Origin of the sequence: Mucilaginibacter sp. (assembly GCF_028288205.1) — a bacterium.
Classification (GTDB): Bacteria; Bacteroidota; Bacteroidia; order Sphingobacteriales; family Sphingobacteriaceae; genus Mucilaginibacter.
Window position 1 is genome coordinate 1 of record NZ_JAQBOD010000009.1, and the last position, 55,633, is coordinate 55,633.

Consider the following 55,633-nt stretch of genomic DNA (forward strand, 5'->3'; position numbering starts at 1 on the left):
CTTTACCGCTGTTAACTTTATCCACAAAAATCGAGGTTATTAACAAAGAAAAAGAAGCAAAAAGAAAGCTTCAACAATAATAATAACCTGTTTATTTTGCTGAAGCTAATCTAAAGGAGATGACAATTTTTATTTAAATTTTCATGTAGTAATTTGTTATTTTGAGCGTCAGCGAGAAATCTATATATACATAAACCATGTGGAATTACAATTTCTACATATACATCACCACCAATCCTATCAAAACAATATTGTATATAGGCGTGACCAATGACCTCAACAGGCGCATACAAGAACACACCGAAAACAAAGGCAACAAAAACTCATTTGCCGGAAAATACTATTGCCATAATTGATCTATTACGAGCATTTTTCAGATATCAATTTTGTGATACAACGGGAGAAGGAAATAAAGAAGTGGAGCAGAAAAAAGAAAATGTCACTAATAGAATCTTTTAACCCTGAATGGACGTTTTTAAATGAGGCAATTAATGAAGAATAACAAATTTGTCATTTCGAGCATCAGCGAGAAATCTATACATTGATAGTTATCCGCTTAGCGCGTGTATAGATCTCTCCCGTTGGTCGAGATGACAAAAGGGACTTTATTTGAAAGCGTTTTTGACTTTCTCCAAAAAAGAAGTGATACCAATATAAATACCATCTTCCCGTATCTCTACAGGATAAGTATCCACATAATCATTTTGACCCGGGTCGCCTTTACCTGTGTGGATATCATAAGCATAACGATGAATAGGACATATTAATTTCCCATCCTTGCACCATCCGCCGCTTAACTCACCACCCGCATGCGGGCAAGTTGCTGCCAGGGCATATATTTCACCCTCATAGCCAACTAAACAAATACCTTTGCCATTAACTTTTACCTTTTTAATAAATGGATTTTTAGTATACTGAATATCAGGCACTTTATACCAAGTCATATCAATTAAAAATCGATCTTCAAATTCATCACCGTTGGGTCCTTAATGGCATCGTCCATAGTAGTTATCAGGGTAACTCTTTTCCTGTCTGCCGATACAATCGCTTTAGGATTATTCACCTTTTTTACCGGTTTGGCAAAATTTAAAATCACCTTGTAGGGCATATCTATCAGCATGGCTTTTGCCATAACTAAAGTGGTTTGGGTCTTTTTTAAGAACGCGTTAAACTTCACCTTATCAACTATGCGGTAAAATTTATGCGGCGTAACTTCGTACGAATAGTAGTCCTGCCCGGCAACCAGTTGCTGCGCGTTAAAACCACGTGCAGGGTCGCTGTTTTTGGTAACTGCATCCAGCTGGTTATTCATAGATATTTTTGAAAGATGTTTCAGGTAATATTCCAGGTCGGCAGCGTTTTTTGCCAGGTGACTAATACTCATCTTCATAACGTTCTTCTTCAGATCCATTTTGATAGATAAGCTGCTGCTCTTGGCCATATTGGCCTCATCTATATTCAGCTTGCGCTCAATGCTATCGGGTAAAGCTGTATAAAAGTTGAGCGTAGTATCCTTCACCACGTTAAACTGCGGGGTTGCTTTAACAGAATCAGACATTAAATTCATAAACACAGATACCGCTCGGCCCATATCAAACCCATACACTACATTACATGAGCCATCCAGCTTAAAATCATAATGCTCCTCAATATCCACGCATGACGTGAAGCAGAGCATTACCGAAAGAAGCATTAGGATGCAGCATTTTTTCATTAATCAAATATAACTGTTTGAGGTGAAAGGTAAAAGGTTAAAGGCAAAAGGTTTTAGGATTATTCTATCTTCATTTTATGAAATTCAAATTTAGATTACCTTTCGCCTTTTACCTCAAAACCATCACCCTAATCTCACTTTCCCCTTTAACCTTTTACCTTTCCCGTCAAAACCTTACCTTTGCACCCTATTATGGCACACCAGGTTCCGGAAGACGGCACATTACTTCCTTTAATGGAAGAATTTTATACGATACAGGGAGAGGGATATCATACCGGTAAAGCTGCCTATTTTATCCGCTTGGGCGGATGTGATGTTGGCTGCCATTGGTGCGACGTTAAAGAAAGCTGGGATGCCGAACTGCACCCGCTTACCGCTGCCGACCGTATTGTTGAAAACGCGGGCATGCACCCTTCTAAAGCAGTAGTGGTTACAGGTGGTGAGCCATTGATCTATAATTTAGATTATCTGACCGCGCAATTACAGCAAAACGGTATCAAAACCTTTATTGAAACATCCGGCGCCTACCCCCTTTCGGGCAATTGGGACTGGATTTGCCTGTCGCCTAAAAAGTTTAAAGCGCCAATGGCGAGCGTTGCAGAACACGCCAATGAGTTGAAGGTAATAATATTTAATAAATCTGATTTTTTATTTGCCGAGCAGCATGCCGAATTGGTACCTGAAGGTTGCAAGCTTTATTTACAGCCAGAGTGGTCAAAGTCAAAAGAAATGATCCCGCTTATTGTTGACTATGTAATGAATAACCCAAAATGGGAAATATCATTACAAACCCATAAGTATTTAAATATTCCTTAAATATTGTAACTTAGAATATTAAATATATTATCAGCAGAAATGAAAAGTACTATTTTGTTTTTTTTATTGCTTTTATTATCTGTTTCCACCTTCGCCCAGGCCCAGTACAGTACTACCAATAAAGAAGCTATAAAGAATTTCGCGTTGGCTAATCAAAGTATTGATGAGCATATGTATGACCAGGCTATTGCACAATTACAAAAAGCTATAGCAGCGGACGCCAATTTTATAGAGGCCCATGCCCAGTTAGGCGATATGATGCACCTGCAACGTAATAATGCCGGCGCCATACAAGAGTTTAAGAAAATTATTGCCCTAAACCCTGATTTTAGCCGCGCTGTTTATCTTAAAGTTGGTGATATTGAAATATCTGAAGCCATGTACCCCGATGCCCTAAAACACGTGCAAAAGTATTTAACCTATGCCGGTATAACAGACGAAAAGAAACTGTATGCACAAAAACTGGCAAAAGATTGTTTGTTTGCTATAGAAGCATTACAGCATCCGGTTACGTTTAAACCCATCAACATGGGCCCCGATATCAACACAGCTAATGATGAATATTCGCCGGTAGCAACAGCTGATGATAATACTATCATATTTACGCGCCAGATTAAGCGTAATGAAGACTTCTTTCAAAGCAGTAAGATAAACTCCGAATGGCAAAAGGCTGTTTATTTAAGTGATAAGATCAATACACCCGATTATAATGAAGGTTCTGAATCCATATCGCAGGATGGCAAATTTCTTTTTTTTACCGGCTGCAACCGCCCTGACGGTCGGGGACGTTGTGATATTTATGTTGCTCAAAAAAAGGGCGACGATTGGGGCAGGCCTTTTGACCTGAGTCCGCCGGTAAATACTTCCGGCTGGGAATCACAACCCTCTATAAGTGCCGATGGGCGCACGCTGTACTTCGTAAGTAATCGCAAGGGCGGTTATGGCGGTTATGATATCTGGAAATCAACCCTTACGGCAAAGGGTTGGGGAGAGCCTGAGAACCTGGGGCCTACTATTAATACTGCTTATAATGAGCAATCGCCGTTTATACATCCGGATGACAGCACGCTGTATTTTTGCTCGAACGGTTGGCCCGGCATGGGTAATCAGGATTTGTTTGTTAGTCGTTTAGGTAAAGATGGTAAATGGAAAGTGCCTCAAAACCTGGGTTATCCAATCAATACCAATGGAGACGAAAGCGGATTATGCTTAACAGCAAATGGCAGCTATGCCTTTTTCTCGTCGAATAAATTAAGTGGTTATGGCGGATTTGATATTTATACTTTTGAAGTACCGCCTAACCTGAGGCCACATATTGTAACCTATGTAAAAGGCTTTGTAAGCGATGCAAAAACCAAACAGCCGCTGGAAGCTGCGGTAGAGATACTTGACCTGGAAAACACTAAACCTGTTTACCAGGATTACAGTTCGTTTGAAAAGGGTGATTTTTTAGCCACCATAGCATCGGGTAAAAACTATGGTTTAAATATTTCAAAGCCAGGATATTTATTTTATTCCGAGAACTTCTCGCTGGTAAAACATACCTCCGGTAATCCGTTTAATATCACGGTTTTTTTAGAACCTATTGAAGTGGGTAATAAAGTGATATTAAAGAATATATTTTTTGATACCAATAAATACGAACTGGAACCTGAATCAAGATCAGAACTGCAAAAGCTGATGGAGTTTTTAGCTTTAAATCCTACAGTACATATTGAAGTATCGGGCCATACAGATAATGTGGGCAATGATGAGCTTAACCAAAAACTATCAGAAAACAGGGCCAAATCTGTTTATGATTATTTAATAAGCCGTAAAGTTGACCCGGCAAGGCTGGTCTATAAAGGCTATGGTAAAACACAACCCATTGCACCTAATCTTACGGACGAGGACAGAGCTAAAAATCGAAGAACTGAGTTTAAGATTACTGCTAAATAGTGTAACCAAACTAACTTTGTAAGCAAAAAACGGGGGCTATTAAACAAAAAAGGAGAAACTTTTAATTTCTCCTTTTTTGTTTAGTTCCCTAATTCCGACATAAACTTTATCCGCATCAGCTGTACTTCTTCGCGGGTATAATCATCGCTGCCTAATTCAACCAGCGCGTCGTCTATCGAGTCTATTTCGGCTGTGCGGAAGTAGTCAAATACTTCTTCCTGCTTATCCTCGTCTATAACCTCATCAATATAATAGTTAAGGTTTAGTTTGGTGCCCGAGTTTACGATGGTTTCAACCTCTTTTAAAACCTCTTCATAGGTTAATCCTTTCGAAGCGGCAATATCATCAAGGTTCAAGTGCCTGTCAATATTCTGAATAATGAAAACCTTAAGTGCCGATTTATTGGCGGCACTTTTTATCACCATATCAATAGGGCGGTCAATATCATTATCCTCAACATATTTTTTTATCAGATCTATAAATGGAGCACCGAATTTTAAAGCCTTCCCTGCTCCTACGCCTGATATTTGTTTCAACTCTTCCTGTGTAATAGGATAATGCGTGCACATTTCCTCTAACGAAGGATCCTGGAACAGCACAAACGGAGGCAGGCCTTTTTGTTTGGCAATTTTCTTGCGCAGATCCTTCAGCATTTGCAGCAATTGGGTATCTAATGCGCCACCGCCTTGTTTTGGGCCGTCTTCTGAATCATCGTCATCGGCAGTCTCAATAACCCGGTTCAATACAAAACGCATACTATGCGGATTATCTAAAAACGAATGACCCAACTTGGTTAAACGCAATAAACCATATTGATCAATATCTTTCGAAAGGTAATTATTAAGCAATGCCTGGCGCAGCAAAGAGTTCCACAATATTTCACCATCATTTTTTCCTGAACCATACAGTTCAAGCAAATGATGCTCATAGTTATGTATTTGCTGATTTTCGCCCCCCATTAAAACACTTATGATATGATGGTCGTCAAACTTCTCACCTATCTGCTTAATTAAGTTTAACGCTTTATGCAACTGCTCTTCGGCATCAAAATGTGTTTTAGACGAGCAGCAGTTATCGCACATGTTATTACAACCGGCCTCGTTAAAGTTTTCGCCAAAATAATGCAGCAATTGTTTACGCCGGCATACAGATGACTCGGCATAATCAATAACTTCTTTTAATATCTGGGTACCAATTTCGCGTTCGGCAACCGGTTTATCCTTCATGAATTTTTGAAGCTTATCAATATCCTTTTGCGAATAGAAAGCAACACAAACACCTTCGCCGCCATCACGCCCTGCACGGCCGGTTTCCTGGTAGTAGCCTTCCATGCTTTTAGGCACATCATGATGAATTACGTAACGCACATCTGGTTTATCTATACCCATGCCAAAGGCTATGGTAGCCACAATTACATCCACATCTTCCATCAGGAATTTGTCTTGCGTATCGGCACGTACCTTAGGGTCCAGACCCGCGTGATAAGGCAATGCCTTAATACCGTTCAATGAAAGCGCTTCGGCTACCTCTTCTACCTTTTTACGGCTTAAGCAGTATATGATGCCCGATTTACCCTGGTTCTGTTTAACATATTTAACTATCTCCTTTATCACATTACGTTTGGCACGTACCTCGTAAAAAAGGTTAGAACGGTTAAATGATGATTTGTAGATAGTAGCATTATTCATCTGCAGGTTTTTTTGTATATCCTGCTGAACTTTTGGCGTAGCTGTAGCCGTTAAAGCTATAATTGGTATATTATCGCCAATATTGCTTATAACCTGGCGTATTTTACGGTATTCGGGCCTAAAATCATGCCCCCACTCTGATATACAATGCGCCTCATCAACCGCTACGAATGAAACTTGATTCAAGCGTAAAAAATCAATATTTTCTTGTTTGGTTAATGATTCCGGGGCTACATAGAGCAGCTTGGTTTTTCCGCTCAATACATCCTCTTTAACCCTTACTATATCTGCTTTTGTTAAAGACGAATTTAAAAAATGTGCTATGCTATCCGATCCTCCGAATGCTCTTAACTGGTCCACCTGATTTTTCATCAGGGCAATAAGGGGAGAAATTACAATGGCAGTACCCTCGCTCATTAATGCGGGTAACTGGTAACACATGGATTTACCACCACCTGTAGGCATGATAACAAAGGTATCGTTACCTGCTAAAATGTTGGTTATTATCGCTTCCTGCTCACCCTTAAAGTTATCAAACCCGAAAAAATTTTGTAGGTTATCAAAAAGCGACTTCTTTGTCTCTATCATTATTATACTTGATCTTGATTATTTAAAAGTTTAAAGTAACAAAAACTTATGAATAAACGATAGATTTACTTTTAAATTTTATACTGAAATGATTATTCTTTAAAACCATCATGCACTAACTCTAAAAATTCAATTAGTACATGATAGCTTTATCACCATTAAAAAACAATTAGACAGATGAAAAACAATTTGTTTATTTTTCCATTTAAATGCTGTAGCTATTTTATCGTTTAATTATTTAGCGTTGTTTAATGATTATTTAACAGATAAATACTCACATTTGCCACACATAATACCAAACTAAATTTCTTTAACAAAAATGAATAAAAACTATTATGCGATAATAATGGCTGGCGGTATCGGAAGCCGTTTCTGGCCTATCAGCAGAACATCACATCCAAAGCAATTTATAGATATACTTGGAACCGGGAAAACACTGATACAAAACACATATGATCGCTTTTTAAAAGTATGCCCTAAAGAAAATATTTTTGTAGTTACTAATGAGAATTATACAGACCTTGTAAAAATTCAGTTGCCGGATATGGCCGACAACCAGATACTGACTGAGCCTGTAATGCGCAACACGGCCCCCTGTATAGCTTATGGCTGCTTTAAAATAGAAAGTATTAATCCTGATGCTGCAATTGTGGTAGCGCCTTCAGATCACCTTATATTAAATGAGGCTGCTTTTGTGGCTACCATTGAAAAATCATTAAAAACTGCAACAGACAATAACTGCCTGATAACCCTGGGTATTAAACCATCAAGGCCCGATACCGGCTATGGTTATATTCAATATACTGAAAAAGCAATTAACAAAGATTTTTACAAGGTGAAAACCTTTACCGAAAAGCCTACGCTTGAAATTGCTAAAACCTTTATCCAAAGCGGCGATTTTTTATGGAACGCGGGCATATTTGTATGGTCGGCAAAAGCAATTATTAGGGCCTTTGAACAATACCTGCCCGAAATGAATGATATTTTTGCCGAGGCGCGTCCGCATTATAATACCGATAGCGAGAAAACACATGTTAACCAGGCCTATATGCAATGCACCAATATCTCTATAGATTATGGGATCATGGAAAAGGCTGATAATGTTTACGTACTGCCATCAGAATTTGGCTGGTCTGACTTAGGCACATGGGCATCAATCTATGAACTGGCTGATAAGGATTATGTTGGCAATGCAGTGATACCGGCCGAAAAGGTGATCATGTATGATTCATCCAATTGCATGGTAAATGTGCCGAGCGATAAGCTGGTTATTTTACAGGGCCTGCATGATTATATTGTTGTAGAATCTAACAATACGCTATTAATTTGCCCACGGGATCAGGAACAGAACGTTAAGAAGGTAGTTGCTGATGTTAAGCAGCAATTTGGAACGAAGTATATTTAGCCCCCAGCTCCCTGAAGGGGGAGTTTTTGAAAAGCTAAAAGCGTCTTAAAATTTTAAGACGCTTTTTTATTATATATCAATTAGTTATGATTGCAATTTTTATATATCTTTAATATCATAAACTCTTCTCTTGTTCCCCCTTCAGGGGGTTAGGGAGCTAAACTCTTAACATTATGAACCCTTCACTAATTAACTGGCCCGCAGTTATAGTTGCGGCATTATCGGCTTTTATGGTCGGTGGATTATGGTATTCTTCTTTTTTGTTTGGCAATGCCTGGTTAACAGAGAGCAACCTAACCAAAGAACATATTAAAGCCGCGGGCAACAACGCAAAAATATTTGGCTTTACCGCGTTGTTCGCGCTCATTAGCTCAGCCAATCTGGCTGCATTTCTGGCTACCCCCACAACAACAACTTCATGGGGTGCAACAGCAGGTTTTTTAGCCGGTATATGGACATTTGCCGCAATTGCAACACATAGTTTGTTTGAACTAAAAAGCTGGCGCTATATTTTTATCAATGGTGGCTACAGTATTGTTTCGCTTACGCTGATGGGGACGATATTGGGTTGCTGGCGATAAGCCTGCGATTAGATTTGACAACTTTTTAAAAGTTGTCAAATCTTTCAAACCTTTATGATAATAATGATTACAAACAACTAATCACTAATCACTAATCTCCAATTAACTAATCACTAACCGCTGCCTTATCGCTTCATACAAAATAACTCCGGTAGCTACCGATACATTCAGTGATTCTATCTCTCCATACATCGGTATTTTAGCTAAATGGTCGGCAATGCGGATGATATCGTTACGCACGCCATCCTCTTCCGATCCCATGATAATGGCGGTTGGTGCGGTGTAATCAGGTTTATAGATATATTCTTTTGTCTTTTCGGTACAGCAAACCAGTTGTAGTCCCGATTCCTGTAAAAACTTAATGGTCTGCATAAAATTATCATGCCTGCAAACAGGTATAGTGTACAAAGCACCGGCTGATGTTTTTATAGCGTCAGGGTTAATTTGTGCCGAGCCTTTAGCCGGTACAACTATGGCGTGTACGCCGCTGCATTCTGCCGTACGGGCAATGGCGCCCATGTTGCGTACATCGGTAATAGAATCTAATACCAATATCAATGGCACCTCTCCTTTTTCAAATATTTGCGGAATAATATCTTCTATTTTTTGATACGTAATTGGCGAAATGAACGCGATAACCCCCTGGTGGTTCTTCATGGTGATGCGGTTCAGCTTTTCAACCGGTACCTGTTGTGCCGTTACCTGATATTCATTAAGCAACCCTTTAAGCTCGTTAAGTAATTCGCCGCCAATGCCACGTTGAATGTATAATGATTCTATTTCTTTACCGGCCTTTATAGCTTCAATAACCGCGCGGATACCAAAAACTACCTGGTTACTTTCACGGCTTTCCCTGTTATTATTATACATTTTATAATTAAATTAAGGGTGTAAAAATAGCCATATTAATTAACTTTATATCGCCTCCCGATAATGCTGTTTGTAGTTATAAATTTTAGCATAGATTACCAAAATCAATTTATTAACAATGCAATAAAAATGGCATTTTACAGCTAAATTTTATATTTTTCAACAAAACGATGTTAACAACAGGTGCCAAAATTTTGATGGTTTGGGCATTTCTGCCATTGAAAAAAAAAGATGTCAACTATGGCTACATCCGGCATTTTTTAGTATATTTTTGACGTATGATTTTTGAGAACGATACACCAAATTACAAGCCTAACACTAACGATAAACGCAGCAGGTTAACCAACCCAACCGCAAACGGTTTGGCAGGTAAACTTCCACCTCAGGCTATTGATCTGGAAGAAGCGGTACTTGGTGCGTTAATGCTCGAGAAAGATGCTTTATCATCAGTTATTGATATTTTACATCCCGGGGTTTTTTATGAAACCCGTCACCAAAAAATATTTAATGCGATACGGGTGTTATTTGAAAAAACATCGCCGGTAGATATCCTGACCGTAACTTCACAACTGCGTAATAATGGCGAGCTGGAAATGATAGGCGGCGCTTATTATATTACCGAGCTAACCAACCGTGTTGCATCAGCGGCTAATATTGAGTTTCACTCGCGTATCATCATTCAAAAATTTATACAGCGCGAGCTGATCAGGATATCGACCGAGGTTATTCACGACGCTTATGAGGATACCACCGATGTACTCGACCTGTTAGATAAAGCAGAAAAGAATCTGTTCGAGATCGCCCAAAACAACCTGCGCCGCGATTCGCGCAAAATGGATGATCTGTTGCACGAAACGCTAAAAGAAATTGAATCATTAAAAGATAAAAAAGACGGCTTGACGGGTGTAGCATCAGGATTTACTGACCTGGACCGTATGACCTCGGGTTGGCAAAAATCCGATTTGGTTATTATAGCTGCCCGCCCTGCGATGGGTAAAACAGCTTTTGTACTAACCTGCGCCCGTAATGCGGCGGTTGATTTTGCAAAACCGGTTGTGGTGTTCTCGCTCGAAATGTCATCTGTTCAATTAGTAAACCGTTTAATATCCGGCGAAACAGAAATCGAACAGGAAAAAATACGTAAAGGAACTTTGGAAGAATGGGAATGGCAACAGATCCACTCGAAAATTGGCCGCTTAGAACAGGCGCCGCTAATTATTGACGACACCCCTGCCTTGAATATATTTGAGTTCCGTGCCAAATGTCGCCGTTTAAAATCACAGCACGATATACAACTGATCATCATTGATTACCTGCAATTAATGCAAGGTAAAAGCGGCGATGGTAAAGGCGGCGGTAACCGCGAGCAGGAAATTGGCAGCATATCAAGAGCGCTAAAATCTGTAGCTAAAGAATTGAATGTACCGGTAATTGCACTATCACAATTAAGCCGTGCGGTGGAGAGCCGGCCCGGTGCCAATAAACGCCCTATGCTTTCAGATCTACGTGAGTCGGGTTCTATCGAGCAGGATGCGGATATGGTATTGTTCCTTTATCGTCCTGAATATTATGGTTTAGATGTAGATGAGGATAACAACCCAACACAAGGCGTAGGCGAAGTAATTATTGCCAAGCACCGTAACGGTGAAACCGGCAGGGTGCGGCTGAAATTTGTGGGCAAATACGTTAAGTTTACCGACCTTGACCAGGGAGAAAACTTCCCTGCATCGGGCAGCGCCTTTACGGGCCTTAATCCGTCAACAGATTTTGATAAACCAAGCAACTTTATTATACGCCCATCAAGAATGGATGATATGGAGGATGAGCCACCGTTTTAACCCCCCGGCCCCCTGAAGGGGGAGTTTTTGATTTGCAACCTGACCATATGAAACATATTTTTAAATTAGCTTTGTTTGCTTTTATTGTTGGTGCTTACTCATGTCATTCTTTGGCAAAAAAAACAGAAGTAGAAAATCCAATAATAGACACTACCACTCCACAAACCAAGGTCGGTGAAATAAAATCTACTCCTGCAAATATTGATTATGGTAAACAAGATGATTCATTAAATAAACCTGGAGATACAAAAATAATCTTCCCCTCTTTTGCTATCAAAATTCCAAATTTTAAGGTTTATAATAGATTTGATAACGATAAATTGGTGTACGAAGTAGATTCTTCCGAAACTACGGTGAGTAACAATAACAAAGGTCTTGTTGTACTAACAGCACAAAAAGACACGGTACATTTAACCATAGGAGTTTATTCTACTAGTTATGACGCTATAGAGGCAATTTCATCCAATAAAGATGACAGATTTAAAATTGAATTCTCCTATCATTTAATTGTTTATCAAAATGATGAGGCTTCCTTTTTATCCAATTCTCCTGTAGATAAAAAAAAGCTTGTTCGATGGAATGGTATGACCGATTATGTTTCCCTGACTGATTCCGCGAATTATTTCTTCAAGTTACCAAGAGCTGCGTATAGTAGTATTTTTATTAAGAATGATATCAAGAAAAAAATAGCTGTAAGGGACACGTTGATTGATTGCCAAAGAGAAGATGATCAAAGATCAACACTTATCTACAAAGGTAAACCTTGTGGTGTTAATCAGGATGTCATTTATTTTAGGATAAGAAAATTTAATAAAAATTCTTTAATTGACACTAAATATATCGGTATAGACCTTCCTTATATAGATTAATAAATCAAAACAATAGTCCCAACACCACCCCGATCACAATAACGAACGGTGTCTTTATCTTAGTAAATTGCAGTAGCAGGAAAGTTGCTATCATGATGAGATAAGCCATCCAGTTTAAACCAAACGGGCGCGTAAGCAATATCAATGCTGTCGCCATAAAACCTACCGCCACGGCATTGATACCGCTTAGTGAGTTTTTAATACGGGCTATCTTTTTAAGGTCGTTCCAAAACGGCACTATGAACAGGATTAAGATAAAGCCCGGTAAATTTATACCCACAACAGCTATAATGCTGCCTATAATTTGCCCGCCAACGCCATAACCTTTATTGCCTAATGTAATTCCGCCTAAAAATGAGGTAAAAGAAAAAGTTGGCCCGGGTAATGCCTGTTGTAGCGCATATCCCGAAAGAAACTCAGAGCTGCTTAGGTAATGCTTTACTTCAACAAATTCGGTATACATCAGCGGTACTAATACCTGCCCGCCGCCAAATATCAGTATGCCGTTACGGTAAAAATTTTCGAACAAACGTATGGGTAAACTAAATGGCGATGTGCGGTTTATTAAAGCGCCCAATGCCGCGAATGTGAGTAGTATTCCTATAAAATAAGTAACCTTTTTGGGGTTTACATTGGCAAATAATTTTACCCTTAGTTCACTTTCCTGGGGCTGGGTTTCGAGGGCCGATGAAAATATCCCACCCAATAAAATAAGAATAGGGAAAGCATAAGGGTTTTGCAAAATAAGCGTAACTATAAGCGAGCTTATAGCCAGCATAGTACTTACCCTTGTTTTTAAAAATTTGTTTGCAAAAGTATAAGTTGCATAAGCCACTATACCCACGGCCATGGGTTGTATAAACCGCAATATATCTGCAACCTTACCCCGGTTGGCAAACATTTTATAACTAATAGCCGCCATACACATTATAGTGGCCGATGGCAGCACCCATATAAAAAAAGTAACAATTGCCAGCCATAAACCGCCAACCTTCCAGGCAATGCCAATTAACGTTTGTGTTGATGACGGGCCGGGTAAAACTTGCGATAACGCATTCAGCTCCATTAATTCCTCTTCGGTAATGTAGCGGCGTTTTTGCACAAATTCGCGTAGCATGATAGCCAAATGTGCCTGTGGTCCGCCAAATGCACTTAGGGTGTACAGCACGGCATCGCGTAGAAAGAGAAGTTGGCGTTTTTTCATACGATCGATGGCTTTTGCGGTGACAATTCACCCGGTCTTTGCTTCGCTCGACCACCCTCTCTTCCCCAAGCGGGAAAGAGGGTTAATTCTTTTTTTAGTTTTTCAACCCTCTTTCCGCCAAAGGCGAAGAGAGGGTCGGCCAGCGCAGCGTAGCCGGGGTGAGTCCACGGCGCGCGTTTGTAATAACCATCCACGTATACCCTGGTTGGGTGGGGCTGCCTAATAATCATCATCTTCATCATAACCGATAAGTTCCCGGTAAACGGCCTGCAATTCAGAGAAAGCATGGTTGTCTCGCTTTACTTTGGTTATTTCCATGCCCTTTTCGTAAGTATTTATGGCGTCCTGCTTTCTGTCAAGCGCCTCATATAATTTACCTAAATGATAATAAGTGCCAGAGTATTGCGGATGATTATTAACCAGATCCTCATAATATGCTAATGCCCTATCAGCCTGATTTAAACGGAGATACTCTGTTGCTAATGCGTATTTTAAAAATTCGTCGTTGGGTTCATTTTTTATAAATTCCAGTAGCTTTTCTAATCTGCTTATCTCCATTTTTAAACGCTATGTTTTTTAACTAAATTTGTAAAAACCTATTTTTATGAAATCATCAGGAACCACTGCTAAAAACAAACATACTGTTCCTGATAGCTTCATTACCATTAAAAGCAAATTACTACAATGAAAATACTTGTGTGTATAAGTAATGTACCTGATACCACCACAAAAATAACCTTTACTGACAACAACACCCAATTTAATACAAATGGGGTGCAGTTTATATTAAACCCTTATGACGAAATAGCCCTTGCGCGTGCTATTGAGTTAACCGAAGGCACCGGTACAGTAACCGTTATAAATGTTGGCGAGGCTAATACAGAGCCCACTATACGCAAAGCGCTGGCTATTGGCGCTACCGATGCGGTACGTATTAATGCCAAACCGCACGATGCCTGGTATGTGGCTTATCAAATAGCGCAGTATATAAAAGCAAACCCTTTCGACCTGGTTTTAACCGGGCGCGAATCTATAGACTATAACGGATCAAAGGTTGCCGGGATGTTGGGCGAATTGTTGGACCTGCCGTCGGTGTCTATTATCAAAAAACTGGAGGTGGATGGCGATAAAGCAACCGTTGAGCGCGAAATTGAAGGCGGTAAAGAAGTATTAACTATCCCCTTCCCTTTTATAGCCGGTACCGCCGAGAGTGTTGCCGAACCTAAAATACCTAATATGCGGGGCATTATGTCTGCCCGTACCAAGCCATTAACTATTGTTGAGCCTGTTGAGGTAAAAACAAATTCAGAGATAATTAGTTATGAAACACCGGCACCCCGCGGACAAGTAAAGCTTGTACCGGCAGATGATGCCGCAAAACTGGTGGAATTGCTACATACAGAAGCAAGGGTTATATAATTATTAATAAGATAAGTAAACTATGTCAGTTTTAATATATGCGGAAAATGCCGGCGGTAAATTCAAAAAATCAACTTTTGAAGCAGTAAGCTACGCCCGTGCAATTGCCGATCAAAATAACACCGGTCTTATTGCCATTTCTATTGGCGATGTTAGTGCCGACGAATTAAATGCATTAGCTAAATATGGGGCCGAAAAAATATTAAATGTATCTAACGCTAAACTAAAAAACTTTGTTAACCAGGCTTATGCTTCCGTTATTGCCGAAGCCGCTAAAAAACAGGGTGCAGATATTGTAGTACTATCAAATTCATTTTCGGGCCGTGGCTTAGCGCCAAGATTAGGTGTTAAGTTAGATGCAGGTATAGTTGATGGCGCTGTATCATTGCCTGATCAAAGTGGTGGCAAGTTTCATGTTAAAAAAACAGCCTTTTCGGGTAAAGCGTTTGCAATGGTCGAATTAACATCGGCCAATAAAGTAATAGCGCTTACGCCTAATTCTTATAAAATAGTTGAAACCGCGAAACCCGCACAGGTTGAAGACTTTAGCGTAGAAACTAAAGAATCAGACTTTAAAGCAATGCTGAAAGAGATAGTACGCTCAACAGACAAAGTATCTTTGCCTGATGCCGAGATAGTAGTATCCGGGGGCCGTGGCTTAAAAGGACCTGAAAACTGGGGTATGATAGAGGAATTAGCCGATCTGTTAGGCGCGGCTACTGCCTGCTCAAAACCGGTATCAGATGCCGGATGGCGGCCCCATAGTGAACATGTTGGGCAAACCGGCATAGCTGTCAGTCCAAATTTGTATATTGCAATAGGAATTTCGGGCGCTATACAGCATTTGGCGGGTATCAGTTCATCGAAGGTGATCGTAGTTATAAATAAGGATGCCGAGGCTCCCTTTTTTAAAGTAGCCGATTATGGCATAGTTGGTGATGCCTTTGAAGTAGTACCAAAATTAATAGCAGCAATTAAAGAACATAAAACCTTAGCATAAAAGAGGATCTGTTGTGATGGGTAATAATATGAAAAAAATAAAGCTCGATATTGTGGGTTTGTCATACAGTCAAACCCAATCAGGTGCATATGCACTGGTTTTGGGCGAAGTTAGCGGCAGGCGCAGGCTCCCTATTATTATAGGAAGCTTTGAGGCACAGGCTATTGCTATCGAAATAGAAAAAATGACCCCAAGCAGGCCGCTCACGCATGACTTGTTTAAAAGCTTTGCCGAGGCCTACCATATAATGGTTCAGGAGGTTATTATATATAATTTGGTTGATGGGATATTCTATTCAAAATTGATCTGTTCTGACGGGAAAAAGTTAATGGAAATTGATGCCCGCACATCTGATGCCATTGCTATAGCGGTAAGATTTGACTGCCCTATTTATACTTATGAATTTATTCTTTCAAGCGCGGGTATTGTAATTGAGGGTAATGATTTTGTTTACCTGGAAAATATTACAGAAACACCAGAGGAGATAAACCCTGTTACATCAGCTTCAGGCTTTTCTGCTTTAAGTACCGACGAATTAAAAACCAAACTACAAGAGGCCCTCACCGAAGAATCATACGAAAAAGCCGCTAAAATACGCGATGAACTAAATCGCCGTAAAGCGTCGTAAATTCAATCCTTATCGTCATCTTTACAGATGCATAGATTGCTCACTACCGCTACCTATGACATATTTAAACTATGTGACTGGATGTCATCCTGAGCTCCGTCGAAGGGTGAGTGCAAAGGCCTCCCCGCGTATCCTTCGACGGGCTCAGGATGACAACGCTCTTACGTCATTTCACCTTAAAATTTCGCGAAATTTATACTCGGATAATGACATTGGTGGTTTATTTTTGTAGTCTAACTATCAAACTTCTCTAACAACTTCAACAACGTTTCAAAATCCTTTGGATAAGGGGCATGAATGGTGACAGCGGTGCCATCCATTATTTTAAAAGTAACCTCGTAAGCATGCAGAGCAAAACGCTTCATAATGGGCAGCTCTTCCTGGTCCTTACCTAAATGGTACTTACGCTTGATAGAAGATAGAAAAACCGGCTTGCCTTTATACATTTCATCGCCTGATATGGATGCACGCTGTGTAGCCAAATGTATACGTATTTGGTGCATACGGCCGGTTACAGGCCGGCATTCAACCAATGTATAATGTTTAAAGTATTTTATAGATTGGAACCAGGTTTCGGCACGCTTACCTTCCTGCCTGCTTATGGTTACATTACCTTTACCTACATTAAGTATTGGCAGATCGACCAGTAATTTTTCGAACACATGCGTGCCGTCAATTACAGCATGGTATACTTTGTTAACCTGGCGCTTCTCAAACTGCATTGACACGGTACGATATGCTTCCGGGTTTTTAGCTATAATTAAAGCCCCAGAGGTCTCTTTATCTAACCGGTGACATATCTGTGCATCTGCCGAATAATCTTTAGCTAAACGCAGTATATTGATCTCGCCGCCCTCACGTTCATCAAGCGAGCTTATAAAAGCGGGCTTGTTTATTACAATAAGGTCATCATCTTCAAAAAGTATCAGATCGGCAAATTTGGGAATCTTCATGTATTAAATTATAGGTGGCAAAAATACAGTTTTTAAATTTAACCTCTAACCACTCGTCATTGCGATTTCTATGGTTTAAGCAAGTGTTAGTTGATAATTTTTTTGATAAAGTCTATTTTGGTTTACACAAGCAAAAACACGGTGTATCAGTTTATTTCTTACAGCATTGATGACTGACATCTTGTTTTTGTTCTGTGCTACCTTTCATTGGTAAAAAGCGTCCATATCCTGATTATAGCATATAACCACCATTGCTGCAAGGTGCAGTAACGTCTTCATGGGCTTGTTAGCCTGATGCGATACTCTTGATCTGCCACGTATACTGCTGCCCGAAGAATGTTCAAAAGGAGCAACACCGGAATAGCAGGCGAACTTTGATGGTTCATTGATATCCTTAAATTCGTTTGTACACACAATCATAGCCGTTGCCGTTATTTTTCCAATACCTTGTACAGAAGTAACAATATTAAAAAGTCTTTTAAGAGGCTCATCGCTGGCAATTAATTGATCAATGGCCTGCTTCTACTTTTTTAAGATCATCAGTAAGGGCATCCGTCGTGGCTTTGCAAAGCTTTAATGTTTGTTTGGCTAATGTTTTATCAATAACAGCCTGTTTATTTGTTGTCACAAACCTAAAGGAGGAACGAAGTAATCTCTGCACATGCAAATCAAATGGGAGTAAATTTCTTTTTGGAACAATCATTAAAATGACTTTCTTATTTACTGTCCTATGTAGAGATTGCTTCGTTCCTCGCAATGACGCGCGCGAGATAGTGGCTCAGTGGGTTACTACTATACCCTCTATCAATTCACTATAAAAATCCGGCCCACCCCGCTATTGCAAGCGTCTATAATAAATTAGCTGGTCCTGAAATAGGTTACGCTAAATGCATATCTATCTTTAAGTGACACTATATTGTCAGTGATTTTGTTTCATGTTATCAAAATCCATCGATATTAGTCCAAAATCTTGTTTCACACTCACGTGAAACAAGCTAACAGTTTTAACTACATATTCCCTTCAATCAGTTCACTATAAAAATCGGGCACACTCATACCGGCGGCCCTTACCTGCTGTGGTATAAGGCTGTTTGATGATTGGCCGGGTGTGGTATTTATTTCAATGAAATAGAAATCCAGTGTTTCGTCCAATAAAATAAAATCTATACGTACCATTCCGCGACAATTCAGGCGCAGGTAAACCTCGGTCAATATTTCAGCTATTTGCGCGTCTTTTTCAGGACTTAGATCGGCCGGTGTAATTTCTTCGGATACGCCTGTTGTATATTTTGCTTCATAATCAAAAAAATCTTTTGATGTGATGATCTCTGTGGCGGGCAAAACCGTTATTTTTCCATGCAAACGTGCAATGCCGCGGGTAAATTCGCGGCCCTTTATAAATTCTTCCACCAGTATTTGCTCGTCCTCATTAAAAGCTTTGGTTATGGCATCGGGCAACGCGGCCGCGTTATAAACCTTACTCATACCAACACTGCTGCCGCCATTATTAGGCTTTATAAACAACGGAAACTTTAGGGTTGACGCAATGGTGCCAATATCATGACCATCTTTTTTAAACAACCGCATAGAACGTGCCGTATGCAAACCATGAATGCCATGCACAATGGTTTTAGTATAAGCCTTGTTCATACTGATGGCTGATGTGGTTACATCACAGGTATTGTACGGAATGTTTACCATATCAAGATAGCCTTGCATCTTACCATCTTCGCCCGGGGTACCGTGAATGGTAATAAAGGCAAAATCGAATTTTATCTTTTTGCCATCAACTGTAATGCTGAAATCATTTTTATCAACATCTATCCTATTGCTTCCCTGCTCATAAAACCAACGGTCGCGGTTTATAAATATAGTGTATACGTTATACTTATCCTTATCTAAATTGACAGCAATATTTTGCGCGCTGTTTAGTGAAACTTCATATTCGCCGGTAAAGCCTCCGGCCAAAAGTGCTATGTTTTTGATTATCATACGGCCAAATATAATTATTTTTTAAAGCAGGGTAACTAATTAGTACATTACTTTTTCAAACTACATAAATCCGAAATTATCCTTATGTTTGATGCTTAATTAAGTATAATTACACCTACTTGCAGATGAATAAATTTGGGGCTTATATAAAAACTAAATCTTTCCGCAACACTTTGTTGTTTGCTATAGGTTCTGTAATAACAGTGGTTTTAATTGCATTTTTCAGCCTGGGTTTTTATACCAATCACGGATCTGGCATACCTGTACCTAAATTAAAGGGGATGCCTATTGACAGGGCCATTAGTATATTAAAAGATCAGGGGTTTAACTACGAGATAGATTCTGTTTACAGGGGCGATGCCCCCCCGGGAACCGTGGTGGAGCAAGATCCTGATCCAGAGACAAACGTTAAAGAAAACCGGGTGATTTATTTAACCATGGTAACCCGTCAGGCACCTGCCATACCTTTGCCCGATATTGAACAAAAATCATTCATTGAAGCAGAAGCTGTTTTACTAAATAATGGTTTAAAGGTTGGCGATACTACCTACCGCGCTGATATTGCGCGTAATGTGGTATTAGAGGTAAGGTTAGGTGGGCAAATTATCAAAACCGGTACAAAGATCCCTAAAGGCTCTAAAATTGATTTGACATTGGGTGATGGCGCAGGTGCAAGTGAAGTAGAGGTACCTGATTTAATAAATCAGAATTTAAACGACATGAAGTTTGTGATAAATCAGTCGCGTTTAACCATAGGTACAATAACTTACCAGGGCAGTATTACAGACTCTACCAATTTAATAATAATTGGGCAATCACCAATGAAAACAGATTCGGCAACTAAAGTGAGCATAGGTACAAGAATAAACCTTACAGTTATACAAGGCAAAAAATAGCTAATGTATCAAATTGATGCACATACACTAATAAACAGGTTGCACAATGGCGAAATTCTAAATTTGCTGGATGTGCGTCAGGAAATAGAGTACCATACCTATAACATTGGCGGTTATAATGTTCCATTATCAAAATTAAATAAAAACCCGGGCCAAATAAACTATAACAAAACAGACGAAATTATTGTTGTATGCAAAGTTGGATTGCGCAGCAAAACAGCCCAATCAATTTTGATAAATAATGGTTATCAAAATGTAAAAAACTTAAAAGGCGGATTAATCGCGCTGCAAAAATTACAGCGCTAATAATATTTTAAAACATCATGACTAAACAAAAAACATCATCAGGCGGGACATTCAGGAAATTTATTATTGCCCTGATAGTGTTGGTTGTTATAGGATTGGGGGGCACCTTAATATTTTATTACCTAAGATACTTCGGACCTAATGTAACAGGTAAAGAGGAGTATTTATATATACACACCGGCGAAAACTTTGATGATGTATATAAAACCATCAGAGATAAAGGGATTGTAAAAGATACTACCACTTTTTCATGGACGGCTCATAATATGAAATATGTGGGCCGTGTAAAACCCGGCAAATATCGCTTGCATAAAGGGATGAGTAATCGCAAATTGATCAGGATGCTTCAATTAGGAGAGCAAGAGCAGGTGGAGTTATCTTTTCATGTTTTTAGAACTAAAGAACAGTTTGTAGCATTTGTAAGTAAAAAATTGGAGGCTGATTCATTAACCCTGCTTCATTATCTTGATTCTGCAAAATTTGTACAAGAATATGGCTTTAATACTGATAATGCATTTGTAATGATAATGCCCGATACTTACCAGCTATACTGGAACGTATCGCCCGAAAAGTTTTTTAAACGAATGTATTCACATTATGAAAACTTTTGGACACCAGAACGTAAGCAACAGGCTGCTGCTATAGGCTTTAGCCAGCCGCAGGTATCTATACTGGCATCTATTGTTGATGCCGAGGCTGTTTATGACGATGAGATGCCCACTATTGCCGGTTTATACCTTAACAGACTACATAAGGGCATGAAGCTGGAGTCTGACCCTACCGTAATTTTTGCCATGCAAGATTTTAGCATTCATCGTGTATTAAATAAACAACTTAGGGTTATTTCGCCCTATAATACGTATTTGCATACTGGCCTGCCGCCCGGGCCTATTATGATGCCTTCAGTAAATGCGGTAAAGGCCGTACTTAATTACCAAAAGAATAATTATTTATATATGGTAGCCAAAGAAGATTTTTCAAACAGACATAACTTTGCTACCAACGTGGCCGAGCATAATATAAATGCTAATAAATTCCGTAAGGCGCTGGACGAACATAACATTAAAAAATAATGTTTGAATATTCTACCAAAATACGGGTGCGCTATGGCGAAACTGACCAGATGGGATACATGTATTATGGCAACTATGCCGAGTTTTATGAGGTTGGCCGGGTTGAAATGCTGCGCAGCCTTGGACTAACTTACAGCGGTATGGAAGCATCGGGCATAATGATGCCTGTGCTGGAGATGAAGAGTAAGTATTTAAAGCCTGCTTTATACGATGAGGAGATTACGGTAAAAGTAATTATGGATAAAATGCCGGGTGTTAAAATTCATTTCAGGTATGAGCTTTATAATGAAAAAGAAGAACTGATACACCTGGCCGAAACCTTATTGGTATTTGTGAATATGACAAACAATAGGCCCTGCTTGCCAACATCAGAATTTCTTGAAAAATTAAAAACATATTTTGAGTAAATTAGCTTCCAATGAGATGGCTGCATCGTTTATTACTTCGGATTAAAACATACCGGACCTTTATTAAATGGACCAAATCTGTTGTACTGCCGGGGTTTGGCAATCTTTCCATTTATGCAGTTGCTATTTCTTTAATAAATGAGTTTTTAGAAGACTCACTGCTAAACAAGGCATCATCCCTGGCTTACAACTTTATGCTGGCGTTTTTTCCGGGTGCGCTATTTTTATTTACGCTGATAGCCTATATACCGGTTAATAATTTCCAGGAAAAACTATTAGAACTATTGCATACTATTATGCCAACGTATGCTTACCTGGCCTTTGAAAGTACTATTGAGGATATTATAAAACATCAAAATGCCGGCCTGCTATCGTTAGGTTTTATATCGGCATTGTATTTTGCCACCAATGGGGTAAGCAACTTAATGCAAGCATTTAATAATTCATCACTCATACTTGAAAAACGAAGCTGGTTTAAACGCCGTGGCATAGCTATGCTACTTACGGTTGTAATAAGCATAGCACTTATAATTGCTATTGCTATGATGATAGCTGGCGAAAGTGTGATAACCTATATGCAAAGCCATGTGGCCAGCAAAAGCCATTTTTGGATATACCTGCTTACCTTATCCAGGTGGTTAATTATTGTAATTATATTTTTTGTTACCATTTCCTTACTTTATCGTTACGGGCCATCACATAAATTAAAGTGGGGCTTTTTAAATCCCGGGGCTATATTGGCAACAGGGCTTGCCATTTTAACATCGCTGGGCTTTACTTATTATATCAATAACTTTGCATCATATAATAAATTATATGGCTCTATAGGTACCCTTATCGTGGTAATGTTATGGTTGTACTTAAACTCACTTATCTTGTTAATTGGCTTTGAACTAAACGCAAGTATTGACCTCTCCAAACGAAATTTAAAAATTGTAAAACCACGTTTTAATTCCTTCCGTGCCGAAAAACTAATAAAATAAACTCTCAAAAACTTAACTATCAGTCGATTACAAACTCTCAATCAATTGTTAAAAAAAGTGAGATTCAAGTTTGGCAATTCGGCCCGGTTTTGTACTTTTGACCCCGGAGAGCTGGCAGAGTGGTCGATTGCGGCAGTCTTGAAAACTGTTGACTGTAACAGGTCCTGGGGTTCGAATCCCTAGCTCTCCGCTGAGAATAAAATGTGAACCCAAAACTCACATTTTATATGATGAACTCAAAAAGTTAGTTCGATCATTGCAAAATATCTCTTAGATAGCATAAATCCTGCAAATTATAGATTTGCGGGATTTTTTGTTTTACCTAACAATCTTCAAAATTTATAAAAACGCTCAATGTTTTTGTGGCACATTGCACTTTGAAAAAAATGCGCCACAAAACTTGATATAAACCGTTGTATATCAACAGGTAAAGCACGTTAACGACTTGATTTTAAGACGCCATAATTCGACATTTATTAATTTAAAATCTTGAATTATGTTAGAAAGCAGTTGTGGGCTCACCTTCTTTTTGAAGACCCCAAGAAAAGAGACCAAGATCAGGACCATCTATCTGCGAATTTATGTGGATGGTATTCCTAAGGAAACATCTACAAAACGCAAATGGGACATGGGTCGGTGGGACCAGAAAGCGGAAAGAGCTACCGGCAATAAAGAAGATGCGAGAACGATCAACTTCTTTTTAGATTCACTGGTTACAAAATTTAATCAGTGTACAAATGAGCTGTTGTATAATCAGCAGACAGTTACCACACAAAAGATCATGGATGCAATGCTTGGGAAAACGATCCCAAGAAATAAAGTACTGGAGGAATTTCAACTGCACAATGATGAAGTACTGGCATTGGTTCCTACTGAATTCGCGATTGGTACGCACGAACGTTACGTCACGGCCAGGGCGCACGTCCAGGAATTTATGCGCTTTAAGTATAATATCGAGGATATTGAATTCAGGGAGCTATCTTACGAGTTTGTAAAAGACTATGAATTTTATCTGAAAGCTGTTCGGAAGTGTAGTAATAATACAACGCTGAAATATATTTCAAATTTTAAAAAGATCGTTCTGAGGGCTATTGATAAAGATATTATTGAAGCTGATCCGTTTAAGCGCTTTAAAGGTACTACACCGTGCAATTTAGAGGCAAACGTGTTTTAAGACCAAAATTGATCAACTTTTTAAATTAATTTATTGCGTATTTTTTTTATAAAATATTGACAGCTAGTAATTTATTTTTTACCTTGCCTATAAACTAAATCAATTATCATGAGTGAAAAAAGACTAAATTCTGCTCAATTTAAAAAATTATTAATTGAGTACAATAGCCAAAATCCAGAAGTTTTGAAAAAAAAAGAATTCGAGCAGTGGTTGGAAGATCATATACTTACTCGACATGATCTGGCAGATAAGCTGTTGACCGAAGTTCAAGAAGAATTGAAGGAACTTTCAAAGGTCTTGCCAAATAAAGGCAAAGATTTGGAGTTGGCTATTAAGAAAATTGAGGATGCTGCCATATACATGACGCATGGTGCCGCCGGGTATAATAAAGCGGCCACCGGCAAATTGGTTCTTCTAAAGAGGTAATATTTACTACGTGCGAAAATTTAAGAGAGCCAAGAGTATTTATATATACTTTGAGGCAGGAGATTGTATTGGATGTAATTTTTTGACAAGAAATTTTTTTACTTGTAATTCCATAGCAATTGATATTCTTTGCAGTTCGGACCAATATAATAGTCTTGAATATTATCAAGAATTATTACCGGATTTCTCAATGAGTTCCATAACAAATCAATTAAGTGCTCTAATTAACGTAGGCGCATTAGTTGCTGAAGGAACTACTGAGGCATCGCTTGACGAGGAATTTGAAGATACCTGGGAATGGCACATATCGTCTGCGGCATTTCATTTTGGAATGAAAGATGGACACTTCATTCCAACCGAAGACGCAATTGCGCTCCAAGAGGCTCGAACAAAATTTGATCCTTCCCCCCAACTATTTTCGACCAATGAAAATTACGCGCAGGTAATCGAATTGCCGCTGCCAAATTTCGACAACAGCATTTTTAAAGTAATGTCTGAAAGGCGTACACACAGAAGCTATAAAGATAAATCTATAACTATTAATGAATTGTCAACCTGCTTATTTTCAGGATTAGGGATAACGGGCTTCTATGAAAATCCCAATATTTGCGACTTGCCGATAAAGTGGACACCTTCAGGAGGAGCAAGAAATCCGTATGAAGCTTATGTTTATTCTTTAAATGTTGACGGCCTTAATGAAGGAATCTTTCATTACTCAGCTTATGAAAATTCACTTGGTACTATTCCTCAGCAGAAAGACTTACCGTCACCTGCCTTGATGTTGGGAAATCAAGATTGGGCGAATAACGCAGCCGCTATCATAATTTTGGTCGCAAATTTTGAAAGGACTATGTGGAAATATCCCGATTGCAATGCCTATAGGGTGGTATTGATTGAAGCGGGCCATATTGGCCAAAATATTTTATTGGCGGCGACCCAACAGGAATTGGTAGCTAATCCAACGAGCGCCCTAAATGATCAGCTGATAGAATCTTTGCTTAAAATCACGAAATTGACTCATTCGGCTGTATTCGCGATTGCGCTGGGACATCCAGATAAAAACAAACCGTCTTAATAATCCAATTGCAAATAAAATATATTGCGCATATCCATTATTTAACTAACGGATGGAAAAATTTCTAAAGAATTCACGTAAATTTGCGGAAGTAATCATTAGAATTATTGCGTTCATTAAAATCGAGAAGTTCATGCAGGAACTTTTCTAAGATATTAGGATTAGGGTCGAAATTTAACTTGTGGCATATTTGTGGCACAGGTTAAGAAAACGTCATAAAAACCGCCTTTAAATGGCTAAATGGAACTTTGTTCGAATCCCTAGCTCTCCGCTTCACAAAAGACTCGCAAGTTGCGAGTCTTTTAGTATGATAATTTTTTGTCGATAGAAAGCCCCGTCATAAATTTGGCGGGGCTTTCTTATTAATATTTTACGCTGTTATCTATATATGGTGCATAGTATCGCTTTAATTATGGCTTGGCTCGTTCTTTTATAGTCTTCGATAGTATAAAATATAGAAATATGGCGGCCTATAATCTCTTATTACTTATGTGGTTTTTCCTTTTCTACAACGCTTATCTCACCACTGGTTTCCAGGTAAACCTGCTTAACATTGGTTAAACTATTAATGTTGGCTTTACTTCGTACATCGCCCATCAGGTCGTTTTTACTGATGAGTCCTAATTTCATATTTTCATCATTTAGCTTTTCGTTTTCAAACAGAACCATGCTTTCTCCGCGCAGCAAACGCGCGAAAGATTCATTATGCAAACTTATCATTGCTAATAAACGATGAAGTAAAACAAGCACCAGACAACAAACTACTGTAGGTACAAAATCTGATGCGCCAACAACTGCACGGCTTAAAATTGCACCTAATATTATAGCGATAGTATTATCAAATGCCGATTTTTTTCCAAATGTCCTGCGGCCCGATATACGAATAAGCACTAACGCTATAATATAAATTACAAAAGCGCGTGCAGACATTTGATAGACATTTAACTCCTTTCCTTCGCCAAATATTTTAATGATCAGTTCTTCCATAATATTTTAGCTAATTGCTGTTTAATGTTTCCACAAAGCCGGGTTATCCCGATAATGTACTATTTGTTCTACCGCTTGTTCTATTTCTTCTTTGGATAATGATTGCCGGCCATCGGCTACATAATTATATAGCTTGCCTGGTATCTCAAAAGTTATAAACCCAAGATAATTAGGATCTAACTGCTTTTTTAAATGCTGCTCCTCTTTTAAAATATCAGATGGAGGATATTCTGCAGCTGTATTTTTATAAAGACTATAAGAATAAGTTAAAATAGGGTGACCATCCATATATACCCGCATTTCCGGGATGGCAATAATTGATAGTTTATTTCCTATTTTAAAATAAAAGGCTGCCATATCGTTTTGTTTATATTTCAAAAGTATCTTTTGCTTTTTTTATAGTTTTTTCCAGGTCAATGCCTTTACCTAAAACCCCTTTAAACAGGTCGCCGGTTTCCTTTAACCGGTCAATAGCGTTAAATATGGTAAAGTTTTTCATTGTTAAACCGGGTTTTACTTCATCCCATAACAAGGGCATAGAAACTGTTGCTCCAACCTTTGGCCTTAACGAATATGGGCCGGCAATGGTGGCTCCGGGCCTATTTTGCAAAAAATCAAGATACATTTTACCTTTACGGTTTGCAACCATTCGCTCTAAACTGGTATAATCAGGTATTTGTTCATGCACCAGTTTTACTATGATCTTAGCAAACATTTGCGACTGGTCATAACTGTACTTAGCTTCTAAAGGAATATAAATATGCATCCCGGTAGAGCCGGATGTTTTTGGATAACATGGTACATCAATAACATCAAGCACTTTTTTAACTTCCCACGAGGCTTCAATTACCTGGTCGAAAGTGTTTTTATCAGGATCAAGGTCTATCACACAATAATCAGGATTATCAGGAGATTGTATACGACTGAACCATGGGTTCATCTCTATACAGCCTAATGATGCCATCCATAACAAATAGGCTTCATCCGAGCCAACCAAATACTCTTTGTGTTCGCCATCGCTGGTAGTGTATGGAAAGGTTTTAGTTACCCAATCGGGCGCTTTGCCCTTAACATCTTTTTGATAAAAGCTTGGCCCGTGTATCCCATTAGGGAAACGATTTAGCGACATTGGCCTATCTTTCAAATAAGGCAGTATATATTCAGCTACGCGATAATAATAATTAAACATATCGCGCTTGGTTACACCATCTTCGGGCCAGTAAACTTTGCTTAGATGGGTAAATTTCAAGTCGTGCCCGCAAATTTCACGCACCTGGGTTTCATCTTTGGGATTAAGCAGCGTTTTACGCTCTTTATCTGTTGGCGGTTTAATTGCACTGTGGGTTTCTGTTGGTGCTTCGTCTGCTTCTTTTACAGTCTCTTCTGCGTCCTTTGGCGTCTCTAACACTACATCTATAGCTTTTTTATCTGTACGCATACCTTTAAATGATGCTTGCCTGAATATCCCATCACTGGTTACTTCAGCAAAGGCTACTTCGCCCACCAGTTCGGGCTTTAACCATGTAGGTTTAGCGCCTAACCTTTGCGGGCGAAACCGTGAAGGTTTATCTACATCAGGTTCAACCTCAAAAGGGCTTTTATCAGTTATCAGCGGCTTAAACTGTGCCATCATTTCTTTTTGCAGCTTATCCGAAAATCCGGTACCCACCTTGCCCACATATTTTAAAGTTCTACCATCATAAACAGCTAATACCAATGCGCTGAATACTTTTGCTGTACCGGCATTTTTGGTAAAGCCTGCTATAATAACTTCCTGACGGCGCTGTACTTTAATTTTTAGCCATTCTTTCGATCGGAGATCAGAAGTATAAACACTGTCGGTTTTTTTAGCGATGATGCCCTCTAACCCTATCTTTTCGGCGGCAGCAAAAAATTCTATACCATTGGCTGCAAATACTTTACTTTGCCGTATACGGTCATCATTGGCGGGAAGTATTTCTTTAAGGATGGCTTGTCTTTCATTTAAGGGCAGCCCCATCAGGTTTTTGCCTTCGTACCATAAAATATCAAAAACGTAATAAACCAAAGTGCCATCGGCTTCGCTGCGCCAATTTTGCAAAGCGCCAAAATCTGACAGCCCTTTATCGTTCAATACCAATATTTCACCATCAATTACAGCATTGATCTGCCAGTTTTTCAGCAGTTTATTTATGGGATAGTATTTATCGAATGGAATATTATTTCGTGATATTAGTTCGGCTCCTTTTTTATCAATAACCGCTATAGCGCGATAACCATCCCATTTTACCTCGTAAATCCAGTCCGGATGATCAAAAGGCGCATCTACCAGTGTGGCCTTCATGGGTTTTATGTTTTTAGGAATGGGTGATTTTGGCGCAGCTTTTATAATCGCCTCAACATCGGGCTCAGGCATATCCATTTGTCCCTCAGCCAGGTTCTCACCCACCACTTCCTCAACCGGTTGTGCCAGGTTTTTTTTTTTATTTTTTTTATCCGCCTGCCCTACATCTTCTTCATGCCCGTGTTGCCAAACCTTCTCGCTGGTTTTCTCCATGGTTTCGATGGTTTTGCCGGATAATACAGATTTATCTCTTTTCGTAATATCTTTCGGACTGGCAAAACCATCATTATGCTTTATCAGCAGCCAGCCGTTTTCGCCCATACCTTGAGTTTTTACCAATGCGTATTCACCTTCCAGTTTTTCGCCATGAAGTTTAATTTTAACCGAGCCGGATTTTAGTTGTTGCAGCAAATGCTTCTCTTGTGCTTGCTTGCCTTTTATATCTTCTATAGGCTCATAGGTACCTTCGTCCCAAACAATTACTGTACCACCCCCATATTCGCCTTGCGGGATAATGCCTTCAAAGTTTCGGTAATCAAACGGGTGATCTTCTACCATCATGGCCAGCCTTTTAACTTTAGGATCTGTAGACGGACCTTTTGGCACGGCCCAGCTTTTTAATACGCCATCCATTTCCAGCCTGAAATCATAATGCAGGCGCGATGCATCATGCTTTTGTATTACAAACATTAAATGATCTTTATCCCTGCTTCTTCCGGCTTTGGGCTCTGCCGTTTTGGTAAAATCCCGCTTCTCTGCATATTTTTCCAGGCTCATGGCAAAATGTATCTATTTTATAAACAATGGAAATACAGAAATAGTTTTATCACATTCCGGTAAGCTTTATATCCGCGGCTTTAATATCCTCCATCAAAACTTCCTGTAATTTTAAACGTGTATCATAAAAGCCATGAGCGTTTACCCAAACGTTTATACCTATTTTATATCCGTCAAATTCCATTGCTGATATGCCGATACGCCTTTCGGGTATTTTAAGGCATTCTTCATGCCCATCAATTGTGCTATTAACCACAGATTTGACCTGCTTAAAATCAACATTATTTGGTACTTTAATTTCAATGTCCAATCGCCTTATTCCTTCACGACTAATATTTATAATTACCTCGTTTGACAATTTACCATTGGGTACAATAACCATCCGGTTATCAAATGTTTTTACCAGGGTGTAAAATATTTGTATAGAGGTTACAGTGCCTTCCAGCCCCTGGGTAATAATGTTATCGCCAACATAAAAAGGCTTTAACAACAAAATTAAAATGCCGCTGGCAAAATTTTGTAATGTACCCGAAAGTGCTAAGCCTACTGCAACACCAAAGGAAGCAACTACTGCAGCAAATATTGTCATGGATATACCAACTACTTGCATTACTCCTAATAACAATAATACACGCAATGCCACACCAAGCAAGCTTAATAAAAATGTTCGTACAGATGAATTAACTTCCTTTTGATGCAATCCGTTATGAAGCCATTTTAATAACAGTTTTATTAACCATAAGCCAACAAACAATATTATTATCCCTGCAACTATCTTAGGCCCTTGTGATATGATCCAGTTATAAGCCTTATCTGATAACATTCCGATACTTGTTGATTTTGATTGGGCCTGCATATTAATTTATTTGAGTTTAGCTAATTTATAAGCGGCAGTTGCGCCTACCCTCTCCAATACCTCAAAATTTTTGCCGGCCTGTTCATTGTAGTTTCTAAAAAAATGTTCTAATTGATTTAATATAGCCTCGGGTACATCGCTAATATCCTTAACTGCTGAGAACAGCTGTGATGCTTCAGGAACCACCAGAAAACGGTCATTGCGTATTGTTTTTTTGTCCCGATCAGTTTGTTGGGCTTTTATGGCGCCAATTATCCTGCAATCTATAACACAACCCGGGAAGGTGGTTATTTCTGATATGACAATAACATCCAGCGGATCGCCATCTCCCCCTTTTGTATCCGGAATAAAACCAAAATCAAAAGGAAATACTAATCCTGCAGGTAATATCTTTTTTAGTTTAAACTGGCCCGTCCGGGGTTCAAAATCAAATTTGTGGCCGCTTCCTTTTGGACTTTCAACAATTATAGTTACCGGTTTCATAGCAACAATAACAGCTGTAATAAATTATGGTTTTTATTATTGGCTATAAACAAAAGGAGGCTGTATCAAAAGTTATTAATAGTAAATAACTTTTGATACAGCCTCTTACATGTAATAACTATTGTATTATTTACCGCCTAAGGAAAATACCCAATCTAATATCTGCTTAGCTTCTTCGGGTTTTAAGCTTGGGTGCGCAGGCATTACCACATCACCCCATACGCCCGAGCCGCCGGTTATTATTTTATTGGTTAGTTTATTAATGTTAGCATCGTTTTTATTATAATGTTTTGCCACGTCCATAAACGACGGCCCAATAGATTTTTCTTCAGCCTTATGGCAGCTTTTACAATCCATAGATAACATTAATGCTTTACCGGCTGCAAAAGGTGCAGATGGATCAGCAACTTCTTCGGTACTGCCCGCAGCAATAAAAACAGTTTTACTTTTATTTGCAGCCAGCTTGCTGTCTTTAACAATTACATAAAGATTATAATTTCCCTTTTTTGTGTAGGTGTAAGTTAAAACAGGTTTGGTTGTTACCTTTTTTATACCATTACCCAAGTTCCAGGTATAGGTCATTTTATCTTTTTCCGGGTCTGTTGCTTTAACCGATAAGGTAACAGTTAAAGGTAGGCTGCCAAATGCCTTATCAGAAGTTACAGCAGCAATTTCCGGAGGACGGTTACCAGTGTTAAAATCAATTCTTGATAAGCCTGCATCCGCGTTTTTTAGAAACCAGCCGTTGCCATACTCCAGTATATATAATTTGCCATCGGGGCCCAGCTCCATATCAATAGGGGCGCTAAACTTGGTTTTATCCATAAATGGTTCCATAGCATCATAATCACCTTCAGGTGTCATGGTAACTACTTTTATCCATCCCCTTATCCATTCATAAATAAATAGCTTATTGTTATAGTATGATGGTAATTTGCCTGTATTTTGATACTGTTCCCCATGATAAACCGGGCCTGCCATAGCTGTGCGGCCGCCGGTACCAACCTGCGGGAATTCTTTTGATGCCGCATATGGATACCATATAAATGCAGGCTGCGCCGGAGGCAATTCTTTTAAACCTGTATTATTTCTTGAATTATTGATAACATGCTGCGGATCAAAAGCGGCACCAACTTTGCCTGTAGCATAGTCATATTCGCGGTAGGGATAATTATTCCCTGAAAAATATGGATAGCCAAAGTTACCTGCTTTTCGTGCCTGGTTAACTTCGTCATAACCACGGGGGCCGTGTGTGGCCAAACTATCATTGTTGGCATCCGGGCCTACCTCGCCCCAGTACAAAAACCCGTTAGTTTTATCAACTGTTATACGGTAAGGGTTACGGTTACCCATTACATAAATTTCGGGACGTGTTTTATCCATTCCTTTAGGGAACAGGTTACCTTCGGGTATAGTGTAGGTACCGTCGGGGTGTATTTGTATGCGCATTATTTTTCCGCGCAGGTCATTGCTATTACCAGATCCTCTGCGGTCGTCGTATTGCTCATGTCCCGGCCTGTCATCCAAAGGCGAGTATGAATAAGTATTAGGCGCCCCCTTTGGTAAATTAGGTTCATCAAAAGGCGTTGTATTATCGCCTTGCGAAACAAATAATATATGGTCTTTACCAAACGCTATAGAACCACCGGTATGGCAGCATATTTCGCGCATGGTTTTTACCTGCAATATTATTTTTTCTGATTTATTATCAACCTTGCCATTAACAAACGTAAAGCGCGACAGGCGGTTAACCGCTGTATCGGCAGGGCTGTAGTAGATGTAAATGAAGTGATTAGTTTTAAAATCAGGATCGGCCTGTAAACCCAATACGCCTTCCTCCGCGTTTACGCTTTTATTATATAAGGTGTGAAAATATGCGTTAAGAAACCCAACTTGTTTAACCTTTTTGGTTAGATGATTATATAGCATAATTTCGCCACGGCGCTGTATAACCAATATATCCAGGTTAGGCAAAATGGTCATTTCGGTAGGCTCAAAGAAAGTATCGCTTACCAGACTGGTTTTTATAAAGCGGTTCTCTTCCGGAACCCGCGGCGTTTTTGCTTTGGCGTAATTTAATGGCGCATTTTTGCCGATAGCATATTTTATACCGCCCAATATATGTTGCAAAAATAATGGCTCGCTGTATGATTCATTTGTATGGCCAAGGCCTGTATAAAACACACGGCCGCCTTCAAAATCATGGTACCAGGCAATTGGGTGGTCGCCCATTTTATAAGGCTCATCCGTTGGTTTATAAGTAAGTGATGATTCATCTAACTTTATCAGCACATGCAGATCCTTTGCTACCGATTTATAATGATAATATTCATCATTTCTCACCCATTTTTCGGGAAGCATGTTAGTAGCTATATTATTCCGGTCAACCACGTTTAAGGTGGCCTGCGGAGTACCTGCATTATGGTGCGAAAAGTAGCCGCCTACCATTCTGCCATACCAATGCCAGTCGTACTCCGCATCAGCAGCGGCATGTATACCCACAAAACCACCGCCGGCTTGTATATATCTTTTCAGATCTATCTGTTGGTAGTTATTTAAGAAATAGCCGGTTGTGCTTACAAAAACAACAGCGGCATACTTCTTTAAATTACTTTCCTCGATTTTAGAAGCATCGGAAGTCGTATCAGCTATAAAACCATTTTCCTGGCCCAATTTTATAATTGCAGGTGCTGCAACTTTAATTGATGCATGCGGGTAACCTGCAGTTTTCTTAAAAACTAATATACGTGGCTGTACCTGTGCTTTAGCAATATTTATGCTTGCAAATAATGCTAATAGTGTAATGTTTAAAAAGCTAAAAAACTTTAATCTCATGTTTATAATGGTTGGTTTTGAATGGCTTACAGAATACAAAGCTAAAGTATTAAAAAGCTAAACAAAACCTCACATTATTAAAAAAAATATCTTACAACTTATTTCCAACCACCTCCAAGCGACCTGTAAAGATTGGCCACAGCGTTTAGCCTGGCTGTTTTTATAGAGGCCAGTTCAAGCTCGCTTTGCAATACATTGCTTTGCGCGGTTATTACTTCTAAATAGTTAGCCATACCATTTTTAAATAGCTGATTGGCGTTTGAAGTTGCTTTTTGCAAGGTGTTTACCCTGTTAGCCGCAATGTCTTGCTCTGATTTTAGTTTATCAATTTTCACTAACGCGTCTGACACCTCACCAACTGCATTCAACACGGTTTGCCTGAATTGTATGACTGTTTTTTCGCGGTCTATTTTAGCTATTTCATAACTGGTTTTTAATTCTTTATGATTTAATAACGGCTGTAAAACACTGCCCGAAACCACACCAAATAATGATGCCGGTATATTGAACCAGTTACTCGCCTTAAACGAATTTACACCACCGCTGGCAGTAATTCGCAGGGCCGGGTACATTTCTGCCTGGTTTATACCTACGTTGGCGTTGGCTATGGTTAATGCCAGCTCACTGCTTTTAACATCGGGCCTGCGGTTTACCAGATCTGCAGGAAGACCTGATGATAAATTATCAGCAAAAGCGACCTCATTTAGTGTTTTATCGCGAATTATTCTTGATGGCAGTTCGCCGGTTAATATGCGCAGGGCGTTTTCTTGTAATATGATGTTTTGCTCAAACTGTGGTATAAGCCCGGCAGCTACTAATTGCTGCGCCTGTGCCTGTTGTACAGCCAGCAAGGTTACCTGCCCGGCATCAAATTGCAGTTTTATAATACGCAGGGTGCTATCGTTCAACTTAACATTATTTTGTGCGGTAAGTAATTGCGCATCCAGCATCAGCAGGTTATAATATCCTTGCGATACACTGGCGACTATATTGGTTTGTATGGCCTTTTTAGCTTCATTAGTTTGCAAATAAGCCGCCAACGCGCTCCTGTTTTGGTTATGGATCTTACCCCATATATCAGCCTCCCATGAAAGGGATAAATTAGCCGAATAATCCTCAATATGCTTTGTGCCGATGCCAAACTGGCTAAGACTTAAACCGTTCAGGCTATTGTCTGACGGGCGGCTTGTGCTTGCGGTAACATTCAAGCCAACAGCGGGTACATAGTTCCATTTTACCTGTTTTACCAATAATTGTGAGGCTTCAATGTTTTTGATAGCTATCTGCATATCGTAATTTTTTACGATGGCGCTGTCTATCAGTTTTTGAAGTTCGGCATCTGTGAAGAAATTCTTCCAGGGGATATCAGCTATGCTGCCGGCATCTTTTGTGGAGTCATTTCTAAAATTAGCAGGTAATTCTGCTATGGGTGTTTTAATGTCTTTGGATACCTTACAGGCGCTTAGCACCAGTATTGTAAACAGTAAAACATATTTATATATCGTGTTCATGATGTTCTGTTTTTAAATTATACCAGTTGTTCTTGTGCAATGGCCGGTATAGCTATGCCATTATTTGTTTCGTTATGATGTTCTTCGTTCTCGTTATTTAGTACTGCTAATGGTACGCCTGTTATTCTTTCCTGCAGATGCTGGAATATTACAAACAGCACCGGGATAATGAACAACCCTAATAACACACCGGATACCATCCCGCCCGCGGCACCAATACTTATAGAGTGATTACCTTGTGCAGACGGGCCTGTAGCTATACTCATCGGGAACAAACCAAATACAAACGCCATGGATGTCATGATGATCGGGCGCAGCCTTAGCTTAGCCGCTTCTATTGCCGCTGCTACCAATGGTAAACCCGCGTTGCGTCGCTGTACGGCAAACTCAACTATCAGGATGGCGTTTTTGGCTAATAGGCCTATCAGCATTATTAAAGCTACCTGTACATAAATGTTATTTTCTATACCGGTAAAGCCCAATACTATAAATACACCCAAAATACCTGTAGGGATTGATAGTATTACCGCCAACGGCAGGATATAGCTTTCGTACTGTGCTGATAATAAGAAATACACAAATATCAAACACAACATAAATACAATGGCTGATTGCCCGCCTGATCCTATTTCCTCGCGAGTTTGACCAGAGAATTCATAGGCAAAGCCTGATGGCAATTGCTCTTGAGCTGTTTCCTGTATGGCCTTTATCGCATCGCCAGAGCTAAAACCGGGTTTTGGAATAGCGTTAACCTCTATAGAGTTAAACAGGTTATAACGTGATGCCGTTTCTGAGCCATAAACACGTGTTAGTTTTACCAGGGTATTAATAGGTACCATTTCGCCGGCTTTGTTTTTAACAAACACACGGTCTATTGATGCGGGATCAGTTCTGTCCGCAACATCTGCCTGAACCACTACCCTATAATATTTACCAAAGCGGTTAAAATCTGATGCCTGCGCGCTGCCGAAATAAGCTTGCATAGTTTGCAATACATCTTTAACACTAACACCTAACTGGTTAGCTTTTTCGTCATCCACCTCTAATTGCAGTTGCGGATAATCGGCTTTAAAAGTTGTGAAAGCGTATGCAATTGCCGGTTTAGCCATCAGCTTACCAATAAAATTATTGGCTACTCCGCTAAATTTATCCAGCTTTCCGCCGGTTTTGTCTTGCAGCACCACATCCAATGCTTCCACATTACTAAAGCCCGGTACAGTTGGGAAACTGAACACAAAGAAAGTACCGCCGGTTAGAGCGGCCAGCTTGCCCCGCATTATATCTTGTATGGCATTAATATCTTTTACCTGCCCCCTGTCTTTATTGGGTTTAAGCAGAACAAAGAATACCGCAGCCGACGGACTATTTGATGAGGTTAATAAATTAAATCCTGATATAGCTGTAACAAATCTTGCCGCCGGTAAGGCCCTAACAGCATCCTCTGCCTGTTTCAATATTTTTGTGGTACCATCCAAAGATGTTCCTGATGGTGTAGAAACCGATACAGCAATAAAGCCCTGATCTTCTGTCGGGATAAAGCCTGAAGGTGTTGTTTTCACCAGGTAAACAGTAGCCAATATTACAACGGCCAATGCACCCATACTTATCCATTTATGATTGATAAGGAACTTCAATCCGCCAACGTAGCGGTTAGTAACCATACTAAAGCTGCTGTTAAACCCGGCAAAGAATTTCTCTTTAAACCCTGTTGGTTTAGCGCCTTCAACCTTACCGGCATGGGTATCCTTTAAAAATAAGGCGGCCAATGCAGGGCTCAAGGTTAACGCGTTAACAGCCGATATTACAATAGCTATAGCCATGGTAAAGGCAAACTGTCTGTAAAACACCCCTGTTGACCCGGTCATGAAACCAACCGGTAAAAACACTGCCGCCATTACTAAGGTGATAGATATAATAGCACCTGTAATTTCGTGCATGGCCTCGGCGGTGGCTGCTTTGGGTGCCAGGTGCTTATGTTCCATCTTGGCGTGTACCGCTTCAACCACCACAATAGCATCATCCACAACAATACCTATGGCTAGCACCAGGGCAAACAGTGTAAGTAAGTTAATAGAGAACCCAAACAGGGTCATGAAGAAGAATGTACCTATAATAGCAACCGGAACCGCTATAGCCGGAATTAACGTCGACCTGAAATCTTGCAGGAATATATATACTACCAAAAACACCAATATAAATGCTTCTACCAGCGTATGCTCAACCTGGTTTATAGATTCGTCGAGAGCGGTTTTGGTTCTGTAAAAGTTATTGTATTTAATACCCGCGGGGAAATCTTTTGATGCTTTTTCCATCAATTTATCTACCGCTATCTGTATCTCGTTAGCGTTCGATCCTGCTAATTGTATTACACCAATTGCAATACCATCGTGCCCGTTTAAGTGGGTTACGCTGGTGTATGAGTAGGCACCCAATTCAACACGTGCCACATCTTTTAAATGCAGTACAGAACCATCTGTGTTTGCACGTATGGCAATGTTTTCATATTCTTCGGGTTTGGTAAGCTTGCCTTTGTATTTTATAACGTATTCAAATACTTCGGTACTGCGTTCGCCAAATTTACCGGGCGCGGCTTCTAAGTTCTTATCTTGTATAGCTGCCATAACTTCGGCAGGGGTAACTTTATAAGCTGCCATCTGGCCGGGGTTAAGCCATACCCGCATGGAATAATCTTTGACACCACCAAATATGGTTGCCGAGCCTACGCCGGGGATACGTTTCAATTCGGGAATAATATTGATCTGTGCATAGTTGGCAACAAATGCCTGGTCGTATTTTTTAGGATCCTCGGTATACATACCAATTGCACCAATCAAGCTGTTTTGTTGTTTGGTAGTGGTTATACCCTGTTGTACCACTTCGGCAGGTAACTGGCTGGTAGCTTGTGCCACCCTGTTCTGCACATTTACCGCGGCCTGATCCGGATTGGTACCCTGTTTAAAGTAAACCGTTATAGCCAATGTACCGTCATTACTGGCGGTCGAACTCATGTAGCTCATGTTTTCAACACCGTTGATGGATTCTTCTAATGATGGGGCAACCGAACGTAAAACAGTTTCGGCATTTGCTCCCGGGTAAACAGCTGCTACCAGTACCGCCGGCGGGGCAATATCAGGGAACTGTTGTAGGGGCAATTTGGTTAGCCCAAGTACACCCAGTATCACCAGCAATATGGAGATAACTGTGGCCAGTACAGGCTTTTTTATAAATATCTTAAACATGACTTTTAAATTTTATGTGGGCAATTAGTTTTTAGCAACCTTATCTGCTGCTTTTTGAGGGGCTATTTTAGTACCTTCCTGTAAGTGATCTACACCACTTAGTACTATCTGATCGCCAACTTTTACACCGTCTTTAACAATATAATCCGTACCATTTTTACCAACAATGGTAATAGGCAGTTTTTTAACTTTATTACTATCAGCAAGGGCGAAAACAAATACTTTATCCTGCATCTCGATAGTAGCCGATTCGGGTACTATTAAAGCGTCATTATGTACCAGGCTTAAACGTATTTTACCGGTATTGCCAGAGCGTAACAGGCCCTGTGCATTAGGGAAGCTGGCCCTAACCGTGATAGCGCCGGTGTTTTTATCAAACTGACCGTCTATCATATCTATCTTACCTTTAACAGCATATTCGCTGTTATCAGCTAATAATAGGGCTACTGATGGCAGGTGTTTTAGTTTATCCTTTAGCGTTTCACCGGCATATTGCTCTTTAAAGCTTACAAAGTCTTTTTCGCCTAATGAGAAATAAACGTGTACATCGTGTACGTCTGATAGTTGTGTAAGGGCCTCAACATCCTGCGGTGAAACCAGGCTGCCTTGTTTCTTTAACAGGCGGCCAATATAACCGCTAACAGGTGCTTTAATTAAGGTATAACCCAAATTGATTTGCGCGGTTGATACATTTGCCTTTGCCGATTCAATATTAGCTTTGGCTATTTGATAAGTGGCCTTCGCTGTTTTAAGCTGATAATCAGAAACAACCTTGTTTTCTACAAGGGGAGTTAATTTGTCAATTTCCAATTGCGCGTTGCCCTGGGCCGCTTCGGCCGCATGTAAACTGGCTAAAGCATTGTTTAAAGCTGCGCGATAAGGCTGATCGTTTATTTTAAATATTGGCTGACCCGCGCTAACTAAAGCGCCTTCGTCAACAAATACCTTATCTAATGATCCGCTTACCTGCGGGCGTATCTCTACATTAACCGTTCCTTCTATTGATGCAGGGTATTCCTGGAAAGTAGTTACCGATGCCGTATGTATTGCTGCTACCGGCAAGGTTGGCGGCGGCGGGGCCGTAACAGCAGCGGGGCTTGATGAACAGCTATATAAAAAGACTGAAAGTAATGCTAACGCGATTGATATAACACTATTAATTTTTTTAACAGTGTTAAATGAGTAAGGAAGTGATGGAGTTGTCATGATGTATTAATTTAATAGTAGATGTTTAAAATTTAGTTAATTTAACAGTGTTAGATATTTTAACAATGTTATTTTTGTTGTAAAAAAATTTATCCTTTTAAGGACTTCGTTATCCGGTTATTGAGCGGATGATACCGCTGATAGCGGTCTTTAAAACTTCGTGGTTTGTTTCGGCACTACTACCGCGATTAACCATATTGATAGAGATCAACCCATGTATAACCGACCAAAAAGTATAATACTTTATACAAACCTCATCTTCGGTTGGTACGTGTGGTGCCATTATCGGTGTCATCAGTTCAACCATTACGTCCCATATCAGGTCCATAGGTATTTCCGACTCGGGCATTTTCTTCGCCATCTCGCAACAAGTGGTTTCAACGCCGTACATTACCTGGTACAGTTCTTTTTCGGCAAAGGCAAAGTTCCAGTAAGCCAGCCACATGGCTTCCAGCTGTTTGGCCGGTAAGCGGTGTTTGCTTTTAGCAGTCTCAAGGTCTTTAGCTAATAACAAAAAGCCCTTGCGGGTTAATTCTAATAATATAGCTCCTTTGTTCGAGTAGTATTCGTAAATAATAGGCGCGGTATATTCTATCTCGTCTGCTATTTTACGCATGCTCAAGGCATCCCATCCCCCCTCTTTAACGATCTTCAAAGAAGCATCCAGTATGTTGCACCTGGTTTCTTCTTTTAAACGTAATATCCTGTCTTTACTTGCCATGTTGTTACGCCCATTAATTAATTTAACAGCGTTAAGCAAAGGTATATCGGCTTTTTAATTTTATTGCCACGCTTTTGTCATTAATTTAACAGTGTTAGATTTTTTAATTGGTGAATTATTGGGTGAGTTTTATACTTGAAATATGTCATTTCGAAACAAAGTGAGAAATCTTATACAAGCGAAAAGTAGCATGCTGTATAAGATTTCTCCTCGTACCTCGTTCGAAATGACAACGTGTTTTGGGCGTTCCCTGCGGGCCGGGCTGTTCATTCATACGCGCACAAGGCGTTAGGCTCTTGGCCGGTATCCATTTCCATCCCTAACGCGGCCCCATCCCACCACGTCATCGCGAACGAGGTACGAGTGTGGCGATCACTACACGATAGGTACACGTGCTACCTGGCGCGCAGAGATAGCTACGCTTCGCTCGCTATGACGTGTCGGGATTATTGCGCGCCGGCCTTTTTTGTGTATTGTCACCAACAAATGAGCGGTAGGGTCATTAACTATCCTCTCCACGTGGCATTGCGAGGAACGAAGCAATCTCTACGTAGGATATTCAATGTGCGTAATGTACCTATCATAAGCGGGGACGCTTGCGGTAGATGGGGATTGATCACAAATTCAAGATAAAATATATCAACTAGCATTAACTACTTAATTAACAAATACTTTTATATTTGATGACAAACCAATTGTTGTTACTTAATTGATGCAAATGACTTTATTTAATATTGAAGAAGAAGAGAAAGTTGGTCAAGAAACCGAAGAAGATTTACATTTAGGGGAAAAGCAGAAGTTTGGTGAAGCTGTTCTTTGGGCAACTGATTGGACAACAGAAACCATAATTTCACAACTAAAAAAAGGGAACATTGAACTTTCCCCCAGTTTTCAAAGACGAGATGCTTGGGGTCCAGACAGAAAAAGTAGATTTATTGAATCGCTTATTCTTGGATTACCGATTCCCCAAATTATTCTTGCAGAACGGAAAGACAAAAAGGGGTCTTATTTAGTAATTGATGGTAAACAACGATTATTGAGTATAAGGCAATTTTGTGCCGATAAAGATGGAGACACATTTGACCCTTTGATTTTAAGTTCAATAGAAATAGTTCCTGGAATAAACGGGAAGACCCATGCCCAAATAGTTAGCAACGCATCCTTAACTACGTTAATAACTGCCTTTGAAAACCAATCAATTAGAACAGTTATTATTAAAAACTGGCCTAATCAAGAATTTTTATATACTGTGTTTTTGCGATTAAACGGTGGAAGCCTGCCGCTTTCACCGCAAGAGTTAAGACAAGCCTTAAATCCAGGGAAGTTTATAGATTTTGCTGACGAACTGTCAATTAGTAGTATAGGTATTAAAAAAGTCTTAAGAATTGAAAAAGCAGATTATCGAATGCGTGATACGGAAATTATTGTACGCTATTTTGCCTTTATCAACTTTATGAATAAATACAATGGAAATTTAAAAGATTTTCTAGATAAGGCTTGCGAGAAATTGAATAAAGACTGGGATAAAAGCAGTAAAGAAATTATACACCAAGCCGAACAACTTGAGTTGGCAATTAGTTGCACTTTTGCGATTTTTGGAGACCGTGACGGATTTAGCAAATATTCTAAAGGTACTTTTACAGGATTGTTTAATAGGCCCATTTTTGATATCATGACTTATTACTTCTCTGACCCTATTATTAGAGAAAGCGCCCTAAACCATTCAGCTGTGGTAAAACAAGCTTTTATAGACATATCGAACAACAACCCTGACTTTTTAAGAAGCTTGGAAACATCTACAAAAAATACAGAGAATACCGCTAAACGATTTAGCACATGGGGTGAGCAACTCAAAGCGGTGTTAGGTTTGTCGTTTCCAATTCCACAAAGAGCAATAGTGGGCATTGAAATTAAATAATGGGTTATACAAGGCGATTTCAACAATTAAAAAACAGACTTGCGGAACTTGAAAGTCACTTTTTACCACCTATTAAAGTTAGTGGAAACTATACAAAAAAGGAACTAGATAATACCCGGGCTTTTTGCGTTCTTACACACGCCGAAATTGAAGCTTTTTTTGAAGATGTGGCTATATTTAAAACCGATACAGCTATAAAATCTTGGGTTAACAGTGGTAAGAAAAAAATTAACTTAATAGTTTTCCACCTAGCGACCTATTGCGACAAAGCACCAGCAACTAAGTCTGTGACGCCAATTAATCTAGTACATATTTCCCATAGCAACTATCAGCGCTCAATCAGAAGTAACAATGGAATTAAACAAAACAATCTAGACTTGTTGTTTGGTAAAATTGGCTACGAAGTAGATACAACTCTCGCATCTACATTGGACTCCTTTGGAGTCCAACGCGGAGAGATTGCGCATACCTCAATTAAGACGCATCAGCCACTAGATCCACAATCTGAAAAAAATAGAATTACGCTAATTATAACCGGTTTGCAGGCTTTTGTTACGGACTTTGCGCTCTATCATTAAAACGTAGAGATTGCTTCGTTCCTCGCAATGACATGGTGGAGAAAAATGATAGCCCTAATCTCTAACCCATTCGATTATTTCAAACTGTTTCATTCTTGTTGCGAGCGATACCCACCGCTCACTTTGTTGGTGACAACACAAAAAAAAGGCGGGCGCGCAAATCAAATCCAGATTTTGGCAGCAGGCTGTCAGACGAAAAGCTTCGGGCGAAAACAGGTAAAACAAGTTGGACTGTGCGGCGGCAAGGGCATTGGTAATTTTGCCTGAAGCGGTGGCCCGGCGCGACAACAGGCGGCAAAAGGACCGGGCCCTCGGTTTTACCTGTTTTGCAGCGCAAAGGCCCGTGCGGCAAGAAGCCTCTCGTTTGACTTGATTTTTTTGTTACTTTTTTCATCAAGGAAAAAAGTAATGGGCCTTAGCGGCCAAGAGCGCTACGACGCGTTCTAAAAAATATTATAGAACATAAAGCTATTTAATTAAAAACAGCATATTTGATGCATGACGGTAAGCATATTAGGCTGCGGATGGTACGGATTGGAACTGGCTAAAGCGCTGGTAAAAAAGGGAATTACCGTTAAGGGTTCTACAACGTCACCCGATAAATTAGCCTTACTTGCCGAAGCTAAGATCGAACCTTACCTTATTGATCTTCCTATTGACAACGAAACCATTGACCCCACTTTTTTTAATTGTGATGTACTCTGGATCAGCATCCCGCCAAAAGCAAGGGCCGGCAATGGCGAAGAATATCTGATTAAAATCAGGCGCTTAATAACACCTATAATAGCGCATAAAATTAAACAAGTGGTACTCATAAGCTCAACAAGTGTTTATGGCGACACAAATAGTGAAGTTAATGAGTTGAACGAACCCAAGCCCGATAATGAATCAGGCAAAATAATACTGCAGGCCGAAAATCTTTTAAAAGAGCAACCTGCTTTTACCACAACCATCATCCGCTTCGCGGGCTTAATTGGCCCGGGCCGTGATCCGGGCAGATTCTTCGCGGGAAAAACTAATATCCCTAATGGTGATGCGCCGGTTAACCTGATACATTTAACAGACTGTATTGGCATAAGCGAAGCTATATTAACTCAACAAGCTTTTGGTTATACTTATAATGCCTGCTCGCCAAACCACCCTATCCGGTCTGAATTTTATGCGAATGCAGCAAAGCGATCAAGACTGGAAGCACCGCATTTTATAACCGAAAGAAAAAGCTGGAAAATAATTTCCAGCCTGAATATTGGTGCGATATTAAAGTACGATTACCAGATTGCTATAACATAGTGATTGGAGAGCTAATGGACTAAAAACCAAGGGTAAACCCAATACAGGATTAACAACAAAAAGTGTAACAATACACTGTTTCAGGCAAAAAAAAGTGTTTCACATCATGTGTTTCACCCCAAATTTGCAAAAATAGCAAAAGTAGCATAAATTACTTATTATAAGATATTTACATACGTTTACTTAAAGCTTTTGTACTGTTTCAAAGTGTTTCACTCATTTTGTCAAAATACTATATATCAATAGGTTAACCCAAAAGAGTGTTTCATGTGTTTCATATTTTTGTGAAACACTTACTCTACCCCTCTTACCTTCATCTGAAAGGTATAAATAGCTGTCGACGCGGTTAGGAACAAAACATCTTTATTTTTCCCACCAAAGCATATATTGGCTGTCCACGGCTCATCAATAGGAATACGTGCAATTCGTTTTCCGTCCGGGTTATAAATAGTCACCCCTTTACCGGTTAAATAAACGTTGCCTTTTTCATCCAGCGTCATCCCGTCTGATCCTTGTGATACAAACAGTGTTTTATCAGATAATGAACCATCTTTATTAATGGTGTATTTATAGGTTTTGCCTGCTCCGGCATCAGCAACATAAATGTATTTGCCGTCAGGCGTACCAACAATACCATTGGGCCTTTTAAAATCGCTGATAACTATAACAGGTGTTGAACTATTTTTGGGTAGATAGTAAACTTTTTCTCCATCAAGATCACTTTTTTTTCGCGACCACCACGGGCGCTGGTAATACGGATCGGTAATATACAGTCCTCCATTAGGTGCCACCCACACATCATTGGGCCCGTTAAATAAATGCCCCTGGTAGTCTTTTAATAAAACAGTAATTTTCTTTTTAGGACTGATTGACCATAGCTGTTCATTTTCATCGGCACAGGTAATTAAATTACCCTTTTTATCAATATACATCCCGTTTGATCGGCCTGCGCTATCAAGAAACAGTGATAGCTTACCATCGGTGTCATACTCCCATATCTTATTATTATTCTGGTCGGTAAAAAACACATTGCCCTTTTTATCAACTGAAGCACCTTCGGTGAAAGAGAACTGCCTTGATATTAACTGTGGCTTGGTACCGGGGGCAAACAGGGCATCGGTTGAGTCTGCTTTTGATAATGTCAACTGTGTGTTTTTATGCACGCGCATTGATGTAAAAACACAAAAGCTTATCGTAAGCACAATGGCAACTTTAAATATTGTTTTCATATGCGGAATAAATTGGTACTCAATATTCGCTAATAAATTGTTATGATGCAATTTATTAATTTGCTAAATTTGTTAGCATGAAGCGTTCGGGAAGTGCTGATCTGCCTTTGCATTATGGTTACGTACCGCAATGGCTGGCAGAAAGAATGGCCAAATTAGGCCTGGCAGTGGTAGAGACCATAGTTTTAGATCATGGCAAAGACGAAGTATTACGCCGTTTAAGCGACCCTTTCTGGTTCCAGAGCCTTGGGGCAGTTATGGGTATGGACTGGCACTCATCGGGTATTACTACTTCTGTTATGGGAGCGTTGAAACGTGCTATCAATCCGCATAGCAAAGATCTGGGCATTTATATATGCGGTGGCAAGGGCAAATATTCCAAACAAACGCCTGATGAGTTGATAAGAATTAGCGAACGCACCGGCCTCGACGGTAACTACCTGGTTAAATGCAGCAAGCTCAGCGCTAAGGTTGATAATACCGCTATACAGGATGGGTTTCAACTATATACCCACAATTTTATTTTAAGCGATACGGGTAAATGGAGCGTAGTGCAACAAGGCATGAGCGACGCGTCAAGTACCGCCCGCCGGTACCATTGGCACTCTGATTCGCTAACCTCATTTGTTGATGATCCGCATACCTCCATTTACGGAAAAAATAACGGCCTTATATTGAACATGTCCGATAGCCATGCTGCGCCCGCGCGGGCCGGGGTTATGCAAATAGCAAATGAAAACCCCGACACCATGCTCAGGGAGATAAGCAAACTGGTAATGCCATCGCACCATGATGTAAAAGAAAAAGATGTGGACCTTAAAAGATTAGGCGCTGTACTATGGTTGGCCCATGAAAAACGCCCGGAAGATTTTGAAGAACTGTTGTTACTTAAAGGATTAGGTCCACGAACTTTGCAGTCATTAACCTTAGTTAGCGAAGTAATATACGGCACGCCATCAAGGTTTAAAGACCCGGCACGCTTTTCCTTCGCGCATGGTGGTAAAGACGGGCATCCCTTCCCTGTGCCAACAAAGGTTTATGATGAAACTATTGGTACGCTGCAAACCGCTATACACAAAGCCAAATTAGGTAATAGTGAAAAAAGTGAAGCTATAAAAAGGCTAACCCAAATAGCTCAAAGAGCAGAACAGGATTTTATCCCCAACACAAATTTTGATAAATTGATAGAGGAGGAAAGAAACAACTCCTGGAAATATGGTGGCCGCACTGTATTTGGTAAAGCCAAACCACCCAGGGAACAACAGCTAAAGCTATTTTAACGCGGCACAAATAGCATTAGCCGAATCTAAATGCATTTTTAAAGCCGGCAATGTTTTTTTAGCGAAATTTTGAATATCGGCACTTTTATTCCCGGCAGCCCCGGCGAATAGCTTTATAACGCTTTCATGATCGGTTACCATCATTTGTATATAAGCTTTATCAAAATCGGCACCCTTTTTTGTAGATATATTGTCAATCAGTTTTTGATGTTCAGCATTGATAGTATCACCTTCGGTTATTCCTTTGTTAATACCAATTTTTTCCAGTTCATCTCCCGTCTGTGTATGGTCGGCTATCATCATTTTGGCAAAGTTGATGATCCGTGGATTTTTTGAGTTTACCTCGGCTAATTTAGCTGCCTTTATTTCGGCAAGCCCGGCTTCTAATCCTTGTATTATAAAGACTGATCCGCCTTTATCAACTACAGTATTATAATTTTTGGCGTGTTTATTATCCGTACATGATGATATAGCAAATAATATCACTATCCCGAATAAGAGGCGAATTAACTTTTTCATTTGCAAGCCGTAAGGTTATACTAATTGGGTATAACAAATATACTCTTATACGGTTTACATTATCATGACAATACTAAATTAAGCTAAATTTCTTCCCGCGTTAACAATACCGTATACAGTTCTTATTACCAGTTTATCATATATCTCAATTAATTCCTTATCGGTTGTATTATTCAGGCATTGTAAGGCATAATGCTGTACAATTACCAAGGGCAATACAATCTTCTCACGTATACTAATAGAACGGCGGTCAACAGGCGAATCCTGCATCAATACTTCTGTTCCGGTTAGCTCCAATAATAAGGCTTTGGTCAATTCAAATTCATCTTTCAACTGTTTCCAGAATGCACCGAACTTTTCATCCTTCTCTAAATAAGCAGTTATCCTGAAATCAGATTTAGACATAGACATGATACAATTATCCAGCATGGTCTTGAAAAATCCTGACGTATTATATAGCTGTTTAACTTCATCCCAATCGCCCTTTTGCTTCATTTTTTGCAACGCCGTACCTACCCCGTAAAACCCGGGGATGCTTTGTTTTAATTGGCTCCAGGCTGTTACAAAGCTTATGGCACGCAAATCTTCCAGTTTTAGCGGCGCTCCGGCGTTGCGCTTGGTTGGCCTGCTGCTTATATTAATTTTTGATAATAATTTAAGCGGACTAAATTTCTCTAAATATTCTACAAATAATTTATGCTCTCTCAGGTCCATAAAAAGTTTATAGCTGGCATCTGCCATATCAGTGATCAATGTTTTTTGGCGGGCGCTCAGCAAGTCATTACTGTCTGGATTTAATGATGAGGTTACCCCGGCATTTATCAGTTGCTCTATATTAAAACGGGCAGTTTCTACTGATCCGTATTGCGAGCTAACCGTTTGGCCTTGTATAGTTAATTGTATTTGTTTATTGGCAATTTCGCTACCCATCGAAGCATAGAAACGATGCGTTTTACCACCACCACGTGCCGGTGGCCCGCCCCTCCCGTCAAAAAATGCCAGGTTGATATCGTATTTCCGGGCCATAGCAGTAAGCTCAACTTTTGCTTTATAAATAGACCAATTAGCCATTAAATAACCACCATCTTTAGTACTATCAGAGAAACCCAGCATAATACTTTGCGCATTACCACGTTTTTTTAAATGCGCTGCATAAAATGGGTGCATATATAATTTTTCCATTACCACTGCAGCAACTTTCAGGTCGTTCACTGTTTCAAACAATGGCATAAAATCAACAGTAAGAGTTTCTGCCTTCCAGCCACTCCATAAAAACAGGTCTATAAGCTGTAAAATATCCGATGCCTGCTGACAGTTACTTATAATAAACCTTTGGCAAGCCTTTTCACCATTAGTATGCTGAATATGTTTCATCAGCATAATGGTATTAAGCGTATCCCTGGTCATATCATCCGCATCCTCGGGGCATAAAAAGTTAAGCTCGTTAAAAGTTATGTTCTGTAGCTTTTCTTCTTCGCTTAGCTTTTCGTAATCTGCAGGTAAGCCGGTTGCAATACCCTTGTCTGTGCAATAATTAAAAACGTTGCGTAATACCCTGCTATCCTGCCTTATATCAAGCGTAGCAAAGAAACAGCCAAATAAGCGCACTTTTCTTATCAGGTCCTCAACAATATTTACAAACAGACTGTCATGACTGGTAATTAAAGTTTCACGTACCGACTGCAAAAGTTCCAATAATTCGCCTTGCAGGTCCTTAGCATTGTGTTGATGTTTATTAAAGGCATTTTCATATAACAGGGCCTCCAAAGTGGCTATTGTTTTTTCAATACCCCTAAAAGTTATCCTGCGCTTTAAAACCCTGAAATCCCTGTAATAACAACGGAATACAATCTGCCTTAATAAAACAGCCACATCATAAGTGGTTTTTGTATTTACATTTGGGTTACCATCGCGGTCGCCGCCTGGCCAAAAGCCAAGTTCTAATAACTGGTTCTTTCTATTCTCATCAATATCAAACTCTTCCTCAAGCTTTGTTTGTATGCCTGATACAGCATGATAAAATGTATTCTCAAGGAACCAAACCAAACTAACCGCTTCATCAACCGGTGTTGGTGATGTTTTATTAAAGAACGGTGTTTTACCCAGTTGCTGTAATAAAACATCAATACTGTTTATATCGTTGATTTTTAATGCTTCTATCAGGTCCGTCATTATCCCCAGTACAGTGCCGGGATAAAATTGCGTTGGATGGGCGGTAAGTACCAGTCTTAACGAAAAATCTTTAAGTTTTTCGCTTATATTTTCGCGCACCTGATCGCTGGTTGCAGCAGCTTGCAGCAATCCGTTTAATGTGCCTACATCGTCTGGCCTTCCAATTTTGCTGAATGATGAATCTTCAATCGCATCAAACAAAACCACTTGGCGCTCAATATATTGTATAAACCGAAACATACGGTTAAGCTGCTCACGATGATCAATATCCGGAACATATTTTTTGAAAAACGATTCAATTATAACTGTTGGCGATTGCTGCTTTATTGCTCCCTTTTCGCAATGCGAGCTAAAAAACGGCAATAAAATACCAATTTCTTTTACCTGGTAAAATGGCAGCGTTTGAAATAAGCTGTTATATAACTCAAAACGAGTAACAACCTCGTTATTAAAAGCTGTTTCTCTTTGGCTGAGTTTTAACGTTGAAGACATACTAAATAGATAAATATATTAAAAAAAGCAGGCGTGGTTTATTATTAATTATAAATCGGTGTGAATTTAAACTAAAATCATTAAAAATTGAATAATTATTAAAAAAAAACCTCATTGACACTAATATTGGTTATAAAAATAGCACTGCGATAAAATTTTTGCAAATTCATATATCACCCTTTTTTACGAGATTTGTAATGTGATAATTCAAACCAAAGAAATAAAAAGTTTCTTTTTTAGTCAGTATTTTTCTGATGGCTTGCGTATGTCGTTAGGTATTTTGCTGCCCTCGCTGGTATTGCTGCAGTTTAATAAATTCGATTTGGGCATAGCCATGTCATTAGGCGCGGTTTGTATTTGTGTTATTGACAGCCCGGGCCCTGTATTACATAAGCGTAATGCTATGGCCGTTGGTAATTTGTGCTTATTTGTTGTGGCAATTACAACAGGTTTCGCCCGGCTTAATGTTTTTACCCTGGGGCTGGAGGTTACCATATTCTCCTTCCTGTTCTCTATGTTTATTGTATACGGTAACCGCGCCGCATCTGTAGGTACGGCTTCTTTATTGATTATGATATTTATGATTGATAAAGAAATGAAGCCAGATGTTATATTAGGATATAGCGCCACCATATTAGCGGGCGGTATTTGGTATATGGTGTTTAGCCTGGTATTTTTCGGCATTCGGCCCTACCGCGCGGCACAGCAGGCCCTGGGCGAAAATATAGCTGATATTGTTAAGTTTTTAAGAATAAAAGCCAACTTTTATCTGCCGGAAACTGATATTGACGAAAATTATCATAAGCTGGTATCGCAACAAATACAGGTTAGCCAGCACCAGGATGCGGTTAGAGAGCTTCTATTTAAAAGTAGGGTGATGGTGCGCGAATCAACCAATGCCAGCCGCATACTGGTACTTACTTTTGTTGATTTGGTAGATATGTTTGAGCAGATTATGGCTACCCATTATGATTATGCCTACATCCGCAATAAATTTAAGGATACCGGCATTTTACCCGAGATAGCACATATAGTACACCAAATGGCTAATGAATTGGAGAAGATTGGCTATGCTGTTTTATCCAATACAAGATATAAACACCTGGTAGATTTCAACCCTAAATTAGAGCAGCTTAAATTAAAAATTGATACTGTTAGCAATGGGCATGAAACCAGCAACCTGGTACTAAAAAAGATATTAATAAACCTGCGCGATCTGAACAAGGAGATAGAGAACATATTTAATTATTACAACTCCAGCTCATCTAAAATATTAATAGAGAATAATAATGATGTGGAGTACTCTAAATTTGTAACCCATCAGGATTATGAGCCGCATGTTTTCTTTGATAATTTCTCATTAGATTCTGCAGCGTTTAAGCACGCTTTAAGGGTATCGCTGGTTTGCCTGATTGGTTTTATTGCGGCAAAAATATTTTCATTGGGCCATCACAGCTACTGGGTGCTGCTTACCATTATTGTGATATTAAAACCGGGCTTTAGTCTTTCAAAACAGCGTAATTACCAGCGTTTAATTGGCACTATAGCAGGCGGGGTAATTGGGATATTGATATTACTTTTTATACCTAACAGCGATATTCAGTTTGTTTTCCTGATCGTATTCATGATAGGCACCTATAGCTTTCTGCGCTTAAACTATATAGTAAGCGTTATTTTCATGACCCCATATGTGCTGATATTGTTTAAGTTTTTAGGGATAGGCCATCTTGATATTGTACAGGAGCGCATGGTAGATACTATAATAGGATCAACGATTGCATTTGCAGCCAGCTATTTGATCTTCCCTACATGGGAGTTTGAGCAGGTAAAAACCAACCTGTCCGAAGTGATTTATACTAACGTAAACTATTTGGTTAAAATAGCCAAAAGTATTACCGGTACAACAGTTACCACTACCGAATATAAGCTGGCCCGTAAAGAGGTTTATGTAAAATCTGCCAACTTATCTGCCGCATTTGAGCGAATGACATCTGAGCCCAAAAGCAAGCAACGTAATATAAAAGAGATACATAAATTTGTGGTGCTTAACCATATATTGTCCTCGTACATCGCTACTGTAGCATCAGAAATAACTATAAAAGGATTACATAAAATCACACCGGATACCCTGAAGTTAGTTAAACGAAGCATTGCTGTATTAAATGAAAGCAATAAAAAACTTGGCGGAGAACGGATAGAGTTTACCGGCGAAAAAGCGGAGCCGGCAGAAGAACTTATACCCACTGCAACGGACAACCTATTAAAAGACCAGTTAGGTTTTATTAATAAAATAAGTGTTGATATTGCTAAGGTTACGGATGATATAGTGAAGTAAGACTCTTTTAATTATAACATCTAATTATAACATTTTTTGAACCGCCGTCCATATTTGATCACTTATATTCCTCATGCCTTTATCAGACGGATGACTTTCTATTGATGGATCAGGAAATAACCCGAAAGAAAAATTTGAAAGATCATTTTGCAAGTAGACCAGTGAGATAAAAGTAGAGTATTTGCTCATTACTTTATTTGCCATATCTCTTTCGGGCCATACAGACCCTACTGCCAGTATTTTAACTTTCGGATTAGCTACAGTGAAATAATTTATCAGGGCAACGTATTTTTTCTCAAACAATACCGAATCAGCATTTCTTGTAACATTCTCGCCAATCCTGATAATAATTATATCGGGTTTAACATCTCTGTACGACTTAAGATTCAGGTCAAAATCGTAGGTATCAAAGCTAATTTCAAATTCGGCTATATTTTTTGCAGTCAATTCATTAGCCTTATTCATTGATTTAAAACGGGCCGTAAGTAAATGAACATAATCACTATCGGCAACGCTTGCCGCCATACCCCAACTTCCATTCCAGCCTATTGATGGGTTAGCGGGGGCGTAAGTAATGCTATTGCCTAATACTAATACATTATGTAATGGTGGTACAACAACTACAGGATCTGGCTTAACATATTTTTTACATGCTGTAAATGAGGAAATTATAAAAATAGATATCAACAGGTTTTTCATTTTCAATTATTTGCTCACAGCAATTCCGTAGCCAAATTAGCCAACTCGCTCCGCTCGCCTTTTTGCAGGGTAATGTGCGCGTATAACGGATGGCCCTTTGCCCTATCAATTAAATAAGAGAGACCGTTACTTTCTGCATCAAGATATGGGGTATCTATCTGGTAAATATCACCGGTAAATATAAATTTGCTGTTTTCGCCTGCGCGGGATATAATAGTTTTTACTTCGTGCGGAGTAAGATTTTGCGCCTCGTCTACAATAAAAAATATTTTGCTTAGTGTGCGCCCGCGTATAAAGGCCAGTGGCGCTATAGATATTTTATCATTTTCAACCAACTCGTCAATTTTAGCCTGCATTTTTTCATCATCAGCAAACTGGTCTTTAATAAACTTAAGGTTATCCCAAATAGGCGCCATGTAGGGGTCTATTTTTGATTTTATATCGCCCGGTAAAAAGCCAATATCCTTATTGCTTAATGGCACAATTGGGCGTGTAACGTATATCTGGCGGTAATATTTGCGCTGCTCTAACGCGCCGGCTAATGCCAATAAGGTTTTACCGGTACCCGCATTACCCTGTATGGTAACCAATTTAATATCCGGGTTCAACAAGGCATGTATAGCAAAAGCTTGCTCCTGGTTTTTAGGGAAGATATTAAATACAGGCTGATTGGTAACCTTTTGAAGCTTTTGACTTTGGCTATTATAAAAACCTGATGCAATAGATTTCTTTCCTTCCAGTATATAAAAATGATTACTGGTATTCGCTTTTAGCTCAAAATCTTCAGCAGGTAAACTATCTTGTTTATTTAATTGGGCTATTTGTTTATCTGTTACGTTTAAAACTGTTTTACCGGTATATAGCTCATCCAGGTTTTTAACCTTGCCGGTTTCGTAATCTTCCGCATGTAAATTAAGCGCCTTGGCTTTTAGGCGCAGGCAAATATCTTTTGATACCAGTACTACCTTTTTATCAGGATATTCTTCCTGTAAACCAAGCGCCGCGTTTAATATACGATGATCTACTTTATCAGATCCAAAAACAATTTCGGCATTAATATTCGTAGTTTTTATATCAATTACTACTTTAAAATTACCTTTGTTAGTGCCGTTTAAAGGATGCCATTTGTTAATGAGTTTTTTACGGGAAATATCATCTATCAGCCTGATAAAGCTGCGGGCCTCAAAGTTGCGGGTATCATTGCCGCTTTTCATATTATCCAGCTCTTCCAATACCTGTATAGGTATGGCCACATCATGTTCCTGGAAGTTTTCAAAAGCGTTATGATCGTATAAGATCACGGATGTGTCTAAAACAAATATCTTTTTTCTCCCGTTCGGCCTGCTTTTATCGTCCTTATGCATAAGACGCTAAATTAACTATTAAAGATTAAAGATTGAAGATTAGTGGCGGGATAATTAGCGGTATGTTAACCGGCAGGTATAAAAACAAAAACGGGAGCCTTCTCTTGCGATTTGAACTCCCGTTTTTTACTTTATGACTAACCGTGGTTGTTCATAAAGCATCAAAATCTTTTGTAAGATGACCGACCCGCTCTCACCTTCCGCCTTGCAGGTTCCGGTTACATCAAAGTCATTACTTCCGCTGTTGCTCTTCGTAAAAATTAACAGCTTCTACTAATACCCTATTTAATTAACACTACGCTTCCATCGCTCGCGCGGTTTCTGTTTTGTGTAACTCAGGCAGTCCCGTGATCTTTAGCGCTTCCGAAGATTTGCCCGATTCACTTTCTGTTATTCCTGTAATAAGGTTGTCAAAGTACGTCGTTCTTGATGATTTCAATATCGGGACATACGCCTAATCTGCAAAATATTTTTTATGTTTTTTATTAACGGGTTGCTAACAATAAAATAGAGTTTTAAACATGCATATATTCTGCAGGGGGTGTCATGCTGAACTGCGTAGAAACACAACGAAAGGTCTGTACACATACCATTTAAAAACCTTATAGCGACAGTTATTCACAAGTTCTTTTTCCACATTCATTAGGCAATTTCTAAATTTAGGGCATCAAAAAGCGCGTAAAAATTCCTTATAATGAAATATTATAGTGTATTTTCAAATTAAAATAAATGTCTAACATTTGAAAAAGGAGGCTCCGGCCCGAAGCTGCAGCGGCAGAAATAAAATAATTTGATTTTTTTGGAAAGGGCCCGTTTTGGCGGTCCTTTTACGTAAAGGGATTTAATAAGATAGCGGAAGCGTAAACCAAAAGGTGCTTCCTTTACCTAACTGGCTATCCACGCCGATCTCACCATTATGGCGGTGAATGATCTCTGCGCTGATGTAAAGACCCAAACCCAGACCGGAATATTGTGC

At 39.5% G+C, this 55,633-nt stretch carries 49 protein-coding genes and 1 tRNA gene; 24 read left to right on the forward strand and 26 right to left on the reverse strand.

Features of this window, described 5'->3' with window-relative positions; all coding sequences use genetic code 11:
- The first annotated feature begins 197 nt into the window (after positions 1-197).
- The gene (locus JWR23_RS01450) at positions 198-356 is read left to right on the forward strand and encodes a GIY-YIG nuclease family protein (RefSeq protein ID WP_299511997.1); all 159 of its coding nucleotides are present in this window, start codon (positions 198-200) and stop codon (positions 354-356) included.
- Positions 357-605: 249 nt separating this feature from the next.
- Here the strand turns inward: JWR23_RS01450 and JWR23_RS01455 are convergent, their stop codons facing one another.
- Positions 606-944: a Rieske 2Fe-2S domain-containing protein gene (locus JWR23_RS01455; protein ID WP_299511999.1), complete on the reverse strand. Its 339-nt coding sequence runs from the start codon at positions 942-944 to the stop codon at positions 606-608.
- A gap of 5 nt (positions 945-949) precedes the next feature.
- The gene (locus JWR23_RS01460) at positions 950-1,714 is read right to left on the reverse strand and encodes a hypothetical protein (protein WP_299512002.1); all 765 of its coding nucleotides are present in this window, start codon (positions 1,712-1,714) and stop codon (positions 950-952) included.
- Positions 1,715-1,906: 192 nt separating this feature from the next.
- Here JWR23_RS01460 and JWR23_RS01465 point away from each other — a divergent pair, with 192 nt between their 5' ends.
- Together JWR23_RS01465 and JWR23_RS01470 are read left to right on the forward strand one after the other, a co-directional pair.
- Positions 1,907-2,530 carry a 7-carboxy-7-deazaguanine synthase QueE gene (locus JWR23_RS01465; protein ID WP_299512005.1) on the forward strand — a complete coding sequence of 208 codons (624 nt, stop codon included), beginning with the start codon at positions 1,907-1,909 and terminating at the stop codon, positions 2,528-2,530.
- Positions 2,531-2,569: 39 nt separating this feature from the next.
- The gene (locus JWR23_RS01470; RefSeq protein ID WP_299512007.1) at positions 2,570-4,468 is read left to right on the forward strand and encodes an OmpA family protein; all 1,899 of its coding nucleotides are present in this window, start codon (positions 2,570-2,572) and stop codon (positions 4,466-4,468) included.
- An 80-nt stretch (positions 4,469-4,548) separates the two neighbouring features.
- Here JWR23_RS01470 and recQ read toward each other — a convergent pair whose 3' ends face one another.
- Complete coding sequence (gene recQ, locus JWR23_RS01475) at positions 4,549-6,741, reverse strand: DNA helicase RecQ (protein WP_299512120.1); 2,193 nt, start codon at positions 6,739-6,741, stop codon at positions 4,549-4,551.
- Between the two features lie 322 nt (positions 6,742-7,063).
- Between recQ and JWR23_RS01480 the strand changes: the two genes are divergently transcribed.
- Positions 7,064-8,149 carry a mannose-1-phosphate guanylyltransferase gene (locus JWR23_RS01480; RefSeq protein ID WP_299512009.1) on the forward strand — a complete coding sequence of 362 codons (1,086 nt, stop codon included), beginning with the start codon at positions 7,064-7,066 and terminating at the stop codon, positions 8,147-8,149.
- Positions 8,150-8,322: 173 nt separating this feature from the next.
- Positions 8,323-8,730, forward strand: a complete 408-nt coding sequence (locus JWR23_RS01485; protein ID WP_299512011.1) for a DUF1761 domain-containing protein — start codon at positions 8,323-8,325, stop codon at positions 8,728-8,730.
- Between the two features lie 102 nt (positions 8,731-8,832).
- On the opposite strand, the gene rlmB is transcribed toward JWR23_RS01485, so the two are convergent.
- Positions 8,833-9,600 carry a 23S rRNA (guanosine(2251)-2'-O)-methyltransferase RlmB gene (gene rlmB, locus JWR23_RS01490; RefSeq protein WP_299512013.1) on the reverse strand — a complete coding sequence of 256 codons (768 nt, stop codon included), beginning with the start codon at positions 9,598-9,600 and terminating at the stop codon, positions 8,833-8,835.
- Between the two features lie 278 nt (positions 9,601-9,878).
- On the opposite strand from rlmB, the gene dnaB reads away from it, so the two are divergent.
- Together dnaB and JWR23_RS01500 are read left to right on the forward strand one after the other, a co-directional pair.
- Complete coding sequence (dnaB, locus tag JWR23_RS01495; RefSeq protein ID WP_299512015.1) at positions 9,879-11,438, forward strand: replicative DNA helicase; 1,560 nt, start codon at positions 9,879-9,881, stop codon at positions 11,436-11,438.
- A gap of 47 nt (positions 11,439-11,485) precedes the next feature.
- Positions 11,486-12,307, forward strand: a complete 822-nt coding sequence (locus JWR23_RS01500) for a hypothetical protein (protein ID WP_299512018.1) — start codon at positions 11,486-11,488, stop codon at positions 12,305-12,307.
- A gap of 4 nt (positions 12,308-12,311) precedes the next feature.
- On the opposite strand, the gene chrA is transcribed toward JWR23_RS01500, so the two are convergent.
- Together chrA and JWR23_RS01510 are read right to left on the reverse strand one after the other, a co-directional pair.
- Positions 12,312-13,511 (reverse strand): chromate efflux transporter, encoded by a 1,200-nt coding sequence (gene chrA, locus JWR23_RS01505; RefSeq protein ID WP_299512020.1) that lies wholly within the window; start codon positions 13,509-13,511, stop codon positions 12,312-12,314.
- A gap of 219 nt (positions 13,512-13,730) precedes the next feature.
- Entirely contained in the window at positions 13,731-14,069 is a 339-nt protein-coding gene (locus tag JWR23_RS01510; protein WP_299512022.1) for a CDC27 family protein, read from the reverse strand.
- Positions 14,070-14,195: 126 nt separating this feature from the next.
- Here JWR23_RS01510 and JWR23_RS01515 point away from each other — a divergent pair, with 126 nt between their 5' ends.
- The 3 genes from JWR23_RS01515 to JWR23_RS01525 are packed head-to-tail and all read left to right on the forward strand — an operon-like array spanning position 14,196 to position 16,558.
- A complete protein-coding gene (locus JWR23_RS01515; RefSeq protein ID WP_299512024.1) occupies positions 14,196-14,930 on the forward strand; it encodes an electron transfer flavoprotein subunit beta/FixA family protein in 735 nt (244 codons plus the stop codon).
- A 22-nt stretch (positions 14,931-14,952) separates the two neighbouring features.
- Positions 14,953-15,930: an electron transfer flavoprotein subunit alpha/FixB family protein gene (locus JWR23_RS01520; protein ID WP_299512027.1), complete on the forward strand. Its 978-nt coding sequence runs from the start codon at positions 14,953-14,955 to the stop codon at positions 15,928-15,930.
- 28 nt (positions 15,931-15,958) lie between these two features.
- A complete protein-coding gene (locus JWR23_RS01525) occupies positions 15,959-16,558 on the forward strand; it encodes a bifunctional nuclease family protein (protein WP_299512030.1) in 600 nt (199 codons plus the stop codon).
- Between the two features lie 233 nt (positions 16,559-16,791).
- Here the strand turns inward: JWR23_RS01525 and JWR23_RS01530 are convergent, their stop codons facing one another.
- The 3 genes from JWR23_RS01530 to JWR23_RS01540 form a co-directional block, all read right to left on the reverse strand.
- Positions 16,792-17,511, reverse strand: coding sequence for a pseudouridine synthase (locus JWR23_RS01530; protein WP_299512033.1), 720 nt, complete (start codon positions 17,509-17,511; stop codon positions 16,792-16,794).
- A gap of 204 nt (positions 17,512-17,715) precedes the next feature.
- Entirely contained in the window at positions 17,716-18,024 is a 309-nt protein-coding gene (locus tag JWR23_RS01535) for an IS110 family transposase (protein WP_367277503.1), read from the reverse strand.
- A gap of 495 nt (positions 18,025-18,519) precedes the next feature.
- Positions 18,520-19,500, reverse strand: a complete 981-nt coding sequence (locus JWR23_RS01540; protein WP_299512125.1) for a D-alanine--D-alanine ligase — start codon at positions 19,498-19,500, stop codon at positions 18,520-18,522.
- Positions 19,501-19,628: 128 nt separating this feature from the next.
- Here JWR23_RS01540 and JWR23_RS01545 point away from each other — a divergent pair, with 128 nt between their 5' ends.
- The 9 genes from JWR23_RS01545 (at position 19,629) to JWR23_RS01585 (ending at position 25,843) form a co-directional block, all read left to right on the forward strand.
- Positions 19,629-20,399, forward strand: a complete 771-nt coding sequence (locus tag JWR23_RS01545; protein WP_299512036.1) for a PASTA domain-containing protein — start codon at positions 19,629-19,631, stop codon at positions 20,397-20,399.
- 3 nt (positions 20,400-20,402) lie between these two features.
- Complete coding sequence (locus tag JWR23_RS01550) at positions 20,403-20,705, forward strand: rhodanese-like domain-containing protein (protein WP_299512041.1); 303 nt, start codon at positions 20,403-20,405, stop codon at positions 20,703-20,705.
- 17 nt (positions 20,706-20,722) lie between these two features.
- Positions 20,723-21,778: an endolytic transglycosylase MltG gene (gene mltG / locus JWR23_RS01555; RefSeq protein ID WP_299512046.1), complete on the forward strand. Its 1,056-nt coding sequence runs from the start codon at positions 20,723-20,725 to the stop codon at positions 21,776-21,778.
- A complete protein-coding gene (locus JWR23_RS01560) occupies positions 21,778-22,185 on the forward strand; it encodes a thioesterase family protein (RefSeq protein ID WP_299512051.1) in 408 nt (135 codons plus the stop codon). The genes mltG and JWR23_RS01560 overlap by 1 nt, the downstream gene beginning before the upstream one ends.
- An 11-nt stretch (positions 22,186-22,196) precedes the next feature.
- Positions 22,197-23,168: a YihY/virulence factor BrkB family protein gene (locus tag JWR23_RS01565; protein WP_299512055.1), complete on the forward strand. Its 972-nt coding sequence runs from the start codon at positions 22,197-22,199 to the stop codon at positions 23,166-23,168.
- A gap of 105 nt (positions 23,169-23,273) precedes the next feature.
- Positions 23,274-23,358, forward strand: a tRNA-Ser gene (locus JWR23_RS01570).
- A 339-nt stretch (positions 23,359-23,697) separates the two neighbouring features.
- The gene (locus JWR23_RS01575) at positions 23,698-24,342 is read left to right on the forward strand and encodes a phage integrase SAM-like domain and Arm DNA-binding domain-containing protein (protein ID WP_299512058.1); all 645 of its coding nucleotides are present in this window, start codon (positions 23,698-23,700) and stop codon (positions 24,340-24,342) included.
- 108 nt (positions 24,343-24,450) lie between these two features.
- Positions 24,451-24,768, forward strand: coding sequence for a hypothetical protein (locus JWR23_RS01580; protein WP_299512061.1), 318 nt, complete (start codon positions 24,451-24,453; stop codon positions 24,766-24,768).
- Between the two features lie 190 nt (positions 24,769-24,958).
- Complete coding sequence (locus tag JWR23_RS01585; protein WP_299512064.1) at positions 24,959-25,843, forward strand: SagB/ThcOx family dehydrogenase; 885 nt, start codon at positions 24,959-24,961, stop codon at positions 25,841-25,843.
- A gap of 483 nt (positions 25,844-26,326) precedes the next feature.
- On the opposite strand, the gene JWR23_RS01590 is transcribed toward JWR23_RS01585, so the two are convergent.
- The 10 genes from JWR23_RS01590 to JWR23_RS01635 all read right to left on the reverse strand — a co-directional run bounded on the left by JWR23_RS01590 (position 26,327) and on the right by JWR23_RS01635 (position 40,781).
- The gene (locus JWR23_RS01590) at positions 26,327-26,830 is read right to left on the reverse strand and encodes a DUF421 domain-containing protein (protein ID WP_299512069.1); all 504 of its coding nucleotides are present in this window, start codon (positions 26,828-26,830) and stop codon (positions 26,327-26,329) included.
- Between the two features lie 21 nt (positions 26,831-26,851).
- Positions 26,852-27,187, reverse strand: a complete 336-nt coding sequence (locus JWR23_RS01595) for a hypothetical protein (RefSeq protein WP_299512074.1) — start codon at positions 27,185-27,187, stop codon at positions 26,852-26,854.
- A gap of 10 nt (positions 27,188-27,197) precedes the next feature.
- Positions 27,198-29,930, reverse strand: coding sequence for a DNA ligase D (gene ligD / locus JWR23_RS01600; protein ID WP_299512078.1), 2,733 nt, complete (start codon positions 29,928-29,930; stop codon positions 27,198-27,200).
- A 49-nt stretch (positions 29,931-29,979) separates the two neighbouring features.
- A complete protein-coding gene (locus tag JWR23_RS01605) occupies positions 29,980-30,786 on the reverse strand; it encodes a mechanosensitive ion channel domain-containing protein (RefSeq protein ID WP_299512081.1) in 807 nt (268 codons plus the stop codon).
- 6 nt (positions 30,787-30,792) lie between these two features.
- Positions 30,793-31,269 carry an inorganic diphosphatase gene (locus JWR23_RS01610; RefSeq protein WP_299512084.1) on the reverse strand — a complete coding sequence of 159 codons (477 nt, stop codon included), beginning with the start codon at positions 31,267-31,269 and terminating at the stop codon, positions 30,793-30,795.
- Positions 31,270-31,395: 126 nt separating this feature from the next.
- The gene (locus JWR23_RS01615) at positions 31,396-34,104 is read right to left on the reverse strand and encodes a ThuA domain-containing protein (RefSeq protein WP_299512087.1); all 2,709 of its coding nucleotides are present in this window, start codon (positions 34,102-34,104) and stop codon (positions 31,396-31,398) included.
- Between the two features lie 98 nt (positions 34,105-34,202).
- Positions 34,203-35,615: an efflux transporter outer membrane subunit gene (locus JWR23_RS01620; protein ID WP_299512090.1), complete on the reverse strand. Its 1,413-nt coding sequence runs from the start codon at positions 35,613-35,615 to the stop codon at positions 34,203-34,205.
- 17 nt (positions 35,616-35,632) lie between these two features.
- A complete protein-coding gene (locus tag JWR23_RS01625) occupies positions 35,633-38,854 on the reverse strand; it encodes an efflux RND transporter permease subunit (RefSeq protein ID WP_299512092.1) in 3,222 nt (1,073 codons plus the stop codon).
- Between the two features lie 24 nt (positions 38,855-38,878).
- On the reverse strand, positions 38,879-40,060 hold the full coding sequence (locus tag JWR23_RS01630) for an efflux RND transporter periplasmic adaptor subunit (protein ID WP_299512094.1): 1,182 nt from the start codon (positions 40,058-40,060) through the stop codon (positions 38,879-38,881).
- Between the two features lie 109 nt (positions 40,061-40,169).
- On the reverse strand, positions 40,170-40,781 hold the full coding sequence (locus JWR23_RS01635; protein ID WP_299512095.1) for a TetR/AcrR family transcriptional regulator: 612 nt from the start codon (positions 40,779-40,781) through the stop codon (positions 40,170-40,172).
- A 718-nt stretch (positions 40,782-41,499) separates the two neighbouring features.
- Here JWR23_RS01635 and JWR23_RS01640 point away from each other — a divergent pair.
- Together JWR23_RS01640 and JWR23_RS01645 are read left to right on the forward strand one after the other, a co-directional pair.
- Complete coding sequence (locus JWR23_RS01640) at positions 41,500-42,699, forward strand: DUF262 domain-containing protein (protein WP_299512098.1); 1,200 nt, start codon at positions 41,500-41,502, stop codon at positions 42,697-42,699.
- Positions 42,699-43,277: a HEPN domain-containing protein gene (locus JWR23_RS01645; RefSeq protein WP_299512100.1), complete on the forward strand. Its 579-nt coding sequence runs from the start codon at positions 42,699-42,701 to the stop codon at positions 43,275-43,277. The genes JWR23_RS01640 and JWR23_RS01645 overlap by 1 nt, the downstream gene beginning before the upstream one ends.
- 118 nt (positions 43,278-43,395) lie before the next feature.
- On the opposite strand, the gene JWR23_RS01650 is transcribed toward JWR23_RS01645, so the two are convergent.
- Positions 43,396-43,671, reverse strand: coding sequence for a hypothetical protein (locus JWR23_RS01650; protein ID WP_299512102.1), 276 nt, complete (start codon positions 43,669-43,671; stop codon positions 43,396-43,398).
- Between the two features lie 104 nt (positions 43,672-43,775).
- Here JWR23_RS01650 and JWR23_RS01655 point away from each other — a divergent pair, with 104 nt between their 5' ends.
- Positions 43,776-44,567 (forward strand): SDR family oxidoreductase, encoded by a 792-nt coding sequence (locus tag JWR23_RS01655; protein ID WP_299512104.1) that lies wholly within the window; start codon positions 43,776-43,778, stop codon positions 44,565-44,567.
- Between the two features lie 293 nt (positions 44,568-44,860).
- Here the strand turns inward: JWR23_RS01655 and JWR23_RS01660 are convergent, their stop codons facing one another.
- Complete coding sequence (locus JWR23_RS01660) at positions 44,861-45,796, reverse strand: SMP-30/gluconolactonase/LRE family protein (protein ID WP_299512106.1); 936 nt, start codon at positions 45,794-45,796, stop codon at positions 44,861-44,863.
- Positions 45,797-45,873: 77 nt separating this feature from the next.
- Here JWR23_RS01660 and JWR23_RS01665 point away from each other — a divergent pair, with 77 nt between their 5' ends.
- Complete coding sequence (locus tag JWR23_RS01665) at positions 45,874-47,076, forward strand: DUF763 domain-containing protein (RefSeq protein WP_299512108.1); 1,203 nt, start codon at positions 45,874-45,876, stop codon at positions 47,074-47,076.
- On the opposite strand, the gene JWR23_RS01670 is transcribed toward JWR23_RS01665, so the two are convergent.
- Both JWR23_RS01670 and JWR23_RS01675 read right to left on the reverse strand, forming a co-directional pair.
- A complete protein-coding gene (locus JWR23_RS01670) occupies positions 47,068-47,595 on the reverse strand; it encodes a DUF4142 domain-containing protein (RefSeq protein WP_299512110.1) in 528 nt (175 codons plus the stop codon). The genes JWR23_RS01665 and JWR23_RS01670 overlap by 9 nt on opposite strands.
- A 78-nt stretch (positions 47,596-47,673) precedes the next feature.
- Entirely contained in the window at positions 47,674-50,259 is a 2,586-nt protein-coding gene (locus JWR23_RS01675; RefSeq protein ID WP_299512111.1) for a phosphoenolpyruvate carboxylase, read from the reverse strand.
- A 199-nt stretch (positions 50,260-50,458) separates the two neighbouring features.
- Between JWR23_RS01675 and JWR23_RS01680 the strand changes: the two genes are divergently transcribed.
- Positions 50,459-52,594: an FUSC family membrane protein gene (locus tag JWR23_RS01680; protein ID WP_299512113.1), complete on the forward strand. Its 2,136-nt coding sequence runs from the start codon at positions 50,459-50,461 to the stop codon at positions 52,592-52,594.
- A 24-nt stretch (positions 52,595-52,618) separates the two neighbouring features.
- Here JWR23_RS01680 and JWR23_RS01685 read toward each other — a convergent pair whose 3' ends face one another.
- The 3 genes from JWR23_RS01685 to JWR23_RS01695 all read right to left on the reverse strand — a co-directional run bounded on the left by JWR23_RS01685 (position 52,619) and on the right by JWR23_RS01695 (position 55,618).
- Positions 52,619-53,293: an SGNH/GDSL hydrolase family protein gene (locus tag JWR23_RS01685; protein WP_299512115.1), complete on the reverse strand. Its 675-nt coding sequence runs from the start codon at positions 53,291-53,293 to the stop codon at positions 52,619-52,621.
- A gap of 14 nt (positions 53,294-53,307) precedes the next feature.
- On the reverse strand, positions 53,308-54,657 hold the full coding sequence (locus tag JWR23_RS01690) for a PhoH family protein (protein ID WP_299512118.1): 1,350 nt from the start codon (positions 54,655-54,657) through the stop codon (positions 53,308-53,310).
- An 841-nt stretch (positions 54,658-55,498) separates the two neighbouring features.
- Positions 55,499-55,618 carry an ATP-binding protein gene (locus JWR23_RS01695; protein ID WP_299512126.1) on the reverse strand — a complete coding sequence of 40 codons (120 nt, stop codon included), beginning with the start codon at positions 55,616-55,618 and terminating at the stop codon, positions 55,499-55,501.
- Between the last annotated feature and the right edge of the window lie 15 nt (positions 55,619-55,633).

Coding starts and splice junctions, on each gene's coding strand:
- JWR23_RS01685 (WP_299512115.1), bottom strand. CDS start 53,293: ATGAAAAACCTGTTGATATCTATTTTTATAATTTCCTCATTTACAGCA.
- JWR23_RS01545 (WP_299512036.1), top strand. CDS start 19,629: ATGAATAAATTTGGGGCTTATATAAAAACTAAATCTTTCCGCAACACT.
- JWR23_RS01670 (WP_299512110.1), bottom strand. CDS start 47,595: ATGAAAAAGTTAATTCGCCTCTTATTCGGGATAGTGATATTATTTGCT.
- JWR23_RS01630 (WP_299512094.1), bottom strand. CDS start 40,060: ATGACAACTCCATCACTTCCTTACTCATTTAACACTGTTAAAAAAATT.
- JWR23_RS01590 (WP_299512069.1), bottom strand. CDS start 26,830: ATGGAAGAACTGATCATTAAAATATTTGGCGAAGGAAAGGAGTTAAAT.
- ligD (WP_299512078.1), bottom strand. CDS start 29,930: ATGAGCCTGGAAAAATATGCAGAGAAGCGGGATTTTACCAAAACGGCA.
- JWR23_RS01605 (WP_299512081.1), bottom strand. CDS start 30,786: ATGCAGGCCCAATCAAAATCAACAAGTATCGGAATGTTATCAGATAAG.
- chrA (WP_299512020.1), bottom strand. CDS start 13,511: ATGAAAAAACGCCAACTTCTCTTTCTACGCGATGCCGTGCTGTACACC.
- JWR23_RS01650 (WP_299512102.1), bottom strand. CDS start 43,671: ATGAAAAAAGTAACAAAAAAATCAAGTCAAACGAGAGGCTTCTTGCCG.
- dnaB (WP_299512015.1), top strand. CDS start 9,879: ATGATTTTTGAGAACGATACACCAAATTACAAGCCTAACACTAACGAT.
- JWR23_RS01560 (WP_299512051.1), top strand. CDS start 21,778: ATGTTTGAATATTCTACCAAAATACGGGTGCGCTATGGCGAAACTGAC.
- JWR23_RS01455 (WP_299511999.1), bottom strand. CDS start 944: ATGACTTGGTATAAAGTGCCTGATATTCAGTATACTAAAAATCCATTT.
- JWR23_RS01665 (WP_299512108.1), top strand. CDS start 45,874: ATGAAGCGTTCGGGAAGTGCTGATCTGCCTTTGCATTATGGTTACGTA.
- JWR23_RS01655 (WP_299512104.1), top strand. CDS start 43,776: ATGACGGTAAGCATATTAGGCTGCGGATGGTACGGATTGGAACTGGCT.
- JWR23_RS01465 (WP_299512005.1), top strand. CDS start 1,907: ATGGCACACCAGGTTCCGGAAGACGGCACATTACTTCCTTTAATGGAA.
- JWR23_RS01615 (WP_299512087.1), bottom strand. CDS start 34,104: ATGAGATTAAAGTTTTTTAGCTTTTTAAACATTACACTATTAGCATTA.
- JWR23_RS01485 (WP_299512011.1), top strand. CDS start 8,323: ATGAACCCTTCACTAATTAACTGGCCCGCAGTTATAGTTGCGGCATTA.
- mltG (WP_299512046.1), top strand. CDS start 20,723: ATGACTAAACAAAAAACATCATCAGGCGGGACATTCAGGAAATTTATT.
- JWR23_RS01480 (WP_299512009.1), top strand. CDS start 7,064: ATGAATAAAAACTATTATGCGATAATAATGGCTGGCGGTATCGGAAGC.
- JWR23_RS01635 (WP_299512095.1), bottom strand. CDS start 40,781: ATGGCAAGTAAAGACAGGATATTACGTTTAAAAGAAGAAACCAGGTGC.
- JWR23_RS01515 (WP_299512024.1), top strand. CDS start 14,196: ATGAAAATACTTGTGTGTATAAGTAATGTACCTGATACCACCACAAAA.
- JWR23_RS01595 (WP_299512074.1), bottom strand. CDS start 27,187: ATGGCAGCCTTTTATTTTAAAATAGGAAATAAACTATCAATTATTGCC.
- JWR23_RS01550 (WP_299512041.1), top strand. CDS start 20,403: ATGTATCAAATTGATGCACATACACTAATAAACAGGTTGCACAATGGC.
- JWR23_RS01450 (WP_299511997.1), top strand. CDS start 198: ATGTGGAATTACAATTTCTACATATACATCACCACCAATCCTATCAAA.
- JWR23_RS01500 (WP_299512018.1), top strand. CDS start 11,486: ATGAAACATATTTTTAAATTAGCTTTGTTTGCTTTTATTGTTGGTGCT.
- JWR23_RS01530 (WP_299512033.1), bottom strand. CDS start 17,511: ATGAAGATTCCCAAATTTGCCGATCTGATACTTTTTGAAGATGATGAC.
- JWR23_RS01690 (WP_299512118.1), bottom strand. CDS start 54,657: ATGCATAAGGACGATAAAAGCAGGCCGAACGGGAGAAAAAAGATATTT.
- JWR23_RS01460 (WP_299512002.1), bottom strand. CDS start 1,714: ATGAAAAAATGCTGCATCCTAATGCTTCTTTCGGTAATGCTCTGCTTC.
- JWR23_RS01675 (WP_299512111.1), bottom strand. CDS start 50,259: ATGTCTTCAACGTTAAAACTCAGCCAAAGAGAAACAGCTTTTAATAAC.
- JWR23_RS01625 (WP_299512092.1), bottom strand. CDS start 38,854: ATGTTTAAGATATTTATAAAAAAGCCTGTACTGGCCACAGTTATCTCC.
- JWR23_RS01580 (WP_299512061.1), top strand. CDS start 24,451: ATGAGTGAAAAAAGACTAAATTCTGCTCAATTTAAAAAATTATTAATT.
- JWR23_RS01585 (WP_299512064.1), top strand. CDS start 24,959: ATGAGTTCCATAACAAATCAATTAAGTGCTCTAATTAACGTAGGCGCA.
- JWR23_RS01470 (WP_299512007.1), top strand. CDS start 2,570: ATGAAAAGTACTATTTTGTTTTTTTTATTGCTTTTATTATCTGTTTCC.
- JWR23_RS01645 (WP_299512100.1), top strand. CDS start 42,699: ATGGGTTATACAAGGCGATTTCAACAATTAAAAAACAGACTTGCGGAA.
- JWR23_RS01565 (WP_299512055.1), top strand. CDS start 22,197: ATGAGATGGCTGCATCGTTTATTACTTCGGATTAAAACATACCGGACC.
- JWR23_RS01510 (WP_299512022.1), bottom strand. CDS start 14,069: ATGGAGATAAGCAGATTAGAAAAGCTACTGGAATTTATAAAAAATGAA.
- JWR23_RS01610 (WP_299512084.1), bottom strand. CDS start 31,269: ATGAAACCGGTAACTATAATTGTTGAAAGTCCAAAAGGAAGCGGCCAC.
- JWR23_RS01660 (WP_299512106.1), bottom strand. CDS start 45,796: ATGAAAACAATATTTAAAGTTGCCATTGTGCTTACGATAAGCTTTTGT.
- rlmB (WP_299512013.1), bottom strand. CDS start 9,600: ATGTATAATAATAACAGGGAAAGCCGTGAAAGTAACCAGGTAGTTTTT.
- JWR23_RS01620 (WP_299512090.1), bottom strand. CDS start 35,615: ATGAACACGATATATAAATATGTTTTACTGTTTACAATACTGGTGCTA.
- JWR23_RS01520 (WP_299512027.1), top strand. CDS start 14,953: ATGTCAGTTTTAATATATGCGGAAAATGCCGGCGGTAAATTCAAAAAA.
- JWR23_RS01640 (WP_299512098.1), top strand. CDS start 41,500: ATGACTTTATTTAATATTGAAGAAGAAGAGAAAGTTGGTCAAGAAACC.
- JWR23_RS01525 (WP_299512030.1), top strand. CDS start 15,959: ATGAAAAAAATAAAGCTCGATATTGTGGGTTTGTCATACAGTCAAACC.